Origin of the sequence: Rheinheimera sp. 4Y26 (assembly GCF_025245835.1) — a bacterium.
Classification (GTDB): domain Bacteria; phylum Pseudomonadota; class Gammaproteobacteria; order Enterobacterales; family Alteromonadaceae; genus Pararheinheimera.
Window position 1 is genome coordinate 173,014 of sequence record NZ_JAOBWS010000002.1, and the last position, 57,671, is coordinate 230,684.

At 49.3% G+C, this 57,671-nt stretch carries 52 protein-coding genes (2 of these 52 only partly in view); 31 read left to right on the forward strand and 21 right to left on the reverse strand.

Features of this window, described 5'->3' with window-relative positions:
- The 6 genes from N3Z11_RS04650 to rraB all read left to right on the forward strand — a co-directional run.
- Positions 1 to 441 carry the 3' portion of a YqiA/YcfP family alpha/beta fold hydrolase gene (locus tag N3Z11_RS04650; RefSeq protein WP_260655989.1) on the forward strand. Its footprint begins 135 nt before the window's first position, so the window shows 441 of its 576 coding nt (coding positions 136-576); its start codon lies off the left edge, out of view; it ends in the stop codon at positions 439 to 441.
- An 81-nt stretch (positions 442 to 522) separates the two neighbouring features.
- Positions 523 to 2,415, forward strand: a complete 1,893-nt coding sequence (gene parE, locus N3Z11_RS04655) for a DNA topoisomerase IV subunit B (RefSeq protein WP_260655990.1) — start codon at positions 523 to 525, stop codon at positions 2,413 to 2,415.
- A gap of 97 nt (positions 2,416 to 2,512) precedes the next feature.
- Positions 2,513 to 3,895: a tetratricopeptide repeat protein gene (locus N3Z11_RS04660; RefSeq protein ID WP_260655991.1), complete on the forward strand. Its 1,383-nt coding sequence runs from the start codon at positions 2,513 to 2,515 to the stop codon at positions 3,893 to 3,895.
- 18 nt (positions 3,896 to 3,913) lie between these two features.
- On the forward strand, positions 3,914 to 6,169 hold the full coding sequence (gene parC / locus N3Z11_RS04665) for a DNA topoisomerase IV subunit A (RefSeq protein WP_260655992.1): 2,256 nt from the start codon (positions 3,914 to 3,916) through the stop codon (positions 6,167 to 6,169).
- A 124-nt stretch (positions 6,170 to 6,293) separates the two neighbouring features.
- Positions 6,294 to 7,040 carry a 1-acylglycerol-3-phosphate O-acyltransferase gene (locus N3Z11_RS04670; RefSeq protein WP_260655993.1) on the forward strand — a complete coding sequence of 249 codons (747 nt, stop codon included), beginning with the start codon at positions 6,294 to 6,296 and terminating at the stop codon, positions 7,038 to 7,040.
- 4 nt (positions 7,041 to 7,044) lie between these two features.
- Positions 7,045 to 7,413 (forward strand): ribonuclease E inhibitor RraB, encoded by a 369-nt coding sequence (gene rraB / locus N3Z11_RS04675; RefSeq protein WP_260655994.1) that lies wholly within the window; start codon positions 7,045 to 7,047, stop codon positions 7,411 to 7,413.
- Positions 7,414 to 7,530: 117 nt separating this feature from the next.
- Here rraB and N3Z11_RS04680 read toward each other — a convergent pair whose 3' ends face one another.
- The 9 genes from N3Z11_RS04680 to dksA all read right to left on the reverse strand — a co-directional run bounded on the left by N3Z11_RS04680 (position 7,531) and on the right by dksA (position 16,201).
- Positions 7,531 to 8,484 (reverse strand): DUF481 domain-containing protein, encoded by a 954-nt coding sequence (locus N3Z11_RS04680; RefSeq protein WP_260655995.1) that lies wholly within the window; start codon positions 8,482 to 8,484, stop codon positions 7,531 to 7,533.
- A 159-nt stretch (positions 8,485 to 8,643) separates the two neighbouring features.
- Complete coding sequence (locus tag N3Z11_RS04685) at positions 8,644 to 10,095, reverse strand: Na+/H+ antiporter NhaC family protein (RefSeq protein WP_260655996.1); 1,452 nt, start codon at positions 10,093 to 10,095, stop codon at positions 8,644 to 8,646.
- A 297-nt stretch (positions 10,096 to 10,392) separates the two neighbouring features.
- Positions 10,393 to 11,235: a pantoate--beta-alanine ligase gene (panC, locus tag N3Z11_RS04690; protein ID WP_260655997.1), complete on the reverse strand. Its 843-nt coding sequence runs from the start codon at positions 11,233 to 11,235 to the stop codon at positions 10,393 to 10,395.
- A 42-nt stretch (positions 11,236 to 11,277) separates the two neighbouring features.
- Positions 11,278 to 12,072, reverse strand: a complete 795-nt coding sequence (panB, locus tag N3Z11_RS04695; protein WP_260655998.1) for a 3-methyl-2-oxobutanoate hydroxymethyltransferase — start codon at positions 12,070 to 12,072, stop codon at positions 11,278 to 11,280.
- A gap of 180 nt (positions 12,073 to 12,252) precedes the next feature.
- Positions 12,253 to 12,753, reverse strand: coding sequence for a 2-amino-4-hydroxy-6-hydroxymethyldihydropteridine diphosphokinase (gene folK, locus N3Z11_RS04700; RefSeq protein ID WP_260655999.1), 501 nt, complete (start codon positions 12,751 to 12,753; stop codon positions 12,253 to 12,255).
- 6 nt (positions 12,754 to 12,759) lie between these two features.
- Complete coding sequence (gene pcnB, locus N3Z11_RS04705; RefSeq protein ID WP_260656000.1) at positions 12,760 to 14,397, reverse strand: polynucleotide adenylyltransferase PcnB; 1,638 nt, start codon at positions 14,395 to 14,397, stop codon at positions 12,760 to 12,762.
- A gap of 99 nt (positions 14,398 to 14,496) precedes the next feature.
- A complete protein-coding gene (locus N3Z11_RS04710; protein ID WP_260656001.1) occupies positions 14,497 to 14,814 on the reverse strand; it encodes an antibiotic biosynthesis monooxygenase family protein in 318 nt (105 codons plus the stop codon).
- Between the two features lie 48 nt (positions 14,815 to 14,862).
- Positions 14,863 to 15,750: a tRNA glutamyl-Q(34) synthetase GluQRS gene (gene gluQRS, locus N3Z11_RS04715; RefSeq protein WP_260656002.1), complete on the reverse strand. Its 888-nt coding sequence runs from the start codon at positions 15,748 to 15,750 to the stop codon at positions 14,863 to 14,865.
- A gap of 1 nt (position 15,751) precedes the next feature.
- The gene (dksA, locus tag N3Z11_RS04720) at positions 15,752 to 16,201 is read right to left on the reverse strand and encodes an RNA polymerase-binding protein DksA (RefSeq protein WP_260656003.1); all 450 of its coding nucleotides are present in this window, start codon (positions 16,199 to 16,201) and stop codon (positions 15,752 to 15,754) included.
- Between the two features lie 343 nt (positions 16,202 to 16,544).
- Here dksA and N3Z11_RS04725 point away from each other — a divergent pair, with 343 nt between their 5' ends.
- The 7 genes from N3Z11_RS04725 (at position 16,545) to N3Z11_RS04755 (ending at position 28,408) form a co-directional block, all read left to right on the forward strand.
- On the forward strand, positions 16,545 to 17,366 hold the full coding sequence (locus N3Z11_RS04725) for a sulfite exporter TauE/SafE family protein (protein WP_260656004.1): 822 nt from the start codon (positions 16,545 to 16,547) through the stop codon (positions 17,364 to 17,366).
- 168 nt (positions 17,367 to 17,534) lie between these two features.
- A complete protein-coding gene (gene pepB, locus N3Z11_RS04730) occupies positions 17,535 to 18,833 on the forward strand; it encodes an aminopeptidase PepB (protein ID WP_260656005.1) in 1,299 nt (432 codons plus the stop codon).
- A gap of 56 nt (positions 18,834 to 18,889) precedes the next feature.
- The gene (hrpB, locus tag N3Z11_RS04735) at positions 18,890 to 21,352 is read left to right on the forward strand and encodes an ATP-dependent helicase HrpB (RefSeq protein WP_260656006.1); all 2,463 of its coding nucleotides are present in this window, start codon (positions 18,890 to 18,892) and stop codon (positions 21,350 to 21,352) included.
- A complete protein-coding gene (gene mrcB / locus N3Z11_RS04740) occupies positions 21,349 to 23,595 on the forward strand; it encodes a penicillin-binding protein 1B (protein ID WP_260656007.1) in 2,247 nt (748 codons plus the stop codon). The genes hrpB and mrcB overlap by 4 nt, the downstream gene beginning before the upstream one ends.
- 26 nt (positions 23,596 to 23,621) lie before the next feature.
- A complete protein-coding gene (locus tag N3Z11_RS04745; RefSeq protein WP_260656008.1) occupies positions 23,622 to 25,784 on the forward strand; it encodes a winged helix-turn-helix domain-containing protein in 2,163 nt (720 codons plus the stop codon).
- Between the two features lie 109 nt (positions 25,785 to 25,893).
- The gene (locus tag N3Z11_RS04750; RefSeq protein WP_260656009.1) at positions 25,894 to 26,070 is read left to right on the forward strand and encodes a hypothetical protein; all 177 of its coding nucleotides are present in this window, start codon (positions 25,894 to 25,896) and stop codon (positions 26,068 to 26,070) included.
- Positions 26,071 to 26,209: 139 nt separating this feature from the next.
- Positions 26,210 to 28,408 carry a transcriptional regulator gene (locus N3Z11_RS04755; RefSeq protein WP_260656010.1) on the forward strand — a complete coding sequence of 733 codons (2,199 nt, stop codon included), beginning with the start codon at positions 26,210 to 26,212 and terminating at the stop codon, positions 28,406 to 28,408.
- A 41-nt stretch (positions 28,409 to 28,449) separates the two neighbouring features.
- Here N3Z11_RS04755 and hemL read toward each other — a convergent pair whose 3' ends face one another.
- The 4 genes from hemL to N3Z11_RS04775 form a co-directional block, all read right to left on the reverse strand.
- Positions 28,450 to 29,733 carry a glutamate-1-semialdehyde 2,1-aminomutase gene (gene hemL, locus N3Z11_RS04760; RefSeq protein ID WP_260656011.1) on the reverse strand — a complete coding sequence of 428 codons (1,284 nt, stop codon included), beginning with the start codon at positions 29,731 to 29,733 and terminating at the stop codon, positions 28,450 to 28,452.
- A gap of 65 nt (positions 29,734 to 29,798) precedes the next feature.
- On the reverse strand, positions 29,799 to 30,821 hold the full coding sequence (locus tag N3Z11_RS04765; protein WP_260656012.1) for an aspartate carbamoyltransferase: 1,023 nt from the start codon (positions 30,819 to 30,821) through the stop codon (positions 29,799 to 29,801).
- Positions 30,822 to 30,915: 94 nt separating this feature from the next.
- Positions 30,916 to 31,347, reverse strand: a complete 432-nt coding sequence (locus N3Z11_RS04770; RefSeq protein WP_260656013.1) for a CopD family protein — start codon at positions 31,345 to 31,347, stop codon at positions 30,916 to 30,918.
- Between the two features lie 11 nt (positions 31,348 to 31,358).
- Positions 31,359 to 33,065, reverse strand: coding sequence for a chloride channel protein (locus N3Z11_RS04775; protein WP_260656014.1), 1,707 nt, complete (start codon positions 33,063 to 33,065; stop codon positions 31,359 to 31,361).
- Positions 33,066 to 33,122: 57 nt separating this feature from the next.
- Between N3Z11_RS04775 and N3Z11_RS04780 the strand changes: the two genes are divergently transcribed.
- From N3Z11_RS04780 to N3Z11_RS04790, 3 genes are all read left to right on the forward strand, one after another.
- Positions 33,123 to 33,857 (forward strand): DUF6776 family protein, encoded by a 735-nt coding sequence (locus N3Z11_RS04780; protein WP_260656015.1) that lies wholly within the window; start codon positions 33,123 to 33,125, stop codon positions 33,855 to 33,857.
- A 51-nt stretch (positions 33,858 to 33,908) separates the two neighbouring features.
- Positions 33,909 to 34,250 carry an iron-sulfur cluster insertion protein ErpA gene (gene erpA / locus N3Z11_RS04785; RefSeq protein ID WP_260656016.1) on the forward strand — a complete coding sequence of 114 codons (342 nt, stop codon included), beginning with the start codon at positions 33,909 to 33,911 and terminating at the stop codon, positions 34,248 to 34,250.
- Positions 34,251 to 34,665: 415 nt separating this feature from the next.
- Positions 34,666 to 34,911: a helix-turn-helix domain-containing protein gene (locus N3Z11_RS04790; protein WP_260656017.1), complete on the forward strand. Its 246-nt coding sequence runs from the start codon at positions 34,666 to 34,668 to the stop codon at positions 34,909 to 34,911.
- 94 nt (positions 34,912 to 35,005) lie between these two features.
- Here the strand turns inward: N3Z11_RS04790 and N3Z11_RS04795 are convergent, their stop codons facing one another.
- From N3Z11_RS04795 to N3Z11_RS04815, 5 genes are all read right to left on the reverse strand, one after another.
- A complete protein-coding gene (locus N3Z11_RS04795; protein ID WP_260656018.1) occupies positions 35,006 to 36,352 on the reverse strand; it encodes an AmpG family muropeptide MFS transporter in 1,347 nt (448 codons plus the stop codon).
- A 171-nt stretch (positions 36,353 to 36,523) separates the two neighbouring features.
- Positions 36,524 to 36,844, reverse strand: a complete 321-nt coding sequence (locus N3Z11_RS04800) for a hypothetical protein (RefSeq protein WP_260656019.1) — start codon at positions 36,842 to 36,844, stop codon at positions 36,524 to 36,526.
- 142 nt (positions 36,845 to 36,986) lie between these two features.
- Positions 36,987 to 37,571, reverse strand: coding sequence for a peptidylprolyl isomerase (locus N3Z11_RS04805; protein WP_260656020.1), 585 nt, complete (start codon positions 37,569 to 37,571; stop codon positions 36,987 to 36,989).
- Between the two features lie 2 nt (positions 37,572 to 37,573).
- On the reverse strand, positions 37,574 to 38,128 hold the full coding sequence (locus N3Z11_RS04810; RefSeq protein ID WP_260656021.1) for a YajG family lipoprotein: 555 nt from the start codon (positions 38,126 to 38,128) through the stop codon (positions 37,574 to 37,576).
- A 2-nt stretch (positions 38,129 to 38,130) separates the two neighbouring features.
- Entirely contained in the window at positions 38,131 to 39,273 is a 1,143-nt protein-coding gene (locus tag N3Z11_RS04815; protein WP_260656022.1) for a methyltransferase, read from the reverse strand.
- A gap of 33 nt (positions 39,274 to 39,306) precedes the next feature.
- On the opposite strand from N3Z11_RS04815, the gene N3Z11_RS04820 reads away from it, so the two are divergent.
- From N3Z11_RS04820 to N3Z11_RS04875, 12 genes are all read left to right on the forward strand, one after another.
- Positions 39,307 to 39,939 (forward strand): alpha-ketoglutarate-dependent dioxygenase AlkB family protein, encoded by a 633-nt coding sequence (locus N3Z11_RS04820; protein WP_260656023.1) that lies wholly within the window; start codon positions 39,307 to 39,309, stop codon positions 39,937 to 39,939.
- Positions 39,940 to 40,063: 124 nt separating this feature from the next.
- Positions 40,064 to 40,396 (forward strand): BolA family protein, encoded by a 333-nt coding sequence (locus tag N3Z11_RS04825; protein ID WP_260656024.1) that lies wholly within the window; start codon positions 40,064 to 40,066, stop codon positions 40,394 to 40,396.
- A gap of 303 nt (positions 40,397 to 40,699) precedes the next feature.
- Positions 40,700 to 41,890 carry an enoyl-ACP reductase FabV gene (fabV, locus tag N3Z11_RS04830; protein ID WP_260656025.1) on the forward strand — a complete coding sequence of 397 codons (1,191 nt, stop codon included), beginning with the start codon at positions 40,700 to 40,702 and terminating at the stop codon, positions 41,888 to 41,890.
- Positions 41,891 to 42,245: 355 nt separating this feature from the next.
- A complete protein-coding gene (locus N3Z11_RS04835; RefSeq protein ID WP_260656026.1) occupies positions 42,246 to 43,586 on the forward strand; it encodes a Na(+)-translocating NADH-quinone reductase subunit A in 1,341 nt (446 codons plus the stop codon).
- 1 nt (position 43,587) lies between these two features.
- Complete coding sequence (locus N3Z11_RS04840) at positions 43,588 to 44,793, forward strand: NADH:ubiquinone reductase (Na(+)-transporting) subunit B (RefSeq protein WP_260656027.1); 1,206 nt, start codon at positions 43,588 to 43,590, stop codon at positions 44,791 to 44,793.
- Positions 44,786 to 45,574 (forward strand): Na(+)-translocating NADH-quinone reductase subunit C, encoded by a 789-nt coding sequence (locus N3Z11_RS04845; RefSeq protein ID WP_260656028.1) that lies wholly within the window; start codon positions 44,786 to 44,788, stop codon positions 45,572 to 45,574. The genes N3Z11_RS04840 and N3Z11_RS04845 overlap by 8 nt, the downstream gene beginning before the upstream one ends.
- Positions 45,567 to 46,196 (forward strand): NADH:ubiquinone reductase (Na(+)-transporting) subunit D, encoded by a 630-nt coding sequence (locus N3Z11_RS04850; protein ID WP_260656029.1) that lies wholly within the window; start codon positions 45,567 to 45,569, stop codon positions 46,194 to 46,196. Before N3Z11_RS04845 ends, N3Z11_RS04850 begins: the two co-directional genes overlap by 8 nt.
- Positions 46,197 to 46,207: 11 nt before the next feature.
- Positions 46,208 to 46,816, forward strand: coding sequence for an NADH:ubiquinone reductase (Na(+)-transporting) subunit E (gene nqrE / locus N3Z11_RS04855; protein WP_260656030.1), 609 nt, complete (start codon positions 46,208 to 46,210; stop codon positions 46,814 to 46,816).
- A 22-nt stretch (positions 46,817 to 46,838) separates the two neighbouring features.
- Positions 46,839 to 48,071 carry an NADH:ubiquinone reductase (Na(+)-transporting) subunit F gene (nqrF, locus tag N3Z11_RS04860; RefSeq protein ID WP_260656031.1) on the forward strand — a complete coding sequence of 411 codons (1,233 nt, stop codon included), beginning with the start codon at positions 46,839 to 46,841 and terminating at the stop codon, positions 48,069 to 48,071.
- 215 nt (positions 48,072 to 48,286) lie between these two features.
- Positions 48,287 to 48,499 (forward strand): (Na+)-NQR maturation NqrM, encoded by a 213-nt coding sequence (gene nqrM / locus N3Z11_RS04865; protein ID WP_260656032.1) that lies wholly within the window; start codon positions 48,287 to 48,289, stop codon positions 48,497 to 48,499.
- Between the two features lie 388 nt (positions 48,500 to 48,887).
- Positions 48,888 to 50,441: a M17 family metallopeptidase gene (locus N3Z11_RS04870; protein WP_260656033.1), complete on the forward strand. Its 1,554-nt coding sequence runs from the start codon at positions 48,888 to 48,890 to the stop codon at positions 50,439 to 50,441.
- A 287-nt stretch (positions 50,442 to 50,728) separates the two neighbouring features.
- Complete coding sequence (locus tag N3Z11_RS04875) at positions 50,729 to 51,577, forward strand: MBL fold metallo-hydrolase (RefSeq protein WP_260656034.1); 849 nt, start codon at positions 50,729 to 50,731, stop codon at positions 51,575 to 51,577.
- Here the strand turns inward: N3Z11_RS04875 and N3Z11_RS04880 are convergent.
- A complete protein-coding gene (locus N3Z11_RS04880; RefSeq protein ID WP_260656035.1) occupies positions 51,568 to 51,978 on the reverse strand; it encodes a hypothetical protein in 411 nt (136 codons plus the stop codon). The genes N3Z11_RS04875 and N3Z11_RS04880 overlap by 10 nt on opposite strands.
- Between N3Z11_RS04880 and N3Z11_RS04885 the strand changes: the two genes are divergently transcribed.
- From N3Z11_RS04885 to N3Z11_RS04895, 3 genes are read left to right on the forward strand one after another with little or no spacing between them, the layout of a single operon-like run.
- Positions 51,977 to 54,598, forward strand: a complete 2,622-nt coding sequence (locus N3Z11_RS04885; protein ID WP_260656036.1) for an ATP-binding protein — start codon at positions 51,977 to 51,979, stop codon at positions 54,596 to 54,598. The two genes, N3Z11_RS04880 and N3Z11_RS04885, sit on opposite strands and share 2 nt — an antisense overlap.
- A gap of 18 nt (positions 54,599 to 54,616) precedes the next feature.
- Positions 54,617 to 55,036, forward strand: a complete 420-nt coding sequence (locus N3Z11_RS04890; protein WP_260656037.1) for an HIT domain-containing protein — start codon at positions 54,617 to 54,619, stop codon at positions 55,034 to 55,036.
- Position 55,037: 1 nt separating this feature from the next.
- The gene (locus N3Z11_RS04895; protein WP_260656038.1) at positions 55,038 to 55,877 is read left to right on the forward strand and encodes an HDOD domain-containing protein; all 840 of its coding nucleotides are present in this window, start codon (positions 55,038 to 55,040) and stop codon (positions 55,875 to 55,877) included.
- A 124-nt stretch (positions 55,878 to 56,001) separates the two neighbouring features.
- Here N3Z11_RS04895 and N3Z11_RS04900 read toward each other — a convergent pair whose 3' ends face one another.
- Both N3Z11_RS04900 and N3Z11_RS04905 read right to left on the reverse strand, forming a co-directional pair.
- Positions 56,002 to 56,898: a recombination-associated protein RdgC gene (locus tag N3Z11_RS04900; protein WP_260656039.1), complete on the reverse strand. Its 897-nt coding sequence runs from the start codon at positions 56,896 to 56,898 to the stop codon at positions 56,002 to 56,004.
- Positions 56,899 to 57,029: 131 nt separating this feature from the next.
- Positions 57,030 to 57,671, reverse strand: partial view of an ATP-binding protein gene (locus tag N3Z11_RS04905; protein WP_260656040.1) — the end only. The gene runs 1,104 nt beyond the window's last position; 642 of the gene's 1,746 nt are visible here — the last part of the coding sequence; its start codon lies off the right edge, out of view; its stop codon occupies positions 57,030 to 57,032.

Here is a 57,671-nt window from a genome sequence, read left to right on the forward strand (position 1 = left end):
CCGGGCGAAGCCATGGCCTGTTTACAGGACTTGCTGCAGGGGCAAAGGCCGGATGCTGTGATAGGAAGCTCGCTGGGTGGTTTTTTAGCCACAGTGTTGGCAGAGCAGCATCAGTGTTATGCCGCCTTAATTAACCCGGCGGTGCGGCCACATTTATTATTGGCGAAACATCTGGGTCGTTATTACCATCCGGTCAGGCAACAACATTACGAAGTCACGCAACACCATCTGCCGCTACTGGCGCAATTAGCCCCTGCCAAACCCAAAAATCCGGCGCTTTATCAGGTGTTATTACAAAGTGGTGATGAGGTGCTGAATTATCTGGACGCTGTCGATTTTTATCAGCATTGTCAGTTAGATGTACAAGAAGGCGGCGATCACAGCTATCAGGGGTATGCCAACAGGCTGCCGGATATTGTCAAATTCTGCCAATTAGCGTAAAACACTGGGGATCAATACAGTGACTTTGCTCCAGCCGTTTTTTTAAAGCGGCTGGCATGCCCACAGCAGCCAGAGAACAGCATGACTGAACAACTTTATAATGCCGATTCGATTGAGGTACTGACCGGTCTTGAGCCGGTGCAGCGCCGTCCGGGGATGTATACCGACACCACCCGCCCGAACCATATGGGGCAGGAAGTCATTGATAACAGCGTCGACGAAGCGCTGGCGGGGCATGCTGATCAAATTCAGGTGATCTTACACCCGGACCAATCACTGGAAGTGATCGACAATGGTCGTGGTATGCCGGTCGATATTCACCCGGAAGAAGGTGTCAGTGGGGTGGAGCTGATTTTATGCCGCCTGCACGCCGGTGGTAAATTTTCCAATAAAAACTATCAGTTCTCCGGTGGTTTGCACGGTGTGGGTATTTCGGTAGTGAATGCCTTGTCGACCCGGGTGGAAGTTGCAGTGCGCCGCGACGGCAATGTGTATGAAATGGCCTTTGAACACGGTTTTAAAGTGTCTGAACTGGCCATTACCGGCACTGTCGGCAAACGCAATACCGGCACCAGAGTAAGGTTTTGGCCGGATCCGAAGTATTTTGATTCGAATAAATTTTCGGTTAGCCGGTTATTGCATGTGCTCAAAGCTAAGGCGGTATTGTGCCCGGGGCTTACCGTCAAATTTGAAGACAAAGTGAACGAGCAAAGTTACAGTTGGTGTTATATCGCCGGTATCCGTGACTATCTAGTCGATGCTGTCAAAGATATGGTGGCGCTGCCGGAAGCGCCTTTTACCGGCAGTTTTGCCGCCAGTCATGAAGCGGTGGAATGGGCTGTGCTCTGGCTGCCGGAAGGCGGCGAGCTGGTCACCGAAAGTTACGTGAATCTCATTCCAACAGCACAGGGTGGTACCCATGCCAATGGTTTACGCCAGGGCTTGCTGGAAGCTTTACGTGATTTTTGTGAATTCCGCAATTTATTACCCCGCGGTATTAAGCTGACGCCGGAAGATGTATGGGACAGGTGCAGTTATATTCTGTCGCTGAAAATGCAGGAGCCGCAATTTGCCGGTCAGACCAAAGAGCGTTTATCCAGCCGTCAGGCCGCTACTTTTGTCACAGGTGTGGTGAAAGACAGTTTTAGTTTATGGCTGAATGAACACACTGAAATCGCCGAGGCTTTGGCCGAATTTTGTATTAACAACGCGCAAAAACGCTTAAAAGCGGCGAAAAAAATTGTACGTAAAAAAGTCACGGCAGGACCTGCTTTGCCCGGCAAACTGGCCGATTGCAGCGCGCAGGATGTCAGCCGCACTGAATTATTTTTAGTGGAAGGTGACTCAGCAGGTGGTTCGGCCAAACAAGCGCGTGACCGTGAGTTTCAGGCGGTGATGCCGCTGCGCGGTAAAATCCTCAATACCTGGGAAGTCGAGTCGGAACAAATTCTGGCGTCGCAGGAAGTGCATGATATTTCGGTGGCCATTGGTATGGATCCCAATTCAGCCGACTTAAGCCAGCTGCGGTATGGCAAAATTTGTATTCTGGCCGACGCCGACTCGGACGGTTTGCACATTGCTACCTTGTTATGTGCGCTTTTTATGCAGCATTTCCGCACTTTGGTCGAGCACGGCCATGTGTTTGTGGCTATGCCGCCGTTATACCGCATTGATATTGGCAAAGACGTTTATTATGCCCTTGATGAAGAAGAAAAAAATGGCATTTTAGACCGGCTGGAAGCCGAGAAAAAACGCGGCAAAATTAACGTACAGCGTTTTAAAGGTCTGGGTGAAATGAACCCGCTACAGCTGCGTGAAACGACCATGGACCCGAACACCAGACGGCTGGTGCAGCTGACGATAGACGATGTACAGCAAACTTTTGACATGATGGATATGCTGCTGGCGAAAAAACGCGCCAATGACAGACGCGACTGGCTGGAAATGAAGGGAGATCGCGCAGTCATTGCTTAGCCACTGGTTCTGAGTATACTGCCTGTGTTTTTGTGTAAATACGCAACGGGGATGCATCATTATTCTTATGAAAAACCGAGGGTTGTGGGTTGTCTTTGTGTTGTTTTTTACCCTGTTTCTGCTGCCTGTGCAGGCAGCAGACGAGGTAAAACTACCGGACTGGCTACTGCAGGTTCAACAGCATAAATATAAAAAACCGGAAGCCATGTTGCAGCTGGCGCGTCAGCATGAAGCCGAATTTGGCAGCTGGCCAGTGCAGTTGCAGGCGGCCTGGTTAAACGAATTATCGCTGATTTATGAAGTGCTGGGCCGTTACCGCGATCAGCTCAGTGTGGCCGAACGTGGCCTGGCTTTAACCCACAATGAGCAAAGCAAAGTCCGGGTTGAGCTGTTATTCGGCATGGGTTTTGCGCTGGAAACCCAGCGTGAATATGACGCTGCCAACGACTATTACCAAAAAGGTATGGCGCTGGCTGAACAACTCAAAGATGAAAAACTGATTATTCAGGGCATGACCAATCTGGCGGCCATGTTGTCGGAAGACAGCGAAGATCCCAAAGCGCTGGATATGCTCAAACAAGCCTACGACAGAGCGGTAAAACTCAATGACAAAGAAATGCTGGCGCTGGTGCAGGCCGAGCTTGGCTTAAATTATCTGACTTTGGGCATTGATGATGAAGCCAGGCAGTTCCTGGAAGCGTCTTTTCGTTTGTTTGATGAACTCGGCTGGGTCAAAAGTAAACTGACAGTTTGGTACAACCTGGCTTCCACGTACCGTTATTTAAAAAAGCCGGACAAAGCGCTGGAAATATTTGATCAGATGCTCAAAGTGAGCCTGGAACAAGAAGACCCGGTCAGTCTTTATTATGCTTATATCGGCCTGGCCGGTACCAGTCGTGATGTTAAAAAGTTAGATGCAGCAATTACTTACATTGAAAAAGCCGAAACTTATTTGCCAAATTTGCAGTCGACTTTTCAAATCAGCGAACATCATTTTATTAAAGCGCAAATTTACCGCAGTTTAGGTCAGAGTAATCTGGCGCTGCAGGAAGTAGCGCTGGCCAGCCAGCAGCTGGAAGGCAGCAAAAATACCTCGGATCGTTTTTATCTGCTGCATTTTGATCAGCTGCGCGCCAAGCTGTATGCCGACACCGGCGATTTTGAAAAAGCCTATTACACCCTGGATAAATATTTTAAAGCTTATATCGACCTGCAGGACGATGAGCGTGACCTGGATGTGCAAAAGCTGCGGCTGAGTTTTGATGCCGAGCGCCAGCAGGCGCGCAATGCTTTATTGGAAAAAGACAATGAACTGCAGGCGCTGCGGTTACAGGAAATTGAACGCAACCGTCAGATGCAGTGGCTGTGGATTGGCATTTTTGCTTCCACATCTATGGTATTGCTGATGTTGTTATGGTGGCAGTGGCGTAGGCGTCGCGCTTTACAGCAAGCCATGTTAACGCCCACCACCCCGAATTAAGCTGATGTGGAACAGAAGATGACTGAGATCGTCGTAACAGCCGATGGGCTGGAACAATTACCGCTAAGACGTTTTACCGAAGACGCTTATCTGAACTATTCGATGTACGTCATTATGGACCGGGCTTTGCCTTTTATCGGCGACGGTTTAAAACCGGTGCAGCGCCGTATTATTTATGCCATGTCTGAACTGGGTTTGTCGCATCTGGCCAAGTTTAAAAAGTCGGCCAGAACAGTGGGTGACGTGCTGGGTAAATTCCACCCCCATGGTGACAGTGCCTGTTATGAAGCTATGGTGCTGATGGCGCAGCCGTTTTCTTACCGTTATCCGCTGGTGGACGGTCAGGGCAACTGGGGTGCACCAGATGATCCAAAATCTTTTGCCGCCATGCGTTATACCGAAGCCAAGTTATCGCGTTTTAGTGAGCTGCTGCTCAGCGAACTGGGGCAGGGCACTGTGGATTGGGTGCCAAACTTTGACGGCACCCTGGAAGAGCCCAAAACTCTGCCAGCCCGTTTGCCACATATTTTGTTAAACGGCATTACCGGTATTGCTGTGGGTATGGCCACCGATATTCCGCCACACAATGTGCGGGAAGTCGCCGCTGCTGCCTGCCATTTGCTGGATAACCCGACAGCGCAGGTGACCGACTTACTGCAATATGTGCAGGGGCCGGATTATCCGACTGATGCCGAAATTATTACGCCAAAACACGAACTGCAGGCCATGTACGAAACCGGTCGGGGTTCGGTGCGGATGCGCGCTATTTACACCCAGGAAGACGGTGACATTGTGATCACCGCTTTGCCACACCAAACCTCTGGCGCCAAGGTGCTGGAGCAAATTGCCGCGCAGATGAATGCGAAAAAGCTGCCGATGGTGTCGGATTTACGTGATGAATCTGATCACGAAAGCCCAACCCGCATTGTGATAGTGCCACGCTCTAACCGTATTGACGTTGAGCAGCTGATGCAGCATTTGTTTGCCACTACAGATTTGGAAAAATCCTACCGGGTGAATTTGAATATTCTGGGGCTGGATCAGCGCCCCAGAGTGAAAAACCTGCTGGAAATCTTACGTGAATGGCTGGTGTTCCGTCGTGAAACTGTTACGCGCCGGTTGCAGCATCGCCTGGATAAAGTGCTGGATCGCATCCATGTGCTGGAAGGTTTGTTAATCGCCTTTTTAAATATCGACGAAGTGATTCGGATTATCCGCGAAAACGACGAACCCAAACCCGTACTGATTGCCCATTTTGGCATTACCGAGCGTCAGGCCGAAGCCATTCTCGAGCTGAAGTTACGCCATTTAGCCAAGCTTGAAGAAATGAAGATCCGCGGTGAGCTGGACGAACTTTCCAAAGAGCGTGACAAGTTGCAAAGCATTTTAGGTTCAGAGAAAAAGCTGACCAAACTGATTCGTGATGAATTAGAAGCAGACGCGCTGAAGTATGGTGACGACAGGCGCAGCCCGCTGGTTTCCCGCGGTGAAGCCAAAGCCCTGAGCGAAAAAGAGTTATTACCAAGCGAAGCCGTCACAGTAGTGTTGTCGGAAAAAGGCTGGGTGCGCTGCGCCAAAGGCCATGATATTGACGGCAACAGCCTGCAATATAAAGCCGGAGATGGTTATAAGTCGTCGGCTATTGGCCGCAGTAATCAATATGCCGCCTTTATCGACTCCAGTGGCCGCAGTTTTGCCGCTGAAGCCCATGATTTACCTTCAGCCCGTGGTCAGGGTGAACCGCTGACCGGCCGTTTTAGTATTGTCGCCGGTGAAACCTTTGAGCATGTGCTGATGGCAGAAGACAATCAACAGCTTCTGCTTGCGAGCGACGCCGGTTATGGTTTTGTCGCCAGTTTCAGCGACTTACTCAGTCGTAATAAAGCAGGTAAAGCGTTATTGTCTTTGCCGGCCGGAGCTAAGGTGCTGACACCTTTGGCCATTCACAATCCGGACACCGATCAGGTGGTGGCTATTTCCAACGAAGGCCGCATGCTGGTATTCCCTATTGCTGAACTGCCCAAACTCAGTAAAGGTAAAGGCAATAAAATTATCAGTATTCCATCGGCCAGAGCCGCGTCCAGGGAAGAGTATGTCAAGCTGCTTGCCGTGGTGCCGGCTGAGTCTGGCATTACGCTGGTGGCGGGCAAACGCAAGATGACGATCAAAGCTGCTGATTTAGCGCATTATGTTGGTGAACGTGGCCGGCGCGGTAATAAACTGCCCAGAGGTCTGCAGCGTATTGATGAATTACTGGTGGGTGAAGTGGAATAACCGTAATACGCCGGATTATTTTGCCAGATAACAGCGGATCGCCGCTTTATTGCCACAGATCAAACCAGAACACCCGATACAAGCCGCTATAATAAGCGGCTTTTTTATTGCCCGAGGGTTTGGTGTGCTCGCTTTTATCCGTATTGTGTTGTTGTTATGTTTTATTGTGATTGCGTCCACTATCGGTTTGCTGATTTGTCTGGTCCGGCCCTTCCGTGCTGACAACGTGGCACTTTTTGCCGGTTGGTATGGCAAAGTCAGCCGTTTGTTTGGCGTTAAGGTGGAAATCCGTTATCACCCTGCGGTGCAAGCCGCGATGCCTTGTGTGTTTGTAGCAAACCATCAGAACAATTATGACTTGTTTACCATCAGTGGTGCGCTACTCAAAGGCACTGTCACCATCGGCAAAAAGAGCCTGAAATTTATCCCGTTTTTTGGCCAGTTGTATTGGCTCAGTGGCAATATCCTGATTGACCGCAACAATAAAAGCCGCGCCGTAGGAACTATGCAGGGCGCAGTGGAACGTATTGTTAAGGACAAAGTGTCGGTGTGGGTATTTCCGGAAGGCACCCGTAGTTATGGCCGCGGTTTATTGCCGTTTAAAACCGGTGCTTTTCATATTGCGCAGCAGGCCGGGGTGCCAATAGTGCCGATTTGTATGAGCCAGACCCACGGCAACATCAAGCTGAACCGCTGGAATAATGGCCGCATTATTATTGAAGTGATGGCGCCTTTAATGCCGGAAGATTTCGCCGTGCCGGTGCGTGAAGTAGCAGAACAGGTACGCAACCTGATGCAGGAAAAAATCGGCGCCCTTGATAGCGAAGTCGCCAGCGATTACACTGCCGCACAGAGCAAAGTTACAGGATAACCTTATGGAAAACTGGCAGGAATTTACCAACGACACCATCACCGCTTTACTGGAAGATGGCAGCGATCCGGATGCGGAATACACCATTGAACACCATTTTTATCACCCGGACTTTGCCAAACTGGAAAAAGTAGCGGTTGAGGTGTTTAAGCTGGGTTTTGAAGTGACAGACGCTGAAGAAGTGGAATTTGAAGACGGCGGCAGCGCCTGGGTGTTTGATGCTATTCGCGAGCAGTCGTTAGATGCCGCCAATATCACCGCTGATGCCATTAAATTAGAGCAGCTGGCGCAAAAATTTGGCGTGGAGTATGACGGTTGGGGCACCTATTTTGAAGGTGAAGACGACGGTTATGACGAAGACGACGAAGAATAACAGCTGATATTCTCGTTAAAAAACCCGGCCTGATGCCGGGTTTTTTTATTGTTTGAGTCTGAGGTGATGGTTCAGACCGCTATCCGCAGAGTCTCAGTCAGACGGTAGGGGCTGAGGTTAAAAAGATGCGCCAATACTGAGCTTTTGTCGTAAATCTTTGATATCAAAAGAAACAGATTGTTGCCTTGGCAAAAAAGCTTCCAAATCCGTCAGGTTATATTCGTAAGTCCATGATAAACGCACTCTATCGCTCAGGCGATAACGCAGGCCGGTATTGGACAGCAGTTCGTAATTAAAATGCAGATAAGACAGCGGCTGATTCAGCAGCTTTAACAGATTGCCTTCGCTGTATATTTCCAAAGGCCACTGACTCAGCCGGTATTTAAAGTCCCATTCCATGGCAACAAAATGATAAGACAAGGATGTGTCGGCCAGCACGCTTCGCAGCGGTTCAGTATCCCGGAATGAAGCTCGCTTCAGGCCGGCCATCAGCGTCAGGTCTAACTGCAGCTGTTGCTGCTGTAACACGGCATAACCAGGCCCGGTACTGAGATCGATATTTTTATAATCTGCCGCCAGATAGTTGTATTGATAGTCGCCGGTGAGCCGCCAGAACAGGCGCTGCTGCAGGTAATAATCAATGGCAGGGCTTATTTTATACTGATGTGTTTTAGGCGCTTGCTCTTTGAGTTCATAGTCATAATTCAGATCGAGTGCACTGCGCCACGAACCTTGCCGGTATTCAGCACTGCTGACCAGATTAAACAAACTGGCATCTTGTTTGCCGTATCTGTTGCTGGCACTGACATCAAATTCCAGCGACCATGCAGATTGTGCTGTTGCCTGCTGTACTGTTTGCCTGGCTGTATTGTCGTGTTGCGCCAATTTCACCGGTTGGATATGTTGAATATCACTGCGCTTGAGCACTATGGCTGCGCTGTAACCGGGTTGCAACGTGACCGAGCTGTCAGTTTGATTCAGGATTTGACCGGTTAACACATCCCCGTTGTGCATCTGAATACGCGACTGCTGAACCTGCTGTGCCAACAGCGGCAAACTAAACAACGCCATCAATCCAGCTAACATCGATATCGGGGCCAAAATAATCAACCTGCAAGACGGGAAAATCTCAGTCTGCCACAACCAGCCTGACGCCACCAGCGGGCAAATCGGCAAAAAACAACCAATAAAAAAGCCAGCAAAAGCTGGCTTTTTAGCTTGGGCAACAACTTACATCGCCAGATAGACAAAACCACCAAAGGCCAATACTGCAGCTATCAGACAATAAGGCAGCTGGGTAATGGCATGGGAGATCAGGTTACAGCCGGAGCCCTGGGCAGCCAGTACAGTGGAGTCACTGTAAAAACAGGCCTGTGAGCCAAAAGAAGCGGCTGACAGCAGAGCACCAATCACCAGGGGCACATCAGCATTTACCGCATGCGCCAGTGGCATCACAATTGGAATTGAAACGGCAAAAATACCCCAGGATGAACCTGTGGCAAATGACAGTACCGCCATGGCAACAAACACCAGCGCCGGCAGCATCTGGGCTGTCATGTAAGGGCTCAGGTTTTCAATCACATATTGTGGCAGCAACAACTTATCGCAGACATCTTTAAAAATAAAAGCGGCGATGACAGTGCTGATGGCAGGTAACATGGTTTTAAAACCATTCATCATCACATCCATCATTTCACTGATACTCATCAGGCGCTGCACGCCGTAGTAGATAATGGTCAGCAATAAAGTGGCAATCACACCCTTGAGTACATCAGGTTCACTCAGCGAGTTACCCAGCACAATAGTAAAGAAAATCAGTGACAGCATAGGCACGATAAAATTGTGCACTTTGCCGTGTTTGTCACCACTTTCAAACTCTTGTTCAATGGACTGCATCGCATATTCATCACTGGTGTGATGCGGCATTTGCTGCTGCGCATGATGGCTTTGACCGTGATTGGCAATTTTAGGTTGTACTTCGGCCAGTTCACATTCAAAAGGACGGCCGGCCTGGGTTTCCAGTTCAGCTTTTTTCATCGGGCCCAAATCCGGCATAAATTTCAGCGCCACCAGCATCACAATTATGATTGCGAGCCAGGGGTAGAACATATAAGGAATGGCCTGGATATAGACCGAAATGCCCTGACCTTTTTCGGCAATATTATTGTCTTCCAGCAAACCGCCAAAAAACACCGCCCAGGTAGAAATCGGAATAATAACGCAGATAGGCGCTGCGGTTGAGTCGACAATATAAGCCAGCTTTTGCCGGGAAATTTTATATTTGTCAGTGACGCGTTTCATCGCTTCGCCCACAGTCAGCGCATTAAGGTAATCATCAACAAAGATGATCACACCCAGCACGAAGGTCATAAACATGGACGAACGTGGGCCTTTAGCCATTTGTGAACCGACCCGACCAAACGCCAGAGCGCCGCCGGTGTGGATCAAGAGCCCAATCAAAGCACCAAAACCACCGCAGACCAGGATTAACCAGCCGATAGTTTCGTCTTGCATCACATTGACGGCAATTTCAGAAAAATTATGCAGAGACTGTGTTGGACTTAACATCAATAAACCAACAACAGCACCTACGACCAGAGCCAGTATCGGTCTTTTTAACCAGACTGCCACGGCCATAACAACAATAGGAGGGATTAAACTTAACGCGCTGGGTGAATCCATCAGGGGTTCCTTACAAAAAACTCCAGGTGACTGGCTACATTACACCACGATGGTCCGGCGAACCCGGTCATCGTCTGATTTCACTCGGGCTGACGCAGATTTTGGCCTGCAGGCCTTTGTAGTTATTTTTGCTTTATTTTTACACAATTTCGGCGAAATTGCGGCCGGCTATGATAACAAAATTTGTCACAGCTTCAACGATTGATTCATGTTGGGCCTTTGTTTCTGCACTGCGTCAGTGCCGGTACGGCAGAGCCAGACGCAGCAGCGAAGGTGCTGCGCCGGCCAATCAGAGGATCAGACTTCGAGGTTATCAATCAGCCGGGTGTTGCCAAGATAAGCTGCCAGCAAAATGACCAGTGGTTTGTCGTGGCTTGTTGCCAGGGTCAGGGTTTGGCGGTCACAAATATGCAGGTAGTCAGGCCGAAAGCCAGCCTGAGTTAAAGCAGCAGCGGCCTGTTGTTCCAGTAAGCGGAAATCCTGATAACCCTGGGTGATTTGTTGTTGTAACCAGCGCAGTTGCTGATAAATCTGTGGCGCCACAGCACGCTGCTCAGGTGTTAAATAACCATTGCGTGAGCTCAGCGCCAGGCCATCAGCGGCTCTTTCAGTATCAATACCAATAATACGGATATCAAAAGATAAATCAGCGGTCATCTGCCGGATCACCGCCAGTTGCTGGTAGTCCTTTTTACCAAAAAGCGCGATATCGGGTTGCACCAGATTAAACAGCTTGGCCACTATGGTGGCGACACCCCGGAAATGGCCGGGGCGGCTGGCGCCACAATGCTGATCGCCAATCTTTGGCACTTCAACAGCGGTTTGGGCTTCCAGCCCATGCGGGTACATCAGTTCAGGCGTTGGGGTAAATACCGCATCGGCACCATGGCTGATTAAACCGGCACAATCGGCTTCTAAAGTGCGCGGATATTTGGCCAGATCTTCATTGGCACCAAATTGCATTGGATTAACAAAAATGCTGACAATCACTTTGTCGGCGCGGCTTTTGGCTTCATCCACCAGTTTAAAATGGCCCTGATGCAAATTGCCCATAGTAGGCACAAAAGCAACGGTTAAACCGGCCTGACGCCAGGCTTTGACAGTAGCTCTGAGCAGTGCGACTTCGCTGATAACTTGCATGGACTGACTCCGGAATAATGGCTGGTTGGGTACAACAATCACTCAGTTAAAACTGTGCTCAGGGCCGGGGAAAGCGCCTTGTTTCACATCTTCAATATATTTGCCGATGGCTCTTTTAATATCACCGGTTTCCTGCAGAAAGTTTTTCGAGAACTTTGGAATATAACCGCTGCTGATGCCGAGTAAATCGTGCATCACTAAAATCTGACCGTCGGTGTCTTTACCGGCGCCAATGCCAATCACCGGAATATGTACAGCTTCGCTGATGCGTTTGGCCAGCGCAGACGGAATACATTCCACCACCAACAGCTGAGCGCCGGCGTTTTGTAAATCAATGGCTTGTTGCAAAATATGGTCGGCAGCTGCGCTGTCGCGGCCCTGCACTTTAAAACCGCCAAATACATGTACCGACTGTGGGGTTAAACCAATATGGCCACAGACAGGCACACCTCTTTCGGTCAGGGCTTTAATGGTAGGTAATAAAAAGTCGCCGCCTTCAAGCTTCACCATATTGGCACCGGCCTGCATTAAAGGGGTGGCATTGGCAAAAGCCTGCTCAGTGGTGGCGTAACTCATAAAAGGCATATCAGCAATCACAAAAGCCTGAGGTGCACCGGCGCGCACACAACGGGTGTGATAGGCAATTTCGGCTGTGGTAACAGGCAGTGTGTCGGCATGACCCTGTAACACCATGCCAAGGGAGTCGCCAATCAGTAGTACTTCTACTCCGGCGTCGGCAAAAAGTTTGGCAAAACTGGCATCATAAGCCGTCAGCGCGGTAATTTTCTCGCCTTGTTGCTTTAATTTCAGCAGTTGCGAGGTGGTGATTTTTGCCATGTAGTCCTCATCCGACCATTGGTTGAAAGCGCGCAAGATCGCATAACTTGAGCCCGACTGCAACAGGCGTTGTGTTGTTCAAGACCAGCCACAACTGTAGTCATCTTTGGCCGCTCATGGCCGCGACGACAAGAAACTGCCATGGCAATGCCTGAGCCTTGTTTTGCCAGATAACCCAGGTTATTGCGGCGGTGGTTGCAGCACCGTCAGGCCGTTCAGCGGCACCTGTTTTAATAAAGCCTGTAATGCTGTGCCGTCCGGTAAGCTGAGTTCTGCCGCAATTTCAGCTAGCGGATATAACACAAACTCACGGGTTTTCATGCCGTAATGCGGCACTGTCAGCCGCTCCGAGTTCAGGGTCAGCTCGCCAAACAGCAGAATGTCCAAATCCAGTGTGCGCGGCCCCCAACGTTCATCTTTACGTTGCCGGCCTTGTTCCTGCTCGATTTTTTGTAATGCATCGAGCAACTGCAGCGGGCTCAGACTGGTACGCAGCGCGGCCACTGCATTAACATAATCCGGCTGATCCTGTGGCCCCATAGGTTTGGAGCCATACAAAGACGAGACTGCCACCAGCTCAGTGGCGGCAATGTTTTTCAGTGCAGCCACAGCCTGTTGCAACTGCAGCACAGGTTCAGCCAGATTGGCGCCCAGGCCAATGTAAGTTAATACAGCACTCATCCGGGCTTATTCCGCATCTGGTGCTGCAGCAGGGCGACGGCGCGTGGGGGGCTTACGCCGGCGTTTGGGTTTGCTTTCAACCCCTTCTTTGCCAAGGCTTGCCACTAAGGCTTCGCGGCCGGGCTCGTCTGCCTGCTGAAATCTTTGCCACCAGAGTGCCAGTTCGGTTAAAGCACCGCCTTCAGCGGCAGCACGTTGCTGCAGGAAGTCAAAAGCACCGCGGAATTTTGGCAGCTCCAGCAGTTTAAAAGCACGGCGACCCGCTCTTTTGGTCAGGCGGGTTTGCAAGGACCAGATATCACGAATGCTCATGCTAAAACGTTTTGGAATCGCAATGGTGCGCTGCACATCATCCAGCACTTCGGTCATGGCGATATTCAATGCATCAATTTCATTCAGGCCACTTTCCACCAGCAGGGTTTGCATACGCCGTTCAACCGGATACCACAACAGCGCGGCATAAACAAAGGCAGGGGTGACAGGTTTGTCCTGCGCTACCCGCTCGTCGGTGTTTTGTAAGGCGTTGGCAATCAGGTTAAAGGCTTTACCTTCGCTATCTTGTTTCAGCACTTTATGCAGCTGTGGCAGCAGTTGTTTTAAAATGCCGCTGTCGCGCATCAGCACAAAGTTGTCAAAAGCTTTGCCGGCCATAAACAGCTTCAGGCTCTCGTCAAACAGCCGCGCTGCCGGAATGTTTTTCAGTAGCACTGCCAGCTCAGCGATAGGGGCTGCTGTCGCAGGTGCTATGTCCATATTCAGTTTGGTGGCAAAACGCACGGCGCGCAGCATCCGTACCGGATCTTCGCGATAACGGGTTTCAGGGTCGCCAATCAGCTCAATACGGCGATTTTGAATGGCTTCAACACCATTGGCAAAGTCGTAAATGGCAAAATCATTCACTGAATAATACAAAGCGTTGATGGTAAAGTCGCGACGCTCGGCGTCTTCTTCAATGGTGCCGTACACATTGTCACGCAAAATCTGGCCGTGGTCGCTGCGCACGCCTGTTGGCACAGTTTCCTCGTCGTCTGTGCCGCTGTGATGGCCCCGGAAAGTGGCCACTTCAATAATTTCGCGGCCAAATACCACATGAGCCAGGCGGAAACGGCGGCCAATCAGCCGGCAGTTTTTAAACACCTGCCGCACCTGCTCCGGATGGGCATTGGTGACCACATCAAAATCTTTCGGTTGCTGGCCCATCAGCAGATCACGGATACAACCGCCCACCAGATAAGCTTCATAACCGGCGTCATTGAGCCGGTACAATACTTTCAGTGCATTAGGGCTGATGTCTTTACGTGAAACGCCATGCTGGTCGCGACTTAACACTTTCAGCGGCGGCAACACCGCAGACTGATGCTGTGGATTTAATTTAGGGCCTTTTTGTTTATTACGTTCTGGCCTTGGTTTGCGGCGGGTCGCTTCGTCATGGAAACTTTTTGAATGTGCTCGTGGTTCAGCGCCTGAACCCGACTGGCGTTCTGCTTCTGCAGACTGGGTTTCCTGTTCGGTAACGGCCAGATTTTTAATAGTTTTTTTGCCAAATTTGCGACGGCAAAAATCAAGTACTCGGGAAATAATGGTGGTTCTCCTATACACAGACTGGGCAGGGGGCTGGTTAATGGCTGAAGTGGCCGCTGCCAAACGAAAAAAACGCCGTTATCTTACCGCAGACTGGCGAAAAAATGAATGAAATCGCCGGGTTTTGTCGGGGTCTTTGTTCCTCCGTTATTTTAGCGCTGCTCAGATACCATAATCCCTTTCTACTTTACTGATACGGGTTTTAAAGTGGCTGTACCATTTTTCGTGGCCTAGTTTCTGCGCTTCCAGATGTTCAAGGTTGTTTTTCCAGTGCTTAATCGCTTCCAGCGAGTCCCAATAAGACACTGTAATACCCAGGCCATCCCGCGTTGACTCCATGCCTAAAAAGCCAGGTTGCTCCGCTGAGAGCTGCACCATCCGGCCAGCCATTTGGGCATAACCTTCATCAACGTCAGTGCGCACCGATGTAAAAATGACCGCGTAATAGGGTGGTTTTGGTGTTTTTGCAATCATCGACATGGTGTTCTCCCAGGGTTTCCTGAACTAGTGGTGTTTGACGACGGCCTGTCAGCTACTGACTAAAACTTCCTGTTGTTTTGGCACCAGTGCCAGCTGCCAGTGTTGCAGCGCCCATACCAGCAATTCGGTAACGGGGGCTTGTTTGAGTTCGGCTGGCGGTGCATGCCCAAGCAAAGTTAAGGCCGCACTCATACTCTGCGAAAGGGGCAAAGTGCTGACATCAGTGGCATGATTTTGTTTGCTGAGTTTAAAACCAGGTGCCGTAACCGCAAGCGGCAAATGACCGTATTGTGGTGGGTTATGGCCAAGCAAAACGCACAGAGCCTGTTGTCTTGAGGTCATTTCCAGCAAATCAGCGCCTCTGATCACCTGGCCAATTTGCTGGTCAATATCATCCAGCACCACCACCAGCTGATAGGCAAAAAGGCCGTCGCGGCGTTTGATAATGTAATCTTCCCGGCAAATACTGTCCGGCACCTGCACTTCACCAAACACCAGATCGGTAAACTGAGCGGCAACAGGGCCGGGTTTTAGCCGCCAGGCCAGAGGTTCAGTCTGCAGATTTTTTTGCCGGCAACAGCCATCATAAACACCACCCAGGCTGGCAATACGGGCGCGGCTGCAGTTACAACCGTAAATCAGTTGTCTGGCAGCAAGTTCATCAAAGTGATGTTGATAAAGGGCAAGACGTTGTGTTTGATAAGTTTCGGTTTGATCCCAACACAGGCCAAACTGCTCCAGCGTACGCATAATGCTGCTGGCAGCGCCTGGTTGGATTCTGGTGGTGTCGATATCTTCAATACGCAGCAGCCACTGGCCGCCTTGTGATTTAGCCTGAAGGTAACTGCCAAGCGCGGCCACCAGGGAGCCAAAATGCAAAGGGCCGGATGGCGATGGCGCAAACCGGCCCCTGTAGCGGGCAACGTCGATGGTCATATTAACCGCCGAGTTGTTTTTCCTTGATCTCCGCCAGGGTTTTACAGTCGATACACATATCGGCTGTAGGGCGGGCTTCTAACCTTTTGATACCAATTTCAATACCGCAGGTATCACAATAACCGAAGTCGTCGTCTTCGATTTTTTGTAAGGTTTTTTCAATTTTTTTCAAAAGCTTACGTTCACGGTCACGGGCACGCAGCTCTAAACTGAATTCTTCTTCCTGGGCAGCACGGTCAACCGGATCAGGGAAATTGGCAGCTTCGTCGGCCATATGGTTTTTAGTGCGGTCCACTTCTTCACGCAACTGTTGACGCCAGGCATCGAGAATTTTGCGGAAATGGTCCAGCTGCTTCGGGTTCATATACTCTTCGCCCGGAGCTTCCTGATAAGGGGTGACGCCTGCTAAAGCTAACAATCCCAGTGCTTTATTAGTTTTGCCTTCTGGCATGGTAATCTCCTGTAAAACAGTGCCAAGCAAAAAGATGGCGGCTATAGATAGCAGAATAACAGCACCATCGCAATCACTATGAAAAAAGCCGGCGAAGTATACAGACAGAGTGTTGCTTCGTCACCTTAATTTAGGCTTTGCTCTTACCTGGTCAAAATGGACGTTACAATCTAGACCAGTTTTTTGCCCTTGTGAATTAAATTATGTGGCTTTACCCTGAGCTGCCCCGGTGAAGGGGTGCTCTGCTGACGGCTAAAGCTTGCCGCAGCCTGATCAACATACAAAAGCTCTAAAGGCACAATCACCACAGCGAGACAGCACAACACTATAAAGGAAGAAGATGATGGAATTGTGGTGGGCTTATTTAATTTTAGGCGGTGTTGTTGGATTTTTTGCCGGCCTGTTGGGTGTGGGTGGTGGCGGTATTATGGTGCCGGTACTGACCAGCTTATTTATTGTAACTGGTTTGGCGCCCGGTCAGCAGGTGCATCTGGCGCTTGCAACATCTATGGCCGCTATTATTGTTACTGCTTTTGCCAGCGCCCGCAGCCACCATCAGCATCAGGCTGTGCTTTGGCCAGTGGTTTGGCGCATGAGCCCCGGTATAGTGGTGGGAACTTTAGCAGCGGCCATGCTGGCATCTAAGGTGTCTTCTTATTATCTGGCGCTGTTTTTCTGTATTTTTATGGGATATGTCGCGCTGCAGTTGCTGCTGAATATCAAACCAAAAGCCAATCGTACTTTGCCAGGCGCTGTGGCTACCGCAGCTGTTGGTGTTGGCATTGGCGGTATTTCCGCTTTGGTTGCTATAGGCGGCGGTTCTCTAACGGTGCCTTTTTTAACCTGGTGTAATGTCAAAGTGCAGCAGGCCATTGGCACTTCGGCTGCCCTTGGTTTACCTATAGCGCTCAGTGGCACGCTGGGTTACGCACTGAGTGGTGAATTAAGTGCAGGGCAGCACAGTGCCCGGTTGCCGTGGGGGTGTGTCGGTTATGTGTATTTGCCGGCAGTATTGTTGATTTCTGTGGTCAGTTATTTTACCGCGCCTTTGGGCGTCAAGCTGGCGCATCGTTTACCCGTTGCTGTACTGAAAAAAATCTTTGCCGTTTTGCTACTGAGCTTAAGTGCCAAAATGGTGCATTCGGTATTCGTCTTGCCGCATTAACCAAATAAAGCTCCGGCGGCAAAGCGCGGTTGCTGTTGTCAGCTTATTGATTTATTCAGCGTTCATGCTGGTTTGATGTCCCGATTTGCTTTGGTTCAGGGCTGTAAAGTGTAAAAGCTGCTGTGGTACACTCCGGCCCTCTTTCCTTGCTTTTACTGCGGAATTTATATGACTCAACTGTTGCAAATTACCCTGACCAGCACTGCTGCCGATGAACGTTTTGGTAAAAATCCGGCGCTGACGCCAACAGCAGACGGTTATCAAATTCATCAGAGCGCCACTGATGAACTGCGTACTATCCAAAAGGCCGGCCGTACCTTAGATGGCCTGGGTTTGCAGCAGGTGCAGCTGGCGGGTGAAGGCTGGAGCATCGACAAACAGTGGGCTTTTTATCAGGGTTTTTGTTCTGCAAAAAAACTGGGCGGCGTCAGCTGGGCAGGCACTGAGCAGGACGTGAATCAGCTGGTGCAGTTACAGCAATGTTTTGCCTGGGCGAAAAAACAAATTAACCAGACACCGGAAGACTTATCGCCGCAAACTTTATGTGCTGAAGCTGCGCTGTTTTTAGAAGCCGTGGCGCCACGCGGCAGTATCAGTTACCGCACTTTAGTCGGTGATGAATTATTAGCCGAAGGCTGGATTGGCATTCATGCGGTGGGTCGTGGCAGTGACAGAGCACCTGCCATGCTGGTGCTGGATTTTAACCCGACCGGTCATGCTGATGCCCCAGTTGCTGCAGCGCTGGTGGGTAAAGGCATTACTTTTGACAGCGGTGGTTATTCCATTAAAGCCTCTGAAGGCATGTTAACGATGAAATGTGACATGGGCGGCGCTGCGACTGTAACCGCAGCTTTAGCTTTGGCCATTTTGCAGGGCCTGCAAAAACGCGTGCAGCTGGTGCTGTGCTGCGCCGAAAACCTGATTAACGGCCGCGCTTATAAACTGGGCGACATTTTAAAATATAAAAACGGCGTGACTGTAGAAGTGGTCAACACTGACGCTGAAGGCCGGCTGGTGCTGGCCGATGGCCTGATGTGTGCTGCCGCATCCGGAGCACCTTTAGTGATTGACGCTGCGACCTTAACAGGCGCCGCTATGATGGCGGTGGGCACTGAATACAACGCCTTGTTTGCACTGGACAAAGCCCTGCAAAACCGCGTACTGGGTTATGCAGAGCAGGTGTCTGAACCGGCCTGGCCATTACCGCTCGAGCGCTGGCATCAGCAGCAATGCCCGTCTCCTTATGCCGACACCGCCAACAGCAGACCGGTAAAAGGTGGTGGAACCGGTGGTGCCAGCAATGCCGCCGGCTTTTTAAGCCGTTTTGTCGCCAATGATGGCAAAGGTTGGCTGCATATTGATCTGGCCGCTGCTTTTCACAACACCGCCAATGGTTTCTGGGGCGCAGGTGCAACAGGCACCGGCATCCGGTTAGTGGCCCATACCTTACTGGCGGAAACGGCCTGATGGACAAGGCCGGCTGCCCGCAACGGCAACTGACCGGTTTTTTGTAGGATGATGTTGTGACTTTACCTGTTGCTGAGATTTGTGCGGCGCTAAGTGCCCATCTTCAACAGCACCATCGTGTACTATTAACGGCGCCGCCAGGCGCCGGTAAATCCACCTATCTGCCACTTTATTTACTGCAACACCCCGATTTTTCAGGCAAAAACATCATCATGCTTGAGCCGCGCCGGCTGGCGGCTAAAAGTATTGCTTCTTATCTGGCGGCTCAGCTGGGTGAAAAGCCGGGCCAGACTGTCGGTTATCAAATCAAGGGCGAGCAGCAACGCAGTGCACAGACCCGGTTATTGATCGTGACCGAAGGGGTGTTGGTGCGCAAAATTCAGCAAGACCCTGAGCTTGCTGCGGTGGATCTGCTGATTTTTGATGAATTTCATGAACGTTCGTTACAAGCCGATTTAGCGCTGGCACTGAGCCTTGAAGTGCAGCAGCTTAATGAGCAGCTAAAAATACTGGTGATGTCGGCCACCCTGGCCGGAGCTGAGTTGTCGGACAAATTGCAGGCGCCGCTGATACAAAGTGAAGGCCGTAGTTTTCCGGTAGAGATCCGCTATCAAAGTCCGACTCAGGAAGAGTTATGGCTGCAGGCGGCGCGGTTGTCGCGCCAGTTATTAGCAGAGCACGCCGGCAGTCAGCTGGTGTTTTTACCCGGTCAGCGGGAAATTGAACGTGCCCGCGATTATTTAACTTCGGCTGATTTACCCGCTGATGTGGATGTGTTTGCGCTCCTTGGCAGTTTAACCCTGGCTGAGCAGCAGCAGGCTATAGCGCCGTCGACTGCAGGGCGGCGCAAAATAGTGCTGGCCACCAATGTGGCGGAAACCAGTTTAACCATTGATGGCATCACGCTCGTCATCGACAGCGGAGTAGCCCGCCAGGCGGTGTATCAGCCAAGGCTTGGTTTTAGCAAACTGGAGACGGTGCAAATCAGTCAGGCGTCGGCGGTGCAGCGCGCCGGTCGTGCCGGCCGGTTAGCACCAGGGTTTTGTTACCGCTTGGACACTCCGGAAAAATGGGCAAGGCGCAGCGCCTTTACCACACCGGATATTCTGCAAGCCGATTTAATTGGTCTACGGTTGGAAATTGCCGGTTGGGGCGCCAAAGTTGAAGACTTATTCTGGCTGGATACGCCACCCAAAGCACAATTGGCGGCTGCTGAACAATGTTTACAGTGGCTGGGCGCGCTGGATGCTGAGCTGCAACTGACGGCCCATGGCCGCGCTATGTTAAAAATTGCTACAGAGCCCAGGCTGGCATCGATGTTATTGCACAGCAAAAATTTAGCCGCGCAGGGTTATCCGGCGGCGCCGGCTTTGGCTGCTTTGCTCGCTGCAATGCTTGAAGACAATAAACGTGTGGCAAAAACCAATCTGGTGGCCTCGCTTAAACAGATGTCGGGTGCGCAGCTGCAACAAGCCAGAACTTTGTTGCAGCAACTGGGCTGTGATTCTGTGTTATTACAGCAAAATCTGCCGGAACAATTGTCCGGGGTGCTGCTCGGTTTTGCTTATCCGGACCGCATTGCACTTCAGCGGGGGCAGGGTTATTTACTGGCCAATGGCACAGGTGCGCAGCTCCCTGCCGATGATGAGTTGTCGCACAGTCCTTGTCTGGTCGTGGCTGATTTACGGCTGCTGGGTAAAGACGCGCTGATAAGCGCCGCCTGTGTGTTATCACCGGATGATTTACAGCAATACTGGCAGCCACAGTTGGTGACGGAGCGGCACTTTGCCTTTGATGAGCAAAACGGCCGTTTTATTGCCGAACAGCGGCTTCGTTTTGGCGCTTTGGTGCTGAAAAAACAAAACCTGAGTGCGGCTCTGAGTGCCGATGATAAAAGTCAGGCCTGGCTCGATTGGCTGCAAAAGCGCGGCCTGGGGATGCTGAACTGGACTGAGGCGGCGCTGAATTTAAAACACCGGCTGTTGCTGGCAGCGCGGCTGGAGCCGGACGCCGGCTGGCCTGATTGTTCTGACCAGGCTTTATTGCAGAACGCCCACAGTTGGCTGGCACCTTATTTAGGTGATATCAATAACTTAGCAGCGCTACAGAAACTTGATGTACGCCAGTTATTGTGGCAATCGTTAAGTTACAGCCAGCAACAACAACTGAATAATTTGCTGCCAGCCAGCTGGCGTTCAGTGTTGGGAACCGATATTACGCTGTTGTACAGCGCAGATGCTGACAAAGAGCATGGCGTCAGTATGGCGATACGGTTGCAGGAAATGTTTGGTCAGTCTGACACCCCAACAGTGGCGCATGGCGCCATTGCCGTGACTATCACTTTGTTATCACCATCGCGTCAGCCGCTGCAGCTGACGCGTGATTTAGCCAGTTTCTGGCAAAACGCTTATCAGGATGTCAAAAAAGAAATGCGCGGGCGTTACCCTAAACATTTCTGGCCCGACAATCCGCAGGAAGCGATGCCAACCAATAAAACGAAAAAAGCGATGCAAAAATGACCGCCAAAAAAAGCCGGAGCAAAAAGTCCAAGCCACTGAATCCAATTGTAAAAACCATTGGCTGGTTCTGCCTGAAAGCAGCGCTGGTGCTGGTGCTGACGTTATTTATTTATCTGATTTATCTCGACAGTAAAATCACCACATTATTCTCAGGTCAAAAATGGCAAATTCCGGCGCAGTTATACGCCAGAGCCTTAACGCTCAAAACCGGTACCCATTTGTCACAAAATCAGCTGCTGGATGAACTCAAACGGCTGCAATACAGCCTGGACCCCAGGTTAAACGGCCCGGGCCAGTATCATGTGCAGGGCAACACAGTATCGGTATATCGCCGCGCTTTTGATTTCCCCACAGGTCATCAGGTGGCAACTTTGCTGCATATTGGTTTTGCCGGTGAATTTGTGCAGAGCCTGAGCACAGGCAAAGAGCGCAAGACGCTCGCGGTGGCACAGCTGGAGCCACAGTTATTACAACATCTGGTGGCGGCAGAGCAGGAAGACCGGGAACTGATTCAACTTGCCAAAGTGCCACGCACCATCAAAGACACTTTATTGCTGGTGGAAGATCGCGATTTTTACAGCCATCACGGCGTGTCGCTGTGGTCGGTGATCCGGGCGGCCTGGGCCAATATGCTGGCGGGCAAAACGGTGCAGGGTGGTTCTACGTTAACCCAGCAGCTGGCCAAAAACATGTATACCAATCAGCAGCGCAGTTATCTGCGCAAAATTAACGAAGCGCTGATCGCACTGGTGCTGGATTACCGCTACAGCAAAGATCAGATTTTAGAAGCTTATATAAACGAAATATCGCTGGGACAGTTTAAGGCAAACCCGGTGCATGGCCTGGGCCTTGGCAGTAAATTGTATTTTGGTAAACCGCTGGCGGAACTGAAACCCCATGAATACGCGCTGCTGATTGGCATTATCAAAGGGCCGTCTTTTTATGATCCACGCCGTTTCCCAAAAAGAGCCGAAGACAGACGTGATCTTATTCTTGGCATGATGCGCGACCATGGTTTGCTGGATGAAAGTCAGTGGCGTGCCGCCACCGACCGGCCGCTGGATGTGATCCCACTCGGTGACCACCTGAAAGGCCGTTTCCCGGCTTATATCGACAAAGTGCGGCAGGAGCTGCGCGCTATAGTGCAGGATAAATCGCAGCTGGAAAATGGCATCCGGGTATTCACTTATCTGGATCCGATGGCGCAGCAAGCCGCCGAGCAAGCAGTGCTGAACCGGCTGACAAAACTGGATAAAAATATTGAAGCCGCTATGGTAGTCACCGACTATCAGCAGGGCGCGCTCAAAGCCATAGTGGGCGGCCGTAACACCAGTTTTGCCGGTTACAACAGAGCCATTTCAGCACAACGGCAAATTGGCAGCATTATTAAACCCGTGGTTTACCTGACGGCCTTAATGCAGCCGGCCAGGTTTCATCTGGGAACAGTGCTTGCCGACACTCCGCTGAATTTAAAAAGCGGCGGCCGCAACTGGCAACCGCTCAATTATGATAAAAAATTCCGTGGTAATGTGCCGCTTATTCAGGCGCTTAGTGAGTCGTTGAATATTCCAACGGTGCGGCTTGGTTTGCAGCTGGGATTACCGGCGCTTGGCCAGAGTCTGCAAAAGCTGGGTTTACAACGTGAGGTGAAATTACAGCCGTCGTCTTTGTTAGGGGCGGTAGAAATGAGTCCGCTGGAAGTGGCTCAGCTGTATCAGACTATTGCCAATAAAGGGCAATATCTGGAACTGGCTGCTATTTCTGCAGTGACTGGCCAGTTAGGGGAGCCGGTGTATCAGCGCAAAGTGAAAGCGCAAAGTAAAATTGACGCTTCGGCCAGTTATTTATTGCAATATGCGCTGCAGCAGGCCACTCAGACTGGCACAGCCCAGAGTTTGTCACAACAGTTTCCACGTCAGCGTTTTGCCGGTAAAACCGGCACCTCAAGCGATTATCGCGACAGCTGGTTTACCGGTTTTGACCATGAAACAGGTGTGACTGTCTGGCTGGGCCGCGATGACAATAAAGAAATTGGTCTGACCGGCGGTAGTGGTGCCTTGCCGGTATTTTCACATTACTTTCAACAGCTTGGCGCAAACTCTCTGTTCCGGGGGGTGCCCGAGAATGTGACGAAACAATTTGTTAGCAAAGACAGCGGTCGTTTTGTCGCAGAATCTTGCGTTAACGTATTGTTATTGCCCGTGATTTGGGGTGAAATGCCAGTGCAGACCAGTTGTGATTAATTTGTTATCAGCGATATGAGTAGGCTATGTCATCTAAACCAGAACAACATCTAAAAGTCGGTGATTGGTGGTACCTGCCACAACAGGATAAGTTAGTGAAGTTCAGTGCTGCCGGTGAAATTACCGCCACAGCAGATCTGGACAACTTATGCCAGAAAGCCGTTAACTATTTTATCGTCAACGCCGGGCGTTTAATTACCCGCGATGAAATACTGGCAGATGTCTGGGGGGTCAGGGATGTATCTGATGGCCGGATCTCCAGAGTGATCCGGGTGCTGCGGGTAGCCTTGGGTGATGACAGCCGCGAGCCGACTTATATCGAAACTATTCCCAAAAGAGGTTTCCGGTTTATTGCGCCAGTAGCTGAAGTGATGCTGGCACAGGGCGCTGAACTCAGCACTGCAGCACAGGAGTTTACGCCACCTGCAGTCAAACCTCAGCAGGTGGCCGCTAAACCCCGTCCATCTTTGTTAAGAAACCTTGGGCTTATTAGCCTGGCCGGTTGTGCTTTGTTATATCTGGGCTGGCGTTATCTGTATCTGCCCATGCAGGACAATAACATCAAACCTTTTGCCCGCTTTGACCCTATTTCCAGCATGATTGGCCTGGAATATAACGCGGCTGTCAGTCCGGACGGCCGGCATATAGTGTACAACCACCTGTTGCCCGACTATGAGACCGTTGAACTGGTGCTGCAGAATCTGGAGAACTTTGAAACCCGCGTCATGCTCAGTGGCAAAGATTTATTGTCTGGCCCTACCTGGAGTCCGGACGGGCAACAAATTGCGTATCAGCGGATAGTTGATGAAAAACAGTGTGAAATCCGCGTGATCACGCTGGATGCTGGCAAAACGACTCTGGCCAAAGATGAGCTCCTGACCAACTGTGGGGCCAAAAGTCTGGGCGGGCGTTTAAGTTGGTCGCCGGACGGCGCTTATCTGGTGTATCCACATACACCAGACGGACTGCAGCATTCGGTGCTGATGTTATATCCCTTTGCCGGAGGTAAGCAGGAGCAGCTCACCATTCCGCCACAAACCAGTCAGGGCGATTTTGCGGTACGGTTTTCGAAAAAAGGTGACCAACTGGCTTTTATCCGTGATGACGGTGGCTCTGCCGGCCAAATCTGGCTGATGGATTTAGCCAGTCGTTCCAGCCGCTTATTGCTGCAGCTCAGTGGCAGCTATCCGATGAATATCGACTGGTATGACAATGACAGAAAAATAATTTATCCAACCAGCAGTGCGACTATGTCTGTGGTCGATGTGAGCACAGGCCACAACGCAGTGTTGTTTAATACCTTTGATACAGTGGCCGATACCCTGGTCAGCCAGCAAGGCCGGATTTATTCCACTGTAGGGCAATATCGCAAAACCAATATTCTGAAAGTGGAAAACCCGCTATTTCATCAGGCTTCCGCCACAGAACAGGTGTTTCAATCCAGCCGCAGCGAAAATATTGCCGAAATGAATCCGGTAGAAGGTGGCCCTGCCGCTGTGCTGACCAGCCGCTCCGGTTTACCGCAAATCTGGTTGTATTACCCGGATGGGCGGCAACAACAAATCAGCAATTTCACTGAAAGTATTATTTCCAAGGGCATGGAGTTTTCACCGGATGGCCGACATTTGTTGGCCAATATCGGTAACGAGGTCTGGTTATTTGCTGAAGGTGAAGCGCCCCTCAAGTTGACGCAGTCTGAGCAAAGTGCCCGTGATCCGGGTTGGAGCCACGACGGCAAGTATATTTATTTTTCCAGCAGCAATAATGGCCGCTGGCAAATTATGAAGGTAAATATCAGTATGCTGCAGCAGGAGGTTTATGCCAGCGATCTGGATTATTTTAAAGAAAGTCCGGATGGGCAGTATCAGGTTGGCCGCCGCATCAGTGATGGCGGTTATCAGTTAACACGTCAGGATGGCACAGTGGTCAATTTGCCGGTTGAATCTGCTGGTTTTGCGCTGCCACAAATGATTTTGCGCTCACAGTATTTGTATTTCAGCCAGCGTATTCATGAGAATAAAACCAGCATCCTGGCTTATGAGCTGCAAACCGGCGAAGTGCATGACTTAAAACTGGAAATGAATTATTCATTAAAAAGATTTTCGGTCAGTATCAACGAAAAATATGTGTACTCCCTGCAGGGCACACCGGGGGATATGGATATAGTGGAAGTCAAAATACCGGAATAAAGCCGCAAGTGTGATTTTTATCATGCTTTTGTTGGTTTTTCGTCAGGTATAACAGTGGGTTGTGGCTATTAATAGTTCTGCTCGTTATAACATTAACAAGGAGAACATCATGAACAAGTATGTATTAGCTTTAGCCCTTTGCGCCATCACCGGTTTTGCACCTGTTGTCGCAGCAGACCCGCAAAATCCGGATGTTCCGGCCGAAGAAAGTCAGCAACAACAACCTGATCCGGTAGTTGCAGCGGATTGCAAATATGTAGTTCCACATTGCGACTCTGTAGATTAATGGTCGTTTCAGCTATTAAAGGTAAATCAAATCAGTGCTTTAAATAAAAAGTTAAAATCACTGGTTACAAAAACCTTCTCTCAAAACATGCTGTCTTTGTTGTATACTCCCCCGCAGAATGTCTGCCGGGGAGGCTGCGGTGCCAATTGCCGAACCTTATCTTTGTTTTGCTAACTGGCGTTATGATCAAGTCGCCGGGCGTCTGATCCTGAGCGATTCTCCTGAACACCAGGTACGGCTTGAACCAAGGCTGCATCAGCTACTGAACTATTTCCTTGCCCATCCGATGCAGATTATTTCTAAAGATCAGCTGATGGATGATGTCTGGCCAGATACCGAAGGCACAGATGCTGCCGTGATGCGGGCTGTGGCCAGTTTACGCAAAATTTTGCAGCCTGGCCTCATTGAAGGCCCTTGTATCGAAACCTTGTCGAAAAGAGGTTATCGCTGGACTTTAGCGGTAGAGCTGCAACACCTGAACGCAGAAGATCTGCCCGCTGTGGTGTTGCCTACAGCGGTATTGCCAGCTGAATCCTTGCAAGCCCCCCCCTTATTATGGCCGGAAGCCCGGATGCATCCGGAGCACGTTGAGCTGAGCCCGGTTGCAGTGCCTGGCCCCCAGCCACCCCATGAAGCCCCCAAACGCTGGCCTCATTTAGTAGCAAGCACTGTACTACTGCTGTGTTTATTTGTCGGTTTTGCATTGTTTTTAATTCATGCCGGTATGCAGGCGCGTCAGCCGGTTTACAACAAAATGGTGAATTTTAGTGCGCTCAAAGGGCAGGAGCGGGCAGCTTTGTGGTCGCCGGCCCAGCAGTGGATATTTTATCAATATCAGGCGCCGGACCAGTCTGATTGGCACTGGTTGGCGCATCACAGCAAAAGCCATAAAAAAGTTGTGGCTGTACATGGCTTTACCACTATCAGCCGCGCTGTCTGGCTGAATACCGACTTTTTTCTGTTTCAGGCGGAAAAAAATGGCCAGTGTCATTTTTACCGCCAGCATATTGATTTAGCAAAACATCAGAGCGAAATGCTGATGCCTTGCCATCAAGTGGTGAGTCATGGCCTGGCGCTGGATGGCGGTCGTTTATACTGGCTGGCGCAAGATCAAGAGACGGGGCAGGTGCAGATCTGGCAACAGCAGCTGTCAGATTTAAACAAGGGCAAAGCGGCAGAGCTGTTATATCAGTTTGCACCACAATACCGCAGGCCCAGACACTTACTGGCTCAGGACGGGCAGTTGTATCTGGTGGTGGAAAAAGACTTTTATTCAGACTCTTTGTTTCAGTTTGACCTGGCTTTGCATTCTATTCGCTGGCTGAAGGATTTTGCTTTTGACATTACCGATCTGAGTCTGTGGCAGCAAAATACCTTGTTGTTAAGTTCGGCCGAAGCTTTGTTGCAGTTCAGGTTGTCATCCGGCAAGGTGATCCGGCTACAAACAGCACAAACAGGTTTTGCCGAAGCACAGCGGGTTGAAGAGCAGCTGCTAACCTCTTATGCCAGTGGCCGTAACACAGATCTGGAGTTATTGCCGCTTCATGCGCCACAGTCGCCGGTGTCAGGCACCAACCAGCTGCCGTGGCTGCATAGCAGTAAAAATGAAACCAGGCTGGCGGCCATGGGCGATCAAATTGCTTTTGTGTCGGAGCGCTCGGGCAATAGTCAGATTTGGTTGTATCAGCAACAGTTGCTGCGGCAATTAACCCATTTTCAGGGGCAGCGTCAGGTTCAGCAGTTACTGTGGTGGCAACAACAGTTGTATGCTTTGATTGACCTGCAGCTGTATCAGGTGAATTTATCAGACGGCAGTTTAGAGTTACAGGATATTAACCGCCCTGCGCAGCTGACTGTCTGTGATGAGCGTTTGTTGTTTACCCAATGGACCGAAAAAGGCTGGCAATTGTGGCAACAACAGTCCAATGGCGAAGCACAGTTGTTATTACCGGATATCACAGCGGTGCACTGTGCGCCAGACGGGCAGTTGGTGTTGCAACAGCTTGGTTCGGACCAGCTACAGCTATGGTCCGGGGCGGATGGTAAATTGCAAAGCCTGCCCGTTCAGCTGAACTGGCGTGATACTGTGCCTGAACAGTGGCTGAGTACCAGAGACGGGCTTTTTTGGGTCGCGAAGCAACAGGGTAAAACCCGGTTATGGCAGATGGACTGGCAAAGCCAGACTGTACAACAGCTGGCGTTACCTGAAACTGTAACCCCTCAGGCATTATTTGGCGGCTTTGACGACAGTGCCTTGTATTATCAGTCAGAGCTGAATATTCAGACCGATATCGGTTGGTTAAGTCAGTCGGAACCCACAAAAAAGCCGTCACAATGACGGCTTTTGTTTTTTGTTAAGCACCAGGCTTTGCTTGTGGTTTACAGTTTGGCAAAAGCCCGATCTGCAGCAGCAATAGTGGTGGCTAAGTCGGCATCGCTGTGCGCCAGACTTAAAAAGCCGGCTTCATAAGCAGAAGGTGCCAGATAAACGCCTTCCTGCAACATCAGATGGAAAAACTTCTTAAAAGCTTCAATGTCACACTGGGTTGCTTCGGCATAACTGCTGATATTTTGTTTGTCGGTGAAAAACAAACCAAACATACCACCCACCTGATTGACTGAAAACGGCACCTTATGTTTGGCTGCCGCCGCTGTTAAACCAGCCAATAACTGTGCAGTTTTAGCGGTTAAAGTTTCATAAACACCGGCTTTACTGATTTCTTTTAAGGCCGCTAAACCCGCCGCCATGGCGATAGGGTTGCCCGACAAAGTACCGGCCTGATACACAGGGCCAAGCGGCGCTATATGGTGCATAATTTCTTTTTTGCCACCAAAAGCACCCACCGGCATACCACCACCGATAATTTTGCCCAATGTGGTTAAGTCCGGCTTGACGCCGTAATACGCCTGAGCGCCACCCAAGGCAACACGAAAACCTGTCATCACTTCATCAAAAATCAGCACAGCACCATATTGGTCACATAAATCGCGTAAACCCTGTAAATAACCTGGTTTTGGCGGAATACAGTTCATATTGCCGGCCACAGGCTCAACTATCACACAGGCGATATCAGCGCCTTTTTCGGCAAATAAAGCAGCAAGTTGCTCGAGGTTATTAAACTCGCAAGTCAGGGTGTATTTAGCAAAATCAGCAGGTACACCAGGCGAATTCGGCACGCCCAAAGTTAAAGCGCCAGAACCGGCTTTGACCAGCAAAGAGTCGGCATGACCGTGGTAACAACCTTCAAACTTCACAATAGTGTCGCGGCCGGTATAGCCACGCGCCAGGCGAATCGCACTCATGGTGGCTTCAGTACCTGAACTTACCATCCGCACCATTTCCATCGACGGCACTAAGGATGTCACTAATTCCGCCATTTCAATTTCAGCAGGGCAGGGCGCGCCAAAACTTAAGCCTTTTTCGGCGGCTTGAATCACAGCTTCGCGGATGGCAGGGTGGTTGTGGCCCAGCAACATCGGGCCCCAGGAGCCGATATAGTCGATATATTGTTTGCCATCGACATCATAAATGTAGGCGCCGTCAGCGCGGTCGATAAAAACCGGTGTGCCACCGACATGTTTAAAAGCCCGTACCGGCGAATTCACGCCACCTGGGATAGTTGTTTGCGCGCGGCTAAACAGTTGTTCAGATAAAGTTGTCATGAAAAATTCCTGAAGGCAAAAGCGCAGCTGATGCTGCGCTATGGATAAAATTAACTTTTGTTCGGTTAGCCTTTATTAGAGAACCCTTTATTCGAATACCAGGGCACATCTTTTTCGTATTTGCTGACCAGGTTTTCAACACCAAGGGTTAACGCAAATAACGCCATCCGTACCAGCACGCCGTTGTCGGCCTGACGGAAAATCGCCAGATTCGGGTTTAAATTCAGATCGTTATCCAGCTCGTTTGCTTCAAGGCGCGAATCGCGTGGCAGCGGGTGCATAATGACCGTATTGGATTTACAGTGCTGGGTGTAAATTTGCTGATTTAACCTGAACTTACCACGGTATTTATTGGCTTCTTCCTGCGAGGGGAAACGCTCTTCCTGAATACGGGTCTGGTACACAATATCGGCATTAATATTGCCGGCCAGCTGGTCGGTAATAGTCACCTGATGACCAGCATTTTCAATAGTGGCGATAATGTCGTCCGGCATCGCCAGCTCGTTTGGTGCTATCAGGGTAAATTTGATGTTTTTATATAAGGCCAGCAGCTTGGATAAAGAATGCACGGTGCGGCCAAATTTTAAATCACCAATCATGGCAATGTGCATGCCATCAATTTTTTGCGCTGATGCGGCCAGCTCACGTTCTATGGTAAATAAATCCAACAAGGCCTGAGTTGGGTGTTCATTGGCACCGTCACCACCATTGAGTACCGGCACCCGGCTGCCTTCGGCAAATTCAGCAACAGAACCTGCCTGCGGGTGGCGCATGGCAATCACGTCGCTGTAACTGCTGATGACACGGGCCGTATCAAACAATGACTCGCCTTTGGATAAAGCCGACGACTGCATCCCTGTGGTTTCGCGGACTTCACCACCCAGCAGGTTAAAAGCACAACCAAAGCTGACGCGGGTACGGGTGCTGGGTTCAAAAAACAGGTTTCCCAGAATGGCGCCATCCAGCACAGTGGTGCGCTTTTTGCGATAAGCATAAGGTTCCATGCTTTGGGCTATCTGGAAAATATGTTGAATACTGTCGCGATCGAATTGTTTCACCGAAAGGATATGTTCGCCTTTGAAGCTCATCTTGGGTGCCTATTGCTTGAAGTGACAGAAAGCGGCACTAGGCCGCTGAACTGGCGCGCAGTATAACAAAGTCAGGCGCTAAACACGAAGGCCATCAGACAGGTTTCATCACCGCCAGTAAAATAATGGCAAACATCACCAGCACAGGTAATTCATTAAAAATGCGGTAAAAACGCGGGCTTTTTTGATTGCGGTCGTGTTTGAAGTCGGATAACAACTTAAAACAATAACCATGATAAGCATACAAAAACATCACCAGCAGCAGTTTGTAATGTAACCAGCTGCTTGCTTTAAACCAGGCAGCGCCGTAGTTATAAATAAGCAGCAATCCAAACACTAACGTCAGCACAGCAAAAGGGGTGACAAAATACAGCAGCCGCCTTTCCATCACTTTAAAAATGGCATCAACTTCAGCCGATTGATTGCCAGCGTGGTAGACAAATAAACGTGGCAGATAAAAAATTCCGGCAAACCAGGCCACCATAAAAGCTATATGCAAACCTTTGTACAGCATCAATAAAGACATTGTTGTTCCTGTTACAGTAAATTATTTTGCCGCATTAACAAGCTACGGACTTGTTCCCACAGCACTAAACCCAGTGGCTGATGCGCATCTTCATCGTCGTAAATCAGCACTGCGCCTTCGCGCTGGTCGCCAAGTTCAGCAAATACCTCAGCCATAGTGGCCTGGTGACTAAGTGCCGAGACCGGTAAAAACTTCAGCGAACTTTCGCCGGTCATCGACATAGAAACGTCATAACTGGCCAGCTGGTAATGTTGGTCCACGGCATAACTGCGTTTAATCAGCAGAGGTTGTTGCACCGGCATAGAGTCAAGCGCCTGAATCACCTGCGCATCTGTTGGGTTTTCCAGCACCTGATAATCCTGCTGCAACATAGCAAGCACCCCAACTTTTTGCAGCACATCGTCAGCCGGCGACAATTTATAGGGCAGTTGCATAAAATCAAGTTGTTGCAGGAAAATTGATTTGGTCTGGAAAAACTGCACTGCAGTGACATAAGAAGCGGTGATCACCAACATGGCAGGTACCGCAAGTTCAGGGTTAGCGGCAAGTTCAGTCACTGCCATTAAAGCCGCCAGTGGCGCGTGCAAAGTTGCCGCCATCATACCGGCCATGCCAAGCACTGCATAAGTTCCAGCCACCGAATGATCGCCTATCACCAGACCTGGCAAAAATGCCAATAATGTGCCCATCACAATGCCTATCCCAAAGACCGGACCAACAATACCGCCGGGCACGCCAAGGCCAAGGGCGGTAACGGTCAAAATAATTTTCGCGAGGAAAATAGCAAACAGCAGCGTGAGTTCAGCTGGCGCCGTCACCGCATAATGGATAGCACCGGTTTCAGCCCCCAAAGCTTGTGGTACCAGATAACCAATGCCGGCAGTGATCATTGCCGCCAGACCAAGGCGCAACGCCAGATGCCAGCTTTTAAAAACGGTCATGGTTTTCATCAGGCTTTTATTAAAAAAGGTGGCGACCACGCCCATGGCAATACCGCAGAGTGCCAGATAAGGCAGATGCCAGTTACTTAATGAAATCATGGTGATAGAGGCTAAATCATTGCCTTCGCCAAACACAGCCCGTGTGGCCAGAGCTCCTGCCATAGAGGCCAGCATGATGGGCACAAACACATGAATACGGTATTCGCGCAGCACCACTTCCATCACAAAAATAACCGCGGCTAAAGGTGTATTAAAAGATGCGGAAATACCGGCGGCAATACCACAACCGGCCAGAATACGAATGCTGTTATAAGGTAAACGCAGATAAGACCCCAGGCTGCTGGCACCAAAAGCACCTAAGTGCACCGAAGGGCCTTCACGCCCTACCGAAAAACCGGCGGACAGCGCAGTGATGCCGCCAATAAACTGATGCAAAGTATTTTTCAGCGGCATCATGCCGTATTTCACTTTAATACGATGAATCACAAAAGGAATGCCCAGCCGGTAATGGCGCAGGCCAATTAACAAACCAAGCAGGCTGATAAGCACTGCGGCAATAAATGGCAGTACCAGCCGTTCCAGCGCTGGCAAGGAGGTAAAGTCGTCACTGTGCTCAAGATAAATCGCCTGAATACCGACAATGGCCAGTCGGAATAAAATAATCAGCGCAGCAGCAATAAGTCCGCCGGCCAGGCCAAGCAGACACAACTGGAGTGAGGTGACGGGTAAAGCCAGCCGCCGCCTGAGCGGCGGTAGCCATAAACGCCAGGATTTCATGCTAAAGTACCGGCAATAACAACACTGAATGACAAACATAACACTTTGAGTGCTTTGATGAAACTTCAACGATTCAGCTTATGGCTGGCGCAGCGTCGCAAACAGCTGGTGTGGCTTGCCTCAACAGCCGTTGTGGCGGCGCTGGCCGGTTGGCAACTGGGCAATCTGACCCTGGTGCAGCAGCTGCGCCAACAAAGCGAACAGCTTGAGCTGTTACAACAGCAATTACTGCAAAAAGAGCAGGCTCTGGCACAGCAGCTGAAACAAACAGATTATCTGACCGCTGAGCTGGCGGTGGAACGCAACACCACCGCACTGCAGCAGCAGGACTTAAAAGCTGAGCAGCAAAAGTTGTTTGATACCCGTAAAGAGCTGGCGTTTTATCAGAAAATTATTTCACCTGACTTGCAGGCCAACAGTTTAATTATTGAAAGTTTTAGCCTGACCAAAGGCAGCGCAGTAGGCAGTTATAAGTTTAATCTGGTGCTGATTGAGCAGGATAAACAGAAAAACTTTGCCAAAGGCCAGATCAGCCTGATGCTGCACGGTAAAAAACAAGGTAAAAAAACCAGCGTCGATTTATTAAAGCTGGCCGGTTTTGCCAAGGCAGACCGGCGTTTTAGCTTTAAACATTTTCAGATTTTTGAAGGTGAGTTTGTGTTGCCCGCAGCTTTTGATGCCGGACAAGTTGAAGTGACGGTCAGCGTGCCGGCAAGCCGTGGTCAGAAAGCTGCAAAGGTCAGCAAAACCTTGTTATGGCATGAAGCGCTGCCCGGTGAAATACTTGAATAAATTAGTCAGGTATTAGATAATTTGCGCCCATTTTCCAGCTGAGGTTAAGCAATGTCTGAAATTCAGGTTCCGATTCAATTTACGGATGCGGCCGCCAATAAAGTGCTTACGCTCATTACGGATGAAGAAAATCCGGAGTTAAAACTGCGGGTTTATGTGACTGGCGGCGGTTGCTCGGGTTTTCAATACGGTTTTACCTTTGATGAAAAGGTCAATGATGGCGACCTTACTGTTGAAAAAAATGGCGTGGTGATGGTGGTTGACCCGATGAGCCTGCAATATCTGATGGGCGGTACCGTAGATTACACCGAAGGCTTACAAGGCAGCCGTTTTATCGTACAAAACCCCAATGCAACCACCACTTGTGGTTGTGGTTCCAGCTTTTCCGTTTGATCCGCTGTTTGACCAGTTCCGGCAAAGCTCGGAACTGGTCTGTTCTGTCTGTTTTTTCCGCATTTATTTTTTTGTACCGATGGTTCAATAATTTTTTCTGCGCTAATATGGCGCCGATTTTATAACATCAATTTCACAGTTGTATGTTATTTGTCTTTTGCTTGTGTGCTGTTTGTACAGCATTTTGCAACACGCTGCGTAAAGCTTGCATATTTCTTGTTTTATATCAGTTAGATAAACCTCGAGGTTGTCTGCAGCTACAAATTTTAACGTCTGTAACTGTACGCTCGTCGCATCCTATGGTTTAATTAACTGATATTTATTGCTTATTGGGACACCAATAAGGTTTGGATTTTGATTTGGCAGGAAGTGTTTGACATAAAAAAAGCGATTAACGCTGGGAGAAGAAAACGTTATGAAAGGTACTAAAAGCGTCATTTCTGACGAGAACAAGAGACTGTGTTTATGGTTAAAGCGGCAAAGGCAGGATAAAGGCCACACCATGCGTAGTCTGTCTGAAGTATTGGGTACCCCACATTCATTTATTGGAAAAGTTGAGAACCAGGAGCGTCGCCTGGATGTGGTGGAGTTTGTCCGGTATTGTCAGGCATTGGAAGTAGACCCAGCGGACGGATTAAAGCAGGTGTTGAGTCAGGCATAAGACTCAGCAACTGACACAAAAAAGCCGCAATTTTTGCGGCTTTTTTGTTGCTGAAATACCTCATCAGGCTGTGTTTGCCGGTATTTCCGGCGTTTTATTCAGCAAGAGCCCGACGTTTTTTCAGTTGCTGCACTATGGCAAACAGCAACAATAAACCAGGGATCACCATCAGCGACGTAATAATAAAAAACAGACTCCAGTTGCCATCCAGCATGTCTACCATACTGCCGCCAAACGAAGCGACAGTAGTTCGGCCAAAGTTGCCGATAGATGCCAATAGCGCGTATTGACTGGCCGAAAAAGCCACACCGGTAAAGCTGGTGAGAAAGGCAACAAAAGCCACAATAGAAAAAGCAGTGGTAAAGTTATCCAGTAAAATGGTCCACAGCAGCAGATTTTCGTCCGGGCCCACTTCCGCTATCCAGGCAAACATCAGGTTGCTGGCCGCCATGGTCAGGCCGCCTAGCACTAGTCCTTTGATCACACCAAAACGCACATTTAATAAACTGCCCAGTAACGTAAACACCAGTGTTGCGCCCCAGCCAATCAGTTTGGAATATTCGGCAATTTGTTCATTGCTAAAACCCACTTCGCGGTAAAACTGAATCGACATGCGGCCTAAAAAGGCTTCGCCCAGTTTAAACACAAACACAAAGCTGATCAGCAGCAGCGCCAGTGTCAGGCCGTTACGGCGGAAAAATTCGGCAAAAGGTTCGACCACTGTCACTGTTAACCACAACAGGGCTGGGTGTTGTAATGAATGCTGGTAACGCAGAGCGGCTTTTTGTTGCAGCAAGTCCCTGTTGCTTGCCGGCTCTTTCACCATCAGCGTCAGAACAGCCAGCAATAACCACATCAATGCCATACCCAGATAAACCGCAGGCCAGCCCCAGCTGTCGGCATAATGAAAAGCAAAATAACCGGGCAAAGAATACCCAGTCCACCAGCCCATCACGCCCATGGCGGCTGCTGCCGGCAGTTTATTTTCATTTTGACCAATAATGTCAATACGATAACCATCAATGGCCACATCCTGAGTGGCAGCAGCTATCGCAATCAATAACGCCAGTAATGAAGTCCATAACAAACTAAAACCCGGATTGGTAAAAGCGATAGCAAAAGTGGCCAGCATAATCAGTAGCTGCATGCTGATCACCCAGCTGCGGCGTTGTCCAAGAGTCCGGTGAAAGTAAGGTAAATGCAGCCGGTCAACCAGCGGAGCCCATAAAAAGTTCAGCGCAAAAACTGCAGTGACAGAACCAAAATAACCAATAGCAGCGCGGGATAAATTGGCATCTTTGAGCCAGCCACTCATGGCTGAACCAATTAGCACCCAGGGAAAACCGGACGAACAACCGAGTAGGAAAATATAAAATAACCGAATGTCGCGGTATTGTTGTAAAGCAACCCGAAAACCAGTTGGGGTGACGGCGTCAGACATGCAGGGGGTCTCCGGTGTGATGCCAGGCATCTCAGATGTAATGCACGCAGCACCTTAACAAAGAGGCAGGTCAGAAGAAAGTGGCAAAAGGCACAACTAGTTAGAAAAAGTAGTCAGAAATAGCGGCGTTGGCAGACGTCAGCTTGCGCTGGGGGAAGGTCGCAGGCGGGCTTAAGGTCTGATCCCGACACAGTCCTGCGGCAACCTGGTTTTACCGCGTAAGTAGCCCAGACAATTTTGCAGCTGACGGCGTAAAATACGGTCATGGCGCAGTTCCTGTTCTGACCAGAATTCCAGCTGATACAACACATGCCAAAACACCTGTTCGCGGAAGGTGGCTGGTATATTCTGGCTGATTTTCAGCTGCGCCCACTCTTCCAGCGTGTCCCAGACAAATAAATGTAATTCCCGGTGCGGCAATTGGCCGCGGAAAAAGCGTGAGACAAAATAAATCAATTGTTGTGATTTATCGTCAATAAAGGACTGTAACATGATGTTTGCCCTGATACCGGCGACCCTGGTCGCTGAGGTTAACTTCACTGTTAACGACAAGTCTCTGACTGCAGACTCAATGATCCGGCGCCCCATTAGCATTTGCTAAATAAGGGCACCGTTAGGGCAAGTATAGCGGGCTTTATTGGGCTGGCAGTAAAATTACCCGGTTTAATACCAGTGGTTTTTTCGGCACATTTTCCCAGCCTAAAGTTTCGTTATAGCCGGTTTCCAGGGTCTTAATCTTATCAAAGACTTCAGTACCTTCAACCACAGAACCAAAGACGGCATAACCCCAGTTTTTGCCAGGATCCAGACTTGGATTGTCATTTAAATTAAAGAAAAATTGGCTGGTACCACTGTGTGGATCGTTTTGTCTTGCCATCGCAATAGTGTAGAGACGGTTTTTTACACCATTACCGGATTCATTAAAGACCGGCTTTAAGTCCTTGATTGGTTTTAAATCCCGGTCATAACCACCGCCCTGCAGCACAAACTCAGGCTCAAGGCGGTGAAACAAGGTGCCGTCATATGCCTTTTTTTCAACATAACTTAAAAAGTTATTGACCGTCAGCGGGGCTTTACTGCGGTCCAGTTCCACTACAATATTGCCGGCCGAAGTTTCCAAACGCACACGCGGGAACAGATTATCTTTTTGCAAAAACTCACCGGCCGCCTGAGCGGCACCACTGACAACCAATAACACAGCAAGCAGCGATTTCCACATGGTTAGTTCCTCAGAAATTCCTGCCAGCTCGGGTCACGCAGCAGATTACCAAGCACTTGTTCTGTTAACACCCGAAGTTCACGTTCTGCCACAGCAGTGTCTAACTTAAATGGACCAGAAAAGCTGCTTTTGCCGCTGTAGCTTTTGTTAAATGAGCCTGATTCGCGCTCAATCAGCACTGTCAGTTCTACATTGTTTTTCACAATATGTTCTACGGTGCGCAGTTCGGCATTGGCTTCAAGCTGGTTGATTTGGATAGTCACCACCACAGGTTCAGCACCTGACACCTGTGCACCTTGTTTGCTCAGTGCATCGGTCAGTACGTCCTGCAGCTGCTGCGGCAGATTATTGCTTGTTGGATATGAATTTACTTTATCGCCGTCACGCATGATCAGCGTGCCGTTGGTTGGTCTGTTGTCCTGTACATTCAGGCTAAAAGCAACGCCATTGAGCTGGTTGCTCTGATTCCAGAACACCTGTGGCGCCACAATAAAGGACGGAACAGGATTGCTACAGGCGGTCAGGGCCAGCATTGATGCTAAAACTAAAAAACGCATGTTCATTTCCTTTTAATGGCTTCAAGAATGGTAAATTTTGCATTACTGGCTACATGAATACAACCGCCAAACAAACGGGCGAGCTTTTCGCTGTAGGCCAGATGGCGGTTGGCAACAATACGCAGCCTGCCGTCTTTTTTCAGCACGCGCCGCGCGTCGGCAAACATCTGCCAGGCAATATGGTCAGTCACCGCATTTTGTTGATGAAATGGCGGGTTGCAAATGATTACATCGGCTGAATTATCGGCCTGGCGGCTTAAACAATCATCCACCACAAATTCAGCCTGGCTAAGCAATTCCGGCCTGTTGGCGGCAAGGGTTAACCGGGCTGAGTCCACCGCCATATAAGATTCATCGGTAAAGGTCAGCTTCAGTTCTGGTTGTTGCTGTAGCATGGCAAGGCCAAGCACGCCATTACCACAACCAAGGTCAATGACATACTGACCGGCGGTACAAAGCGGCAGATGCTGCAGTAAAAAACGTGCGCCTATATCCAGCTGTTCGCGTGAGAATACATTGGCATGGTTGACCAGTTGAAAACCGTCGGCTTGCCATAACAGCGGAAACTGCGGTGTGGCGGGGGAGGGTTGGGCGCTGTCTATCTTGCTGATAATAAGCCGGCATTTTTTGACCGTCAGTGATGCTGTGGTTGGCCCCAGTTCCTGCTGAAAAATAGCCAGCAGATTTGGTGTAATGTCTTTGGCTTTGGCGCTGGCAAAAATTTGAGTATCTGCGCAGAGCTGCTGTTTGATTTGTCTGAGCTGATAACGCAGAAAACTGTGATTATTTGGGATTTTCAGTAAAACCACACTGGCATTAGGTAAAGGATCCAGGCTACCGATTTGGGTGATCTGGCTTAAATCCAGCTGGTTTTGCACAAAGTTATGTGCTGTGGCCAGTTGAGAAATATAAGAATCCGAACTTTGCACCGGTGCGTATTGAGCTAAAGCACAGGCCAGGGCGCCAAATTGATCGTTCAGCAATAGCAGCTGTTGTGGGGAATGTGAAGAGCCCAGCAGCGGCAACACAGTGTTCAGTAACAACTCGTCAGCTGCATCCCATGCCTGTAAACTACGGTTTTTCTGCCCGGGTGGATAACGGTCCAGCAACAGGCTCAGGCCAGCGATTTGGCATAGATTGGTCATAACATCACAACAGTCAGCAAAAAGGGGGCTATTTTGCCAGACTTGCTCCAGAGCGACAACCAAACTGCAGTGAAGCGGCAAGCCAGGCAGTTTCTGTTGCCACAGGCCGAATTATGGTTATGGAAACAATGGCTGCCCGCGGAAAAAACGCAGCATTATCTGAGCCGGCTGCAGCAGGAATTGGATTGGCAACAGCCGCAATTGTGGTTATTTGGCAAAGCGGTACTGATCCCAAGATTACAGGTCTGGATGGGCGAGCCACATTGTTGTTACCGTTATTCCGGCGTCACTTTTCAGCCGCAGGCCTGGCATCCTTTGGTATGGCAACTGACGCAATGGGTGAACCGGCAACTGAACCGGCAATTTAATGCGGTGTTATTAAATTTGTATCGTCAGGGTGAAGAGCATATGGGCTGGCACAGTGACGATGAACCTGAGCTTGGTAATGCCCCTGATATTGCGTCCTTAAGTCTGGGGCAGGGCAGACGCTTTGATTTAAAACATAAAACCGACGGCTATCAGCTCAGCCTCCAGCTCGAAGATGGCGATTTATTGCTGATGGCGGCCCCTTGCCAGCAGTTCTGGCAACACAGAGTACCTAAACAAAAACAGGCAGATTCAGTGCGGCTTAACTTAACTTTTCGTTATATCAAATCGGCGCCATAGACGGCCTTAACGTGCTTTGGCAAGTGAAAATAAATATCTTTTTTTGCGTGCAAACAGCTGCTGACAAGCGACTGCGCGCCAACTAGAGTACAGATTAAGCAGACAACCTGAAGGAACGACAGCAATGTTAATTCATACCTCAATAGAGCAGAAATTGTTAAGCGCCTTCGATCCGGTCTTTTTGGATGTGATTGATGAAAGTCATATGCACAGTGTGGCGCCTGGAGCAGAATCCCATTTTAAAGTAGTGATAGTGACACCGGCTTTTGATGGCATGCGTTTACTGGCGCGCCACCGTGCAGTGAACGCCGTGGTGGCCGAAGAGCTGGCGGAAAAAATTCATGCACTGGCTTTACATACTTATACGCCAGCCGAATGGTACGAATATTATGCGGAAAAACCACCGGCCTCACCAAAATGTTTTGGCGGCTCTAAACGCGAAAAAGCCGAGCTCTGAGAGGTTCAGCTTTTGCCTGTGAGGCACGAGGTTCTGGGTGAGTAATAAGCACGCCAATCTCTGTTGTATTGTCTTACCGTTTCAGTTCAGCATAAAGATAAAAAGCGCTTCGGCGCTTTTTTGGTTTGTGTTGCTGTTGGTTTTGTTCTTTTTACAGCTATTGTCTCTGGATTTAGCCATCAGGACCGCCAGAACTATTCAGGGTTACTGCTTTTTCGCTGCAGTTCAATGCTGATCAGACCTGTTTGTCGTGTTAAAGTTTTACACTAACGGCAATTTTCACCAACTACAGGTTCTGCTCTTATGGTTATTCAACCAAAAATTCGTGGATTTATCTGCACCAATGCTCACCCGGTGGGCTGTGCTGAGCATGTGCAGGAACAAATTGATTACGTTAAAAAACACGGTGCTGTGGCCAATGGTCCGAAAAATGTTTTAGTGATTGGAGCCTCAACAGGCTACGGTTTGGCTTCACGGATCACAGCTGCATTTGGCTCAGGTGCCAAAACCTTAGGTATTTTTTTCGAAAAAGAAGCCTCCGAAGGTAAAACAGGTTCAGCCGGCTGGTACAACACTGCAGCTTTTGAAAAAGCAGCCGACGCAGCCGGGTTATGGAACAAACACTTAAACGGTGATGCCTTTACCGATGAAATGAAGTCCAAAGCCATTGATATTATCCAAAGCGAAATGGGTAAAATTGATTTAGTGGTATACAGTCTGGCTGCACCACGTCGCAAAGACCCTGTCACAGGCGAAATTTACAGTTCAGTGTTAAAGCCTATCGGTCAGGCTTATACCGCAAAAAATCTGAACACCAGCAAACGTGAAATTGAAGAAGTCTCAGTTGAACCTGCTAACGACGACGAAATTTTTAACACAGTCAAAGTGATGGGCGGTGAAGACTGGGAGCGCTGGCTGGATCAGCTGCATGCCGCCGGTGTGCTGGCCGAAAACTGCCAGACGGTTGCTTACACATATATTGGTAAAGAACTGACCTGGCCAATTTATGGTAAAGCCACCATTGGCCGTGCCAAAGAAGACTTAGACCGTGCCGCGGCCGCCATTACCAATAAGCTGGCAACGCAAAAAGGTCACGCTTATGTGGCCTCATTAAAGGCGCTGGTGACTCAGGCGAGTTCTGCAATTCCTATTATGCCTTTGTATATTTCGTTGTTATACCGGGTGATGAAAGAAGAAGGCACCCATGAAGGTTGTATTGAACAAATTTACGGTTTGTTCCAGAGCTGTCTGTACAACCCGGGTCGTCAGCTGGATGAAGCTGGCCGTCTGCGTATGGACGGTAAAGAGCTTTCTGCGCATATTCAGGCCAAAGTGGCTGAGCTATGGGACCAGGTACAGACTGACAACATTGATGAATTAACCGACTATAAAGGTTATCATCAGGAATTCTTACGCTTGTTTGGCTTTGGTTACAGCCACGTCGACTACGATGCGGATGTTTCACCGATGGTGACCCTGGCTAACTTAGCTTAAGATAACAAAGCCGCCACTTTGGCGGCTTTTGTTTGCGCAAGTGGGTAAAAAAATAACAACAAAAACTGGCGGCTTCACAGCAATATCAGAATAAATACAGTGAATTCTGGGATCATCCGGCTTTATCAGGCAAAGGATCGAAACTTGACTACACTTGGCTGCAGCTGTCCAAAGAGCGACAGAATTTTGTTATTTATCATAGCTGGCCTGTGGGTTTAATGCTAAAATCCGCCGCTATGTACGTGTATCTGGTGAAATCAGGTTGAATTTCAGCCCAATTTCGCCAGGTGCGCTGCCAGGCGAGCAGCTGAAAAACCAGGCCCTGTTTCTTCCCGTTAAAGTAGTGCAAGTACGTATGATTAAAATCAAAAAAGGATTGGACATTCCCCTTTCGGGCAGTCCTAAACAAGTGATTCATGACGGTCCTGCTGTCAAATCGGTCGCTGTACTGGGTGAAGAGTATGTCGGTATGCGTCCAACCATGCTGGTTGAGGTTGGCGATAAAGTAAAAAAAGGTCAGGGTCTTTTTGAAGACAAAAAAAATCCTGGCGTGAAATTTACTGCCGCTATTTCCGGTACCGTTACTCACATCAACCGTGGTGCTAAACGAGTGCTGCAATCTGTGGTTATTGAAGCAGATGGTAGCAACGAAGCTGTTGAGTTTACTGCATTTTCTGCAGATAAACTGGCAGGTTTAGATGCTGCAACAGTGAAAAAACAATTACTGGATTCAGGTTTATGGACTGCGTTCCGCACTCGTCCATTCAGCCAGATCCCGGCAATTGACAGCACGCCTCGTGCAATTTTCGTCACTGCAATGGATACAAATCCACTGGCAGCAGACCCTGTAGTTGTGATCAACGCTGCAGCGGACGCTTTCCAGCATGGTTTGACTGTGTTAACTCAACTCTCTGATGCCAAAGTCTTTTTATGTAAGGCTGCCGGTGCACAAATCAGTGCTCCAGCCAAGGTTCAGGTTGAAGAGTTTGCCGGCCCGCATCCTGCCGGTTTACCAGGCACTCATATTCATTTCCTTGAGCCGGTTTCGATGACCAAAATTGTTTGGCACATCAACTATCAGGACGTGATTGCCATTGGTAAATTGTTCACTACAGGTCAGCTGGACACCAGCCGTGTGATTTCGCTGGCCGGTCCTGTTGTGAAAAATCCACGTTTAATCAAAACCGTACTTGGCGCTGCGACTACTGACCTGACCAATGGTGAGCTGGCTGAAGGCCAACACCGTATCATTTCAGGTTCGGTGTTAGCAGGTAAAGTGGCGACTGGTGTTCACGCTTACCTTGGCCGTTTCCACAACCAGATTTCTGTGCTGGCTGAAGGTTACGAAAAAGAGTTTTTAGGCTGGATTGCGCCGGGTGCACAGAAGTTTTCTGTGACACGTGCTTACTTATCACATTTGTCGCCTAAGCGCCTGTTCAACATGACAACCACTACCAACGGTTCAGACCGTGCCATGGTGCCAATCGGCAACTATGAGCGCGTGATGCCACTGGATATTTTGCCAACACTGTTGTTGCGCGATTTGCTGGTAGGCGACACCGATGGTGCAATTTCCTTAGGTTGTTTGGAACTGGATGAAGAAGACTTGGCGTTATGTACCTTTGTCTGCCCTGGCAAATATGACTACGGTGTGGCACTGCGTGACGCTCTGACGACCATCCAGAAGGAAGGCTAAGATGAGTTTAAAGCATTATTTAGAAAGCATTGAGCCGAACTTTGAAAAGGGCGGCAAGTATGAAAAGTGGTATGCCTTGTATGAAGCTGTTGCCACTATTCTGTATACACCGGGTAAGGTGACAAAGTCTGCCACTCATGTGCGCGACAGTATCGACCTGAAACGGATCATGATTTTTGTCTGGTTAATGTTATTCCCTGCCATGTTCTTTGGCATGTTTAACATCGGTCATCAGGCGGCTTCTGTGTTGTCTGCCACTGTTACGCTGCCGGATACCTGGCAGGTTGCGTTGTTCCATATGCTGGGTGGTGAGTTAACCGCTGAATCCGGCTGGGGCAGCAAAATGTGGTATGGCGCCTGTTGGTTCCTGCCTATTTATGCAACAGTGTTTATTGTTGGTGGTTTCTGGGAAGTGTTATTTGCTTCTATCCGTAAACACGAAATTAACGAAGGTTTTTTCGTTTCTTCTATTTTGTTTGCGCTGATCCTGCCTGCAACTATTCCTCTGTGGCAAGCTGCTTTAGGTATCACTTTCGGTATTGTTATTGCCAAAGAAGTGTTTGGCGGTACTGGCCGTAACTTCTTAAACCCTGCTTTAGCGGGCCGTGCTTTCCTGTTTTTTGCCTACCCGGCGCAAATTTCAGGTGACAAAGTATGGACTGTGGCTGACGGTTATGCCGGTGCAACCTGGTTGTCAAAGGCTGCCAATGGTGAAGTGACGGATTGGTCTATCAACCAGCAATGGTGGGACGCTTTCTACGGTTTTATCCCTGGTTCTATCGGCGAAACTTCTACGCTGGCGCTGATGATCGGCGGTCTGGCGCTGATTTATTTCCGTATTGCCTCATGGCGTATTGTGGCCGGCGTGATGGTCGGTGCAGTGTTCTTTGCCACTATGTTTAACCTGATTGGTTCAGATACTAACGCTATGTTTGCCATGCCTTGGTACTGGCATGTGGTGCTGGGTGGTTTTGCCATCGGTATGTTCTTTATGGCAACAGATCCAGTGTCTGCTTCTTTTACCGACTCAGGTAAATGGGCTTACGGCATTTTAATTGGTTTTATGGTTGTGATGATTCGTGTGGTGAACCCTGCATATCCGGAAGGCATGATGCTGGCGATTCTGTTCGCTAACCTGTTCGCACCATTGTTTGATTTTATGGTTGCACAAGGCAACATCAAGCGGAGGCTGGCACGTAATGTCTAATAATAACGAAAGCATCGGCAAAACCTTTGGTGTTGTCATTGGCTTATGTTTAGTTTGTGCGATTATTGTTGCCACAGCTGCTGTTCAGTTACGTCCGAAGCAAGTTGAAAACAAACTGGTGGATGCGCAGAAAAACATTCTGGTTGCCACTGGCCTTTTGACTGGCGATGACGTGAAAACATTGTTTGCCAAGCATGTAAAAGAACGTTTAGTGGATCTGGATACCGGTGAATTTGTGGACCAGGATCCAACTAAGTATGACTACCGCAAAGCGATGAAAGACACTGCACTCAGTGATGCACTGGCTGCAGCGGATGACAAAGCTTCGATTAAACGCCGTGCAAAGGTAGCGCCTGTGTATTTTGCCTATAACGACGGTATTGAATCTGGCAAGTTATCTGCCATCGTACTGCCGGTGCATGGTTATGGACTCTGGTCAACTATGCATGCGTTTTTAGCATTGGATGTAGATGGCACAACCATTAAAGGTGTGAACTTCTACGAACATGCTGAAACCCCTGGTTTAGGTGGCGAAGTTCAGAATCCAAAATGGGTTGCACAGTTTGTTGGTAAGAAAATTACTGATGAAGCCGGTAATCCAGCCATCAAGGTACTCAAACCTGGTAACGCAGCACCGGATTCAGTGACTGATGTTGATGGTTTATCAGGTGCCACACTAACCAGCAATGGTGTTCAATACACGTTCGAATTCTGGACCGGTGCCAAAGGCTTTGCCCCATTCCTGGCTAAAGTTCGTCAAGGAGCATTAAACAATGGCTAATGCAAAAGAAATGAAAGCACTTGTCTTTGGACCTGTGTTTGCTAATAACCCAATTGCATTACAGGTACTGGGTATTTGTTCTGCGCTGGCAGTAACAACCAAACTGGAAAAAGCTTTGGTCATGGGCGTAGCCCTGACCTTAGTAACAGCTTTCTCCAGCATGTTTATTTCAATGATCCGTAACCATATCCCATCCAGTGTGCGGATCATTGTGCAAATGACCATTATTGCGTCTTTGGTTATCGTGGTAGACCAAATTCTGAAAGCTTATGCCTACAACGTAGCTAAAGAGTTGTCAGTTTTTGTTGGCCTGATTATTACCAACTGTATCGTGATGGGTCGTGCTGAAGCTTACGCCATGAAAAGCCCACCACTGATGTCATTCCTTGATGGTATCGGTAACGGCTTAGGTTACACAGTGTTGCTGGTCATTGTTGCGGTTATTCGTGAACTCTTTGGTTCAGGCACTTTAATGGGCGTAGAAATTCTGCCTCTGATCAGTGCTGGCGGCTGGTATCAGCCAATGGGTCTGTTGTTAATGCCACCAAGCGCATTCTTTATTATCGGCCTGTTTATCTGGGTGTTGCGGACTTTCCGTCCTGAGCAACAAGAGAAACACTAAGGAGCCATGACATGGAACATTATTTAAGTTTGTTTGTCCGTGCCGTGTTTATCGATAACTTAGCGTTATCGTTTTTCCTCGGTATGTGTACTTTTATCGCTATTTCCAAACAGATCAAAACGGCATTCAGTTTAGGTATTGCTGTAACTGTGGTATTGGCACTGGCTGTGCCGGTAAACCAGATTGTTTACCACAAACTGCTGGCTCCGGGTGCCTTGGCCTGGTTAGGTTTTCCTGATGCAGATCTGAGCTTCCTCGGTTTTATCACCTATATCGGTGTAATCGCTGCTCTGGTCCAGGTGCTGGAAATGTTTCTGGATAAATACGTGCCGGCGCTTTACAACGCCCTGGGCATTTTCCTGCCTTTAATCACTGTAAACTGCGCCATTTTTGGTGGTGTAGCCTTTATGGTTGAGCGCGATTACAACTTCGGTGAAAGTGTGGTCTTTGGTTTAGGCAGTGGTATTGGCTGGACTCTGGCCATTACACTGATGGCCGCTGTCAGTGAAAAACTGAAATATGCCGATATGCCACACGCACTGCGTGGTTTAGGTTCGCGCTTTATTATGGTTGGTTTGATGGGATTGGGCTTTATGTCCTTCTCCGGCGTGTCGTTGTAAAGCCGATTGAAAGGAAAACATTATGATTGATTCGCAAATTCTGCTTGGTGTTGGCATGTTCACCTTACTGGTGGTTGCTCTGGTTGTCATGATTCTGGCAGCCAAGGCAAAACTGGTATCTTCAGGTGAAATCACCATCAGCATTAACGGTGATCCAAGCAAAGCAATTAAAACAAGCGCTGGCGGTAAATTGTTAGGCGTGTTGGCTGACAAAGGTATTTTCCTGTCATCAGCCTGTGGTGGTGGTGGTTCTTGTGGCCAGTGCCGTGTTCACGTGCATTCTGGTGGCGGTGACGTATTACCTGTTGAATTTGGTCACCTGACCAAAGGTGAACGCCGTGAAGGTTGCCGTTTGGCTTGTCAGGTGGCTGTGAAAACAGACATGGACATTGAAGTTGAACCGGAAATTTTTGGTATCAAAAAGTGGGCTTGTACTGTTATTTCAAACGACAACAAAGCCACTTTTATCAAAGAGCTGAAGTTACAGATCCCAGATGGTGAGTCTGTACCATTCCGTGCTGGTGGTTACATTCAGATTGAAGCTCCGGCTCACCATGTCAAGTATGCCGATTTTGACATTCCGGCAGAATACCGTGGTGACTGGGAACGCTTTAAGTTCTTCACCTTAGAGTCAAAAGTAGACGAAGAAACTATTCGTGCTTACTCGATGGCAAACTATCCGGAAGAAGAAGGCATCATCATGTTAAACGTGCGGATCGCAACGCCGCCGCCAAACAACCTGACGCTGCCTTGCGGTAAAATGTCTTCGTACATCTGGAGCCTGAAGGCCGGCGATAAAGTAACTATTTCTGGTCCATTTGGTGAGTTCTTTGCCAAAGACACAGATGCAGAAATGGTCTTTATCGGTGGTGGTGCCGGTATGGCGCCAATGCGTTCACACATTTTTGACCAGCTGCGCCGGTTAAAATCAAAACGCAAAATTACCTTCTGGTACGGTGCCCGCTCAAAACGCGAAATGTTCTATGTTGAAGATTTTGATATGCTGCAGGCCGAAAACGACAACTTCCAGTGGCACGTTGCCTTGTCTGATCCACAACCGGAAGACAACTGGACTGGTTACACCGGTTTTATCCACAACGTCATTTATGAAAACTACCTGAAAAATCACAAGGCTCCGGAAGACTGTGAATTTTACATGTGTGGTCCACCAATGATGAACAAAGCCGTTATCAATATGCTGAAAGACTTAGGCGTAGAAGATGACAACATCCTGCTGGATGACTTCGGTGGTTAATCACTGAAGATAAAAAAGCCAACCGCAAGGTTGGCTTTTTTTTGCCTGTCAATCAGCTGAACGGTTGCCATACTGAGCATTGCCGTCGGTATGGTGCTGTTGACATCTGCGCCGCATTGGCAAATTGAGTTAGGGTTCGGCTGAGAAAATTGCTACAATGACGCCCTTGATTACGCCAGCGCATCGGGCTTGGCATGGTGCTGTGAGAGGTGGTTATGGAAGTTTTTATCCTTACTTTTGTGGTTATGCTGGTGGTATTTGCAGCCATGGCAATTGGTTACATGGTGCAACGCAAAACTATTGCCGGCAGTTGTGGCGGTTTAGGTGCCCTTGGCATCGAAAAAGCCTGTGACTGTGATACGCCCTGTGAAAAACGCCAGGAGCGGATGCGCAAAGAAAAAGAGTGGCAGGATAATAAAATTATCTAACCCCAAAAAAGGCCGGTATGTGTACCGGCCTTTATGTTTTTGTGCCCGGCAGCGACAAAGTCCGGACTAGCGCGTCAGCCCAGATAGCCCGGACATTGGTTAGCTGTGGTTTTGCTGGCAAAAAAGACAGTTTCGATGTGTTCAGGCCAACAACCATTTTGAACCCTCAACTCAAGCCATGTACCTGCGTCTTGATAACCACAATCTGTAATGCACAGTACCTTTGGGCGTGATGAACTGAACTCACGAAAGTTTGCCCGGATATAAGCGTGGACAACACAGCCGGTTTTGTAGCGAAGTGCTGACACTGTGAAAAACTGTCATGTTGTGTCTTCTTGTACTGTGACTTGCACTGCCGGATAATGCCGGAACTTTCAGCAGAAGGATAATGAAAACAATGGCTTTACCTATTCCTTATGCGGTAACTGCGGTTGCTGCAGCTTTGTCGGCAGCCGATGCCGATGCATTTATTATTGTGGCCACTGATGCCGCTGCAATACCGGATACCGCACTGAGTCAATTTATTCAGCAGGCGGCGTTGATTGACCAACGTGTTGGCAGAGAAACGCTGTTATTGCATTGTGCGCTGGTGCCGGGGCAAAAACTGATTATCGCGCCAACAGGCCCACTGAATCGCGATTTTGATGACGTGCGCTGTTTTGCTGATGTTGCCAAACAGGCGGCTTTGCTTGCCAAGTCAGCAGGTGCCCGTCAACCCGTGGTTTGGGTGGAGCTACCTGCAGGTGACACTTATGCCAAAGCCACTGAAGTGGTCTATCTGGCAATGGCGCAGGCTCTGTGGCAGCCACTGGAAGGGCGTGAAGCGCTGGGTGAAGCAAAAGTTGAACCGGTCGGCCGTATTGGCCTGGTTGGTATTACTGCGCAGGACGCTGAATATTTACATGCAGTGGAGGCTGGTCGTCGTCTGGCCCGCGACTTATGCGGTACAGAGCCTGAGCGGATGGCACCAAGACGTTTTGCCGACTATTGCGTCCGGGCCTTTGACGGCAGCGCAGTGCAGGTACAGGTTGAAACTGACATTGATAAGCTGTTAGCCGACTATCCGTTATTAATGGCGGTTGCCCGTAGCTCGTTGCAGGTAGACAGACACAAGCCTGCGGTGATCCGGCTCGAGTATTGTGGAGAAGGTGAAATCACCGAAACTTTATTGTTTGCCGGTAAAGGTCTGGTCTACGACACAGGTGGTGCCGACTTAAAAATCAACGGTGGTATGGCTGGTATGAGCCGCGACAAGGGTGGGGCAGCTGCTGTTGCCGGTTTTATGCAGACTATTGCGCTGTTAAAACCAAAAGGACTTCGTGTCATTGCCGAAATTGGCGCAGTGCGCAACAGCATTGGCTCTGACGCTTTTGTACCTGATGAGATTATTAAAAGCCACGCCGGAGTGCGGGTTCGCATTGGTAACACAGATGCCGAAGGCCGGCTGGTATTGGCGGATCTGATGTCGCATTTAAGAGAGGATGCGGCAAAGTGTGTGAATCCAACCTTGTTTTCAGTTGCCACTTTAACAGGTCACGCTGCCCGCGCTGTTGGGCCTTATACGGCGCTGGTGGAAAACGGCGCTGCATTGTCGCGTCAACTGTCTGCCTTGCTGGCCAAAGCTGGTGATAGCTGGGGGGATCCGAGCGAAGTATCACGCAGCCGCCGTGAAGATTTTCAATTTATTAAAGCCCGTAGCTGTGCCGATGATGTATTAAGTTGCAATAATGCACCATCTTCGGTGACAGCCCGTGGCCACCAGTTCCCAATGGCATTTCTGGTGGTGGCAGCTGGTTTGGATCAGGCTTCAGCGCAGCATGCAACACCGCTGCCTTATGTGCATATTGATATTGCCGGCAGTGGTGTTGATGGCGGCGACTGGCAGCATGGTAAACCTTCGGCTGCACCTGTAGTTGCTCTGGCAGCACATTACCTGCGTTAATTCCCTCCTTTCATAGCGGCCTGTCTGTATAGAAGCCTGGCCGCTACTTTTTCTGTCGCTTGCCAGCATGTATTTCGCTGCTTGATGCTTGCAGCGCTGTTCAGAACTTCGCTTATTGCTGATCCAGCCTGTTATTTTTTCTGTATTGTCCTTGTCTGGTCATTATGTTAGAAAAATCTGAACCTGATGGTCATCAACCACATAAATTCCAAGCCTGTAACCGTCAGCTACATTGCCGCCATGCGATAGGCCGGCCAGGCACTTACTCACCACGGAGGATTGTATTGATGCGTGTTATTTATCTGTTGTTGTTATTGCTTAGTGCTGCGGTGTCAGCAAAAGAAGAAGATCGTTACGCCAAAGTGCAGATTGAAGCAAAGGCGGTAGCTGAGCATATTTATATGTTGACCGGTTCAGGCGGAAATATGGCTGCAGTGACGGGGCCGCAGGGGGTATTACTGGTGGATGCGCAGTTTGCCGAGCTTGCCGGCAAAATTAACGCCAAACTACAAGAGATTTCGGCTAATGGTAAAATCGCCACTCTTGTCAATACACACCACCATGCCGATCATGTCAGCGGCAACAAGGTGCTGGGGCAGGGCGTGGCTATTATTGCGCACCAGAATGTCTATCAGCGTTTAAATGCTGACGACAAGTTTGATAAAAAAGGCCTGCCGACAGTGCTGTTGCAACAACCGTTACAGCTGACGCTGAACAACGTGGTGCTGGAGCTGATTCCGATGCCGGTCAGTCATACCGATGGTGATGTTGTGGTGTGGTTTAAACAAGCCAATGTGCTGCACACCGGCGATTTAATGTTTGCCGGCCGTTTTCCTTTTATTGATCTGAAAAGCGGAGGTTCTATTGCCGGTTATATCGAAAACACCCGGCAGCTGATTGCCCGTATTGATGACAATACCAAAGTGATCCCTGGCCACGGTGATTTAACCAATAAAGCCGGTTTGCAACAGAGTCTGCAGATGATGGAAGAAACTCTGGCTCTGGTGCAATCTTATAAAAAAGCTGGTCTGACGCTGGAGCAGGCTATTGCTAAAGGTTTGGGTGACAAATACAAAATCTGGCACTGGAACTTTATTACCGAAAAGCGCTGGATTGAAACCTTATATCAGGCGTAATCATTGAGATAGGCAGGGTTTTGTTCCGCAAGACCCTGTTTCTTTTTGTTAAACCTGGGTTTTTCCACAGCTGCCTCATTGGCTGTTTTTGCTTTGAGTGAATGTGAGACCGTGCCTTCATAAAAATCTGTAGTGGCTATATGGGCCTTGTAGCAATAGCCAATGGAGGCTCTGGTTTTTGTATTACCGGCAGCAACCTTATCAATTTTCGCCAAAGCTGACAGTGACCGGACTGCGGGACAGCTGATAAAAAACTCAGTTAAAAGCCAGAGCATACAATAGCCTGATAAAGCTGTTGTGAGCAGCTTCATAGCTCGGTATGCTGCATACATCAAAGAATCAACACCTTGGTAACGGACACAGGCACAGATGAGATTACGCGAAACGCTGGTGATATACATGTTTCCGTTATTGGTGCTGCCCACAGTGTTGTTTGGCTATCTTGCTTACCATTTCAGTACCTCCAGTTATACCCAGCAGGCCTATATTCAGGTGGCACGACATCTGGCAGGGCAACAACAAAAAGTAGAACAGTTTTTTGGCGGTCAGCAGCACCTGTTATCGACCCTGGTGCAAACAGAACAGCTGCAACAATATCTGAAATCCGGTAGCCCGGCCGATGCAGAGGCGCTGGCGTTATTGCTGGAGCGGATGCAGCAGCGCGACAATGACCTGCAACAAATCCGGCTGTTAAAACTCAATGGTGAAATCAGTGTGTCGGTGCCGGCTTTGCATTTGCCTAATCAGGGCAATCAGCGCTTTCGCAGTAATTATTTTTCGTTTTTGCAGGCCATGGTGGATGATCAGGGCATTTTTATTGCGCGCGAAACCGATTTGAATGAACTGAAAGTGGTGGTGGCGCAAAAAATTTATCAGCCAGCCCAAAGCAGTGCCGATTTAAACCGGCTCTGGGGTTATCTGGTGGTCAGCCTGGATCTGCGGCTGCTGGATCTGGTGGTACAAAATAAGTTGCTGAATCAACACGTCAACTTACTGGTCAGTAACACAGGGGTGATTGCCTATTCAGACAAGGTCAATCTGATAGGTAGTGCTTTTGCGCCCACTAATTTCCGTCAAATCCAACAAGCTGTGCATTCAGATCGGCTGCACGAAGTCACTTTGCTGGGTAAACCTATGCTGGTGCTGGCCAGTCAGTTACCGGGCGACTTTATTTTATTAAGCGCACTGGATGAAGAGGAATTATTGGCGGAGCATGCGCTGTTACCGCTGTGGCTGTTTAGCGGCAGTCTGATTTTTGCTATCGGCTTGCCATTACTGTGTTACTGGCTGCTGGTGAAATATATTTTTGAACCTATCAAAGTGCTGACCGAAGCAAAAACTGCGGTAGGCCGGGGTGATCTCAGTACCTTACTGACGGTGAAAAAGCAGGATGAACTGGGTGACATGTTTGCTGCTTTTAACGTGATGGTGCGCCAGCTGCGGGTGTATCGTGAGCGAGAACGGGCTTATAAACAGTTGCTGGAAGACAAAGTACAGCAAAGAACCCAGGACTTAGCGCTGGCCAACAGTAATCTGGCCCAGGCCAACCAGGAATTGATTCAGGCACGCGAAACGGCCGAGCAGGCCAACAGACTCAAAAGTGTGTTTCTGGCCAATATGAGCCATGAAATCCGCACACCACTCACCGCCATTATTGGTTTTAGTGAACAGGCGCTGGTGGAGACAGACAAAGACAAACTGGCGGATTATCTGCAGCGGGTGCTCAGAAGTGGCGATCACTTATTAAGTCTGATTAATGACATTCTCGATCTGTCCAAAATTGAAGCGGAGAAACTGGAGTTATCCAGCCAAACCTTTAACTTTCTGCAAATGCTGGACGATATTTATCAGCAAACCCGCAGTCAGGCAGAGGCCAAAGAGTTGCAGTGTTTGCTGGAGCTGAATTATCCGCTGCCGCAGTTTCTACGTACTGATGAACTCAGGTTCCGCCAGGTGTTATTAAATCTCACCAGTAATGCGCTGAAGTTTACCCAACGTGGCAAAGTGGTGATCCATGTCAGTTATCTGGTCGGTCAGGAACAGCTGGTGATCAAAATAAAAGACACCGGTATTGGCATGACGCCGGACGAACTCAGTAAGCTGTTTCAGCCTTTTGTGCAGGCGGATGCGGCTGTCACACGGAATTTTGGCGGCACCGGCCTTGGCCTGGTCATTTCGAAAAAACTGATGCAGGAAATGCAGGGTGACATTAAAGTTGAAAGTGTAAAAGGCATTGGCAGCTGTTTTGAAATTGTGATGAACTGCGAAACCCAGCATCTGAGTCTGGTCGATAGTTACCAGCCGCCACAAGAACAAAACCCTGAGCCTGAAACCATTCACAGTCACAAGGTCAAAGTGCTGGTGGCTGAAGATAATACCGACAATCAGCTACTGGTGTCGGTATTGCTGCGTAAAATAGCTGCAGAATTTACCATGGTTTCCAATGGCCATCAGGCGGTAGAACAGCTGTTGCGGCATGAATTTGATCTGGTGTTTATGGATATGCAAATGCCGGAAATGGGCGGGGAAGAAGCCACCCGCCTGATCCGTCATGCTGGTATTGACGTGCCGATTATTGCCCTGACGGCCAACGTCATGCGCGAAGATCATCAAAGGTATCTGCAGGCCGGTTGTCAGGCGCTGTTGGCCAAACCCATAGTACAAAAGGACTTTTACGCCATGATCAAACAATACACTCATAAAGAGCGCACTTTGGAAGAAGAGCTGGCGCTGCGTTTGGAGCAGGATCCGGCCATTATTGCGTTAAAACGTGATTTTGCCGAACGTTTACCGTCCCAGCTTGCTGAGTTGCAACAATTGCAGCAACAAGGCGATTTGGCAAAATTACAATATGAAGCCCATAGCCTGAAAGGCTGTGCCGGCAGCATGGGATTCCCGGAAATCACCCAGTTGGCAGCAGAGTTGGAGCTGTCGGCAAAAACAGCGGATACGATGGCTTGTCAGTTGTTGATCAGCAGAATGCAACAATCTGTCCGGCCTAAATCGGAAGTGCAGGCCTGAAGCAGGCAAAGAGACTATATGGATCAGCAGTTTGAATTACATCCGCAACTGGCCAAAGATTCTGTCTGGTTGGCGGACTGGCCTTTGTGCCAGGTCAGATTAATTAACGATAAAAATTACCCCTGGTTCTTGCTGGTGCCAAGACGCAGTGGTGCCCGTGATATTATCGATTTAACCAGTACCGAGCAGCAGTTATTGTGGCAGGAAAGCAGCCGGCTCAGTTTGTTGTTAAGGCAAGAGTTTGAGCCTGATAAACTGAATGTGGCTGCACTTGGTAATATGGTGCCGCAATTGCATCTGCATCATATTGCTCGTTTTAACACCGACCCGGCCTGGCCAGCGCCGGTTTGGGGCAAATGCCCGGCCTTGCCTTATAGTGACTGCGAAATAGCCACTATCTGTCAGCACTGGGCTGCGCTTGCACAACAAGGGAACTGATATGTCTGCACAACATGCATTGATGACATTACTCATGGAAAAACTGGCCACCAATATGCTGGTATTGCCAACCTTACCGGAAATTGCGGTGCGGGTGCGCCAGGCGGCTGATGATCCGGATATTAACCTGCACGCGATGTCTGAAGTGATAGCCCTGGATCCGGCATTGGCTGCCAGGATGATCAAAATTGCCAACAGCGCTTTTATCGGTCGAAGCATTAAAGTGTCGACGCTGAATCAGGCGGTCACCCGTATTGGTCTGAGTCAGGTGAAAAATATTGCTACCGCCATGGCGCTGGAGCAACTGTTTGTCAGTCATACCGCCGAAGTTGCTGCCACTATGGCCGATTTATGGCGCGACACAGTGCATGTGACCTGCGTTGCCATGGCATGCCTGAAACTGTATTTACCACAGCATAAACACGATAACCTGAATCTGGACACCCTGACATTGGCTGCTTTGGTGCACCGTATTGGCGTGTTACCCATTCTGGTCGAAGCGGAAAAGTACCCGGAAGTGTTTGCTGAACCGGAATTTTTGCGTAAAGCAACAGATGAGCTGGCCTCCCGTATTGGCGTGGCTATTATGCGACACTGGGGATTTGCCGATGCTTTTATTGAAGTGGTCAGTCAGTGGCGGCAGCCGCAGTGCTCTGAAACGGTTCAATACACAGATTTTGTCCGGCTTGGGTTGTTATCCTTAGACTATTACCGTGACAGACGAGATAGCGATAGATTGATAGAACACTACCTGAAACAAGAGCTTATTCCAAACCGTAACTTTATGCAGGATGCGCAGATAGCTGCGGCTGTCGCTGATGCCAAAGCAATTTTTATGTAACTGAGCTATGGCGATGAATGGGCGCTTTGAGCTTAAACAAAGCTGGTAGCGCTTTGTTTTAACGCCTGGAAAATAAAAAGCCACTTGTACACAAGTGGCTTTTTTACGGGCTGCTGCAGAACTGTTATTCGGCGTTTACCGCCTGACGAACCGCCTTTAATACCGAAGCCAGCTCGTTGGCCATCACCAGCAAGTCGGCATCCAGACGCAGCACCATATCGTCCCAGCCTAATTCATCGTTGCTGTCGGTCAGCATTTCATGAAAACGCAGTTTTTTCAGGCTGCCATCGTCACAAACCATCAGACTGATTTGGTTTTCCACAGCCAGTTCCAGTTTGGTGACCAGCTTATCTTCCAGATGACTTTGCACTTCAGCAGCGCTTAACAGGTGATTGCTGAATTTCACTTTGGCACCTTCTTCATCCGGCGCTTTGAGTTCAGCCTCGTTGCCAAGCACAAAACCCTGAGGCAAACCTTTGTTAGTCAGCCATTGTTGCATGGCCAGATTCAACTGGTTCTGGTCAATCCACGGCAACGCAGGCAGAGAGCCTAATGCCTTACGCACTAAACTTAACACTTCTTCAGCGCGCCCAGCTGAGCTGCTGTTCACAATAAACCACTGATTCTGCTCGTCATAAAGTGCAGTTGTGACACTGGAGCGGCTAAATGCCCGTGGCAGCAGCATCTGGATCAGCTCTTCTTTGAGTGCGTTCTTTTCTTTGCGACCCAGTGGCCGGCCTTTTTCGGCTTCCAGCGCGTCAATTTTGGGTTGTAGCTCTTCATTGACTACTGCGGCAGGTAACACTTTTTCCTGGCGTTTGACAGCGAATAAATGCAGATGACCCTGCTGATGGTGATATTGTTTAATGCTGTGGTGCAGTGGGTAGGTAAAGCCCATTTTCACGGCTTCCTGGCCGGTACAAGGGCTGAATTTATGCTCTTGTAGTGCACGTTCCAGTGCTTCAGATTGCAGATTTAACGTTTCGGTAATTTGATAAACACGCAGATTTTTAAACCACATAACTCACTTCACATCGGATCCTGGTAAAAAAAACAGTATACCTGTAACGGAGCGGGGCACAACCTGCAGTTGGCTGGTGCGGCGCCGGATGCTGAAGATAACAGCAATCAGGGCGCAGCCATCCGGGCGTTTTACGAGCGTTTTAATGTTTTTGGAAAGCGGATATGGTAAGCCAGACCTTGGCCTGGTTCACTTTTCACCTGAATGCTGCCGCCTAACGTTTGACGCACCAGGTTGTAGGTAATATGGGTGCCAAGGCCACTGCCACCCTGATCTCTTTTTGTGGTAAAAAACGGGTGGAACAGTTTTTCCAGCTGCTCCGGCGTCAGGCCTTTGCCATTGTCGGCGTAATTAATATCCACCACATTGCCTTCATCCACCACAGTGATGTTGATATTGCCTTCTTCCATCTCTTCAAAACCATGGATCAGGGAATTCATCAGCAGGTTGGTGAAAATTTGTGAGATGGCACCGGCCGGGCAACTCAGGGTCAGGTTTTCCGGGCAGTTCACTTCAATATGATGTTTGGTCTTTTTAAAATGCGGCTGCAGTGAACGGATAATTTCATTCAGATATTCATGCAGCTGGATAGTACGGATGGCTTCACTGGTTTGATCCACGGCAATTTGTTTAAAGCTGGCAATCAGCTCAGAAGCGCGGATAAGGTTAGTGTTTAAAAGCTCAGTGCCCTGTTTGGCTTCTTCAATAAAATGTTCCAACGCCTTGGGCGACAGGCTTTTTTCCTGATAAGCATGCTCCAGTGCCGCCAGTTT

Coding starts and splice junctions, on each gene's coding strand:
- parE (WP_260655990.1), top strand. CDS start 523: ATGACTGAACAACTTTATAATGCCGATTCGATTGAGGTACTGACCGGT.
- gluQRS (WP_260656002.1), bottom strand. CDS start 15,750: ATGACCATCGACGTTGCCCGCTACAGGGGCCGGTTTGCGCCATCGCCA.
- N3Z11_RS04765 (WP_260656012.1), bottom strand. CDS start 30,821: ATGAGCTTCAAAGGCGAACATATCCTTTCGGTGAAACAATTCGATCGC.
- N3Z11_RS04795 (WP_260656018.1), bottom strand. CDS start 36,352: ATGTCTGACGCCGTCACCCCAACTGGTTTTCGGGTTGCTTTACAACAA.
- N3Z11_RS04815 (WP_260656022.1), bottom strand. CDS start 39,273: ATGACCAATCTATGCCAAATCGCTGGCCTGAGCCTGTTGCTGGACCGT.
- N3Z11_RS04750 (WP_260656009.1), top strand. CDS start 25,894: ATGAACAAGTATGTATTAGCTTTAGCCCTTTGCGCCATCACCGGTTTT.
- N3Z11_RS04800 (WP_260656019.1), bottom strand. CDS start 36,844: ATGTTACAGTCCTTTATTGACGATAAATCACAACAATTGATTTATTTT.
- N3Z11_RS04710 (WP_260656001.1), bottom strand. CDS start 14,814: ATGTCGATGATTGCAAAAACACCAAAACCACCCTATTACGCGGTCATT.
- rraB (WP_260655994.1), top strand. CDS start 7,045: ATGGAAAACTGGCAGGAATTTACCAACGACACCATCACCGCTTTACTG.
- N3Z11_RS04880 (WP_260656035.1), bottom strand. CDS start 51,978: ATGTATATCACCAGCGTTTCGCGTAATCTCATCTGTGCCTGTGTCCGT.
- N3Z11_RS04895 (WP_260656038.1), top strand. CDS start 55,038: ATGTCTGCACAACATGCATTGATGACATTACTCATGGAAAAACTGGCC.
- N3Z11_RS04770 (WP_260656013.1), bottom strand. CDS start 31,347: ATGTCTTTATTGATGCTGTACAAAGGTTTGCATATAGCTTTTATGGTG.
- hemL (WP_260656011.1), bottom strand. CDS start 29,733: ATGACAACTTTATCTGAACAACTGTTTAGCCGCGCGCAAACAACTATC.
- N3Z11_RS04885 (WP_260656036.1), top strand. CDS start 51,977: ATGTTTCCGTTATTGGTGCTGCCCACAGTGTTGTTTGGCTATCTTGCT.
- nqrF (WP_260656031.1), top strand. CDS start 46,839: ATGATTGATTCGCAAATTCTGCTTGGTGTTGGCATGTTCACCTTACTG.
- N3Z11_RS04805 (WP_260656020.1), bottom strand. CDS start 37,571: ATGTGGAAATCGCTGCTTGCTGTGTTATTGGTTGTCAGTGGTGCCGCT.
- erpA (WP_260656016.1), top strand. CDS start 33,909: ATGTCTGAAATTCAGGTTCCGATTCAATTTACGGATGCGGCCGCCAAT.
- panB (WP_260655998.1), bottom strand. CDS start 12,072: ATGGCAAAAATCACCACCTCGCAACTGCTGAAATTAAAGCAACAAGGC.
- N3Z11_RS04900 (WP_260656039.1), bottom strand. CDS start 56,898: ATGTGGTTTAAAAATCTGCGTGTTTATCAAATTACCGAAACGTTAAAT.
- fabV (WP_260656025.1), top strand. CDS start 40,700: ATGGTTATTCAACCAAAAATTCGTGGATTTATCTGCACCAATGCTCAC.
- N3Z11_RS04840 (WP_260656027.1), top strand. CDS start 43,588: ATGAGTTTAAAGCATTATTTAGAAAGCATTGAGCCGAACTTTGAAAAG.
- N3Z11_RS04775 (WP_260656014.1), bottom strand. CDS start 33,065: ATGAAATCCTGGCGTTTATGGCTACCGCCGCTCAGGCGGCGGCTGGCT.
- dksA (WP_260656003.1), bottom strand. CDS start 16,201: ATGCCAGAAGGCAAAACTAATAAAGCACTGGGATTGTTAGCTTTAGCA.
- pepB (WP_260656005.1), top strand. CDS start 17,535: ATGACTCAACTGTTGCAAATTACCCTGACCAGCACTGCTGCCGATGAA.
- N3Z11_RS04685 (WP_260655996.1), bottom strand. CDS start 10,095: ATGGATTCACCCAGCGCGTTAAGTTTAATCCCTCCTATTGTTGTTATG.
- folK (WP_260655999.1), bottom strand. CDS start 12,753: ATGAGTGCTGTATTAACTTACATTGGCCTGGGCGCCAATCTGGCTGAA.
- N3Z11_RS04875 (WP_260656034.1), top strand. CDS start 50,729: ATGCGTGTTATTTATCTGTTGTTGTTATTGCTTAGTGCTGCGGTGTCA.
- N3Z11_RS04825 (WP_260656024.1), top strand. CDS start 40,064: ATGTTAATTCATACCTCAATAGAGCAGAAATTGTTAAGCGCCTTCGAT.
- N3Z11_RS04845 (WP_260656028.1), top strand. CDS start 44,786: ATGTCTAATAATAACGAAAGCATCGGCAAAACCTTTGGTGTTGTCATT.
- N3Z11_RS04850 (WP_260656029.1), top strand. CDS start 45,567: ATGGCTAATGCAAAAGAAATGAAAGCACTTGTCTTTGGACCTGTGTTT.
- N3Z11_RS04870 (WP_260656033.1), top strand. CDS start 48,888: ATGAAAACAATGGCTTTACCTATTCCTTATGCGGTAACTGCGGTTGCT.
- parC (WP_260655992.1), top strand. CDS start 3,914: ATGACTGAGATCGTCGTAACAGCCGATGGGCTGGAACAATTACCGCTA.
- panC (WP_260655997.1), bottom strand. CDS start 11,235: ATGCAAGTTATCAGCGAAGTCGCACTGCTCAGAGCTACTGTCAAAGCC.
- N3Z11_RS04790 (WP_260656017.1), top strand. CDS start 34,666: ATGAAAGGTACTAAAAGCGTCATTTCTGACGAGAACAAGAGACTGTGT.
- nqrE (WP_260656030.1), top strand. CDS start 46,208: ATGGAACATTATTTAAGTTTGTTTGTCCGTGCCGTGTTTATCGATAAC.
- mrcB (WP_260656007.1), top strand. CDS start 21,349: ATGACCGCCAAAAAAAGCCGGAGCAAAAAGTCCAAGCCACTGAATCCA.
- N3Z11_RS04745 (WP_260656008.1), top strand. CDS start 23,622: ATGTCATCTAAACCAGAACAACATCTAAAAGTCGGTGATTGGTGGTAC.
- N3Z11_RS04835 (WP_260656026.1), top strand. CDS start 42,246: ATGATTAAAATCAAAAAAGGATTGGACATTCCCCTTTCGGGCAGTCCT.
- N3Z11_RS04725 (WP_260656004.1), top strand. CDS start 16,545: ATGGAATTGTGGTGGGCTTATTTAATTTTAGGCGGTGTTGTTGGATTT.
- N3Z11_RS04680 (WP_260655995.1), bottom strand. CDS start 8,484: ATGGCGTTGTTTAGTTTGCCGCTGTTGGCACAGCAGGTTCAGCAGTCG.
- N3Z11_RS04780 (WP_260656015.1), top strand. CDS start 33,123: ATGAAACTTCAACGATTCAGCTTATGGCTGGCGCAGCGTCGCAAACAG.
- N3Z11_RS04890 (WP_260656037.1), top strand. CDS start 54,617: ATGGATCAGCAGTTTGAATTACATCCGCAACTGGCCAAAGATTCTGTC.
- nqrM (WP_260656032.1), top strand. CDS start 48,287: ATGGAAGTTTTTATCCTTACTTTTGTGGTTATGCTGGTGGTATTTGCA.
- N3Z11_RS04810 (WP_260656021.1), bottom strand. CDS start 38,128: ATGCGTTTTTTAGTTTTAGCATCAATGCTGGCCCTGACCGCCTGTAGC.